The 43,087-nt window shown below is 62.6% G+C and carries 36 protein-coding genes, 2 tRNA genes and 1 pseudogene; 12 read left to right on the forward strand and 27 right to left on the reverse strand.

Annotated elements, in window-relative coordinates:
- On the reverse strand, positions 1 to 458 hold a 458-nt coding region (locus M8523_RS29685; RefSeq protein WP_282588471.1), incomplete at its 3' end, for a recombinase family protein.
- 1,293 nt (positions 459 to 1,751) lie between these two features.
- Between M8523_RS29685 and M8523_RS29690 the strand changes: the two genes are divergently transcribed.
- Entirely contained in the window at positions 1,752 to 4,235 is a 2,484-nt protein-coding gene (locus M8523_RS29690) for a DEAD/DEAH box helicase family protein (RefSeq protein WP_282588472.1), read from the forward strand.
- A gap of 884 nt (positions 4,236 to 5,119) precedes the next feature.
- Here M8523_RS29690 and M8523_RS29695 read toward each other — a convergent pair.
- The 6 genes from M8523_RS29695 to M8523_RS29720 form a co-directional block, all read right to left on the reverse strand.
- Entirely contained in the window at positions 5,120 to 7,144 is a 2,025-nt protein-coding gene (locus tag M8523_RS29695) for a site-specific integrase (RefSeq protein ID WP_282588473.1), read from the reverse strand.
- A gap of 107 nt (positions 7,145 to 7,251) precedes the next feature.
- Positions 7,252 to 7,326: transfer RNA gene (locus tag M8523_RS29700), tRNA-Gln, on the reverse strand.
- Between the two features lie 95 nt (positions 7,327 to 7,421).
- Positions 7,422 to 7,856 carry a fluoride efflux transporter CrcB gene (gene crcB, locus M8523_RS29705; RefSeq protein WP_428351595.1) on the reverse strand — a complete coding sequence of 145 codons (435 nt, stop codon included), beginning with the start codon at positions 7,854 to 7,856 and terminating at the stop codon, positions 7,422 to 7,424.
- Positions 7,853 to 8,149 (reverse strand): hypothetical protein, encoded by a 297-nt coding sequence (locus M8523_RS29710; protein ID WP_282588475.1) that lies wholly within the window; start codon positions 8,147 to 8,149, stop codon positions 7,853 to 7,855. The genes crcB and M8523_RS29710 overlap by 4 nt, the downstream gene beginning before the upstream one ends.
- Before the next feature lie 50 nt (positions 8,150 to 8,199).
- Complete coding sequence (locus M8523_RS29715; protein ID WP_282588476.1) at positions 8,200 to 9,834, reverse strand: sulfite reductase subunit alpha; 1,635 nt, start codon at positions 9,832 to 9,834, stop codon at positions 8,200 to 8,202.
- Entirely contained in the window at positions 9,831 to 11,600 is a 1,770-nt protein-coding gene (locus M8523_RS29720) for a NirA family protein (protein ID WP_282588477.1), read from the reverse strand. The genes M8523_RS29715 and M8523_RS29720 overlap by 4 nt, the downstream gene beginning before the upstream one ends.
- 513 nt (positions 11,601 to 12,113) lie before the next feature.
- On the opposite strand from M8523_RS29720, the pseudogene M8523_RS29725 reads away from it, so the two are divergent.
- The 7 genes and pseudogenes from M8523_RS29725 to phnX all read left to right on the forward strand — a co-directional run bounded on the left by M8523_RS29725 (position 12,114) and on the right by phnX (position 19,920).
- Positions 12,114 to 12,701: pseudogene (locus M8523_RS29725) on the forward strand (ANTAR domain-containing response regulator).
- A 4-nt stretch (positions 12,702 to 12,705) separates the two neighbouring features.
- A complete protein-coding gene (locus tag M8523_RS29730; RefSeq protein WP_282588478.1) occupies positions 12,706 to 13,992 on the forward strand; it encodes a CmpA/NrtA family ABC transporter substrate-binding protein in 1,287 nt (428 codons plus the stop codon).
- A gap of 250 nt (positions 13,993 to 14,242) precedes the next feature.
- Positions 14,243 to 15,601: an MFS transporter gene (locus tag M8523_RS29735; protein ID WP_282588479.1), complete on the forward strand. Its 1,359-nt coding sequence runs from the start codon at positions 14,243 to 14,245 to the stop codon at positions 15,599 to 15,601.
- Between the two features lie 279 nt (positions 15,602 to 15,880).
- A complete protein-coding gene (locus M8523_RS29740) occupies positions 15,881 to 17,260 on the forward strand; it encodes an FAD-binding oxidoreductase (RefSeq protein ID WP_282588480.1) in 1,380 nt (459 codons plus the stop codon).
- Positions 17,257 to 17,841, forward strand: a complete 585-nt coding sequence (locus M8523_RS29745) for an NAD(P)H-dependent oxidoreductase (protein WP_282588481.1) — start codon at positions 17,257 to 17,259, stop codon at positions 17,839 to 17,841. Before M8523_RS29740 ends, M8523_RS29745 begins: the two co-directional genes overlap by 4 nt.
- Before the next feature lie 129 nt (positions 17,842 to 17,970).
- Positions 17,971 to 19,101 carry a TIGR03364 family FAD-dependent oxidoreductase gene (locus M8523_RS29750; protein WP_282588482.1) on the forward strand — a complete coding sequence of 377 codons (1,131 nt, stop codon included), beginning with the start codon at positions 17,971 to 17,973 and terminating at the stop codon, positions 19,099 to 19,101.
- A gap of 15 nt (positions 19,102 to 19,116) precedes the next feature.
- On the forward strand, positions 19,117 to 19,920 hold the full coding sequence (phnX, locus tag M8523_RS29755; RefSeq protein ID WP_282588483.1) for a phosphonoacetaldehyde hydrolase: 804 nt from the start codon (positions 19,117 to 19,119) through the stop codon (positions 19,918 to 19,920).
- A gap of 12 nt (positions 19,921 to 19,932) precedes the next feature.
- Here the strand turns inward: phnX and M8523_RS29760 are convergent, their stop codons facing one another.
- The 15 genes from M8523_RS29760 to M8523_RS29830 all read right to left on the reverse strand — a co-directional run bounded on the left by M8523_RS29760 (position 19,933) and on the right by M8523_RS29830 (position 34,405).
- Entirely contained in the window at positions 19,933 to 21,507 is a 1,575-nt protein-coding gene (locus tag M8523_RS29760; RefSeq protein ID WP_282588484.1) for a CYTH and CHAD domain-containing protein, read from the reverse strand.
- Between the two features lie 46 nt (positions 21,508 to 21,553).
- Positions 21,554 to 21,994, reverse strand: coding sequence for a DUF1810 domain-containing protein (locus M8523_RS29765; protein WP_282588485.1), 441 nt, complete (start codon positions 21,992 to 21,994; stop codon positions 21,554 to 21,556).
- Positions 21,995 to 22,023: 29 nt separating this feature from the next.
- The gene (locus tag M8523_RS29770) at positions 22,024 to 25,269 is read right to left on the reverse strand and encodes a helicase-related protein (protein WP_282588486.1); all 3,246 of its coding nucleotides are present in this window, start codon (positions 25,267 to 25,269) and stop codon (positions 22,024 to 22,026) included.
- A gap of 142 nt (positions 25,270 to 25,411) precedes the next feature.
- Positions 25,412 to 26,308 (reverse strand): MBL fold metallo-hydrolase, encoded by an 897-nt coding sequence (locus M8523_RS29775; protein WP_282588487.1) that lies wholly within the window; start codon positions 26,306 to 26,308, stop codon positions 25,412 to 25,414.
- A gap of 28 nt (positions 26,309 to 26,336) precedes the next feature.
- On the reverse strand, positions 26,337 to 28,142 hold the full coding sequence (gene atzF, locus M8523_RS29780; protein WP_282588488.1) for an allophanate hydrolase: 1,806 nt from the start codon (positions 28,140 to 28,142) through the stop codon (positions 26,337 to 26,339).
- 314 nt (positions 28,143 to 28,456) lie between these two features.
- Positions 28,457 to 29,248, reverse strand: coding sequence for an ABC transporter permease (locus M8523_RS29785; protein WP_282588489.1), 792 nt, complete (start codon positions 29,246 to 29,248; stop codon positions 28,457 to 28,459).
- The gene (locus M8523_RS29790) at positions 29,245 to 29,856 is read right to left on the reverse strand and encodes an ABC transporter ATP-binding protein (protein ID WP_282588490.1); all 612 of its coding nucleotides are present in this window, start codon (positions 29,854 to 29,856) and stop codon (positions 29,245 to 29,247) included. The genes M8523_RS29785 and M8523_RS29790 overlap by 4 nt, the downstream gene beginning before the upstream one ends.
- 206 nt (positions 29,857 to 30,062) lie before the next feature.
- Positions 30,063 to 30,177 (reverse strand) — tRNA-Ser (locus tag M8523_RS29795).
- Entirely contained in the window at positions 30,128 to 31,366 is a 1,239-nt protein-coding gene (locus M8523_RS29800) for a site-specific integrase (RefSeq protein ID WP_282588491.1), read from the reverse strand. The genes M8523_RS29795 and M8523_RS29800 overlap by 50 nt, the downstream gene beginning before the upstream one ends.
- A gap of 226 nt (positions 31,367 to 31,592) precedes the next feature.
- Entirely contained in the window at positions 31,593 to 31,913 is a 321-nt protein-coding gene (locus M8523_RS29805; protein WP_282588492.1) for a hypothetical protein, read from the reverse strand.
- A gap of 225 nt (positions 31,914 to 32,138) precedes the next feature.
- Positions 32,139 to 32,693: a hypothetical protein gene (locus M8523_RS29810; protein WP_282588493.1), complete on the reverse strand. Its 555-nt coding sequence runs from the start codon at positions 32,691 to 32,693 to the stop codon at positions 32,139 to 32,141.
- The gene (locus tag M8523_RS29815; RefSeq protein ID WP_282588494.1) at positions 32,690 to 33,073 is read right to left on the reverse strand and encodes a hypothetical protein; all 384 of its coding nucleotides are present in this window, start codon (positions 33,071 to 33,073) and stop codon (positions 32,690 to 32,692) included. Before M8523_RS29815 ends, M8523_RS29810 begins: the two co-directional genes overlap by 4 nt.
- On the reverse strand, positions 33,070 to 33,750 hold the full coding sequence (locus M8523_RS29820) for a hypothetical protein (RefSeq protein ID WP_282588495.1): 681 nt from the start codon (positions 33,748 to 33,750) through the stop codon (positions 33,070 to 33,072). The genes M8523_RS29815 and M8523_RS29820 overlap by 4 nt, the downstream gene beginning before the upstream one ends.
- 2 nt (positions 33,751 to 33,752) lie before the next feature.
- Positions 33,753 to 34,112 (reverse strand): DUF6634 family protein, encoded by a 360-nt coding sequence (locus M8523_RS29825; protein WP_282588496.1) that lies wholly within the window; start codon positions 34,110 to 34,112, stop codon positions 33,753 to 33,755.
- Entirely contained in the window at positions 34,109 to 34,405 is a 297-nt protein-coding gene (locus M8523_RS29830) for a hypothetical protein (RefSeq protein WP_282588497.1), read from the reverse strand. Before M8523_RS29830 ends, M8523_RS29825 begins: the two co-directional genes overlap by 4 nt.
- Positions 34,406 to 34,517: 112 nt before the next feature.
- On the opposite strand from M8523_RS29830, the gene M8523_RS29835 reads away from it, so the two are divergent.
- The 3 genes from M8523_RS29835 (at position 34,518) to M8523_RS29845 (ending at position 36,268) form a co-directional block, all read left to right on the forward strand.
- Positions 34,518 to 35,201: a hypothetical protein gene (locus M8523_RS29835; RefSeq protein WP_282588498.1), complete on the forward strand. Its 684-nt coding sequence runs from the start codon at positions 34,518 to 34,520 to the stop codon at positions 35,199 to 35,201.
- A 151-nt stretch (positions 35,202 to 35,352) separates the two neighbouring features.
- Positions 35,353 to 35,856 (forward strand): hypothetical protein, encoded by a 504-nt coding sequence (locus M8523_RS29840; protein WP_282588499.1) that lies wholly within the window; start codon positions 35,353 to 35,355, stop codon positions 35,854 to 35,856.
- On the forward strand, positions 35,744 to 36,268 hold the full coding sequence (locus M8523_RS29845; RefSeq protein WP_282588500.1) for a hypothetical protein: 525 nt from the start codon (positions 35,744 to 35,746) through the stop codon (positions 36,266 to 36,268). Before M8523_RS29840 ends, M8523_RS29845 begins: the two co-directional genes overlap by 113 nt.
- A gap of 47 nt (positions 36,269 to 36,315) precedes the next feature.
- Here the strand turns inward: M8523_RS29845 and M8523_RS29850 are convergent, their stop codons facing one another.
- Entirely contained in the window at positions 36,316 to 36,567 is a 252-nt protein-coding gene (locus tag M8523_RS29850; RefSeq protein WP_282588501.1) for a hypothetical protein, read from the reverse strand.
- A gap of 140 nt (positions 36,568 to 36,707) precedes the next feature.
- Here M8523_RS29850 and M8523_RS29855 point away from each other — a divergent pair, with 140 nt between their 5' ends.
- A complete protein-coding gene (locus M8523_RS29855) occupies positions 36,708 to 37,007 on the forward strand; it encodes a hypothetical protein (RefSeq protein ID WP_282588502.1) in 300 nt (99 codons plus the stop codon).
- A gap of 652 nt (positions 37,008 to 37,659) precedes the next feature.
- Here M8523_RS29855 and M8523_RS29860 read toward each other — a convergent pair.
- The 4 genes from M8523_RS29860 to M8523_RS29875 form a co-directional block, all read right to left on the reverse strand.
- Entirely contained in the window at positions 37,660 to 38,595 is a 936-nt protein-coding gene (locus M8523_RS29860) for a hypothetical protein (protein WP_282588503.1), read from the reverse strand.
- Positions 38,592 to 41,555: a DUF927 domain-containing protein gene (locus tag M8523_RS29865; protein ID WP_282588504.1), complete on the reverse strand. Its 2,964-nt coding sequence runs from the start codon at positions 41,553 to 41,555 to the stop codon at positions 38,592 to 38,594. The genes M8523_RS29860 and M8523_RS29865 overlap by 4 nt, the downstream gene beginning before the upstream one ends.
- Positions 41,556 to 41,721: 166 nt before the next feature.
- Entirely contained in the window at positions 41,722 to 41,910 is a 189-nt protein-coding gene (locus tag M8523_RS29870; RefSeq protein ID WP_282588505.1) for a helix-turn-helix domain-containing protein, read from the reverse strand.
- 289 nt (positions 41,911 to 42,199) lie between these two features.
- A complete protein-coding gene (locus M8523_RS29875; protein WP_282588506.1) occupies positions 42,200 to 43,033 on the reverse strand; it encodes a hypothetical protein in 834 nt (277 codons plus the stop codon).
- Positions 43,034 to 43,087: the final 54 nt, after the last annotated feature.

Raw genomic sequence — 43,087 nt, forward strand, 5'->3', positions numbered from 1 at the left:
AGCGAGCGCTGCCGCAGGAGATCGAGTTCGTATTCGTTGAGGCTGCCTTTGAGCCCAAGGAGCAGGCGGTCATTGCCTTGGCGGGGCGCGTAGACCGCTTCCTGATCGATGAGCAGCGTGTCGACGACGCGGCACATCTCGACGAGCTGCTGCCAGTCTCGGCTGTTGCGCGCAAAACGCGACACCTCGCGCGCTGCCACCGCGCCGACCTTGCCCAGGCAGACCTCGGCGACCATGCGCTCGAAGCCGGCGCGCGTCGTCCCGCCGGCCGCCGAACAGCCGAGATCCTCGTCGACGACCTCGATCTCGGACCAGCCGAGAAGCACGAGGCGATCGCGCATGGCATACTGGAGCAACTGGCTCTCGCGATTATGCTGGACCTGATGCGTCGAGGACTGGCGGACATAGAGCACTGCCTTGCGGGCCCGATGCTGCGGGCCGATCTTGTCACTGCTCATCGGCGCCGCCCCGCGGAAGCGGCAGACCGCGCATCGCCATGTCGTCGAGCATGCGGCGGCGGAGCGGACTTACGGCGACGTAGGTTTGTTGCTGGGACATCGAGTGTTCCTCGTGAGATGAACGTTGACCCTTCATCTCACGAGGCTGGCGAAGCCCGCTCAAGCGCTCCCTCAGATCTCCAGTCGTGCTCTACCTCTCAGGAAGCCCTCCCGCGAGAGCGGGTTCGTCCTTGGGCGCCTATCCGCCTTTTGAAGGAGCATTTAGCTTCGCGGACTCCTTTTCGATGGTCGCTTTAACCTGCGAACCGCGAAAGATGAGAATCCAGTCTCAGCGTGGGCGTCATCGATTTCGTCGATTGCGTTCTGGTAGGCGCTTGCAGCCTGTTCGTTCGTCTGAAGACGCCGGGTGACCGGCGGCGCGGCCATCATTGGGCGCTCGGACATTCCAACGCCGCGGGCGATGGTGACAAATCGAGGAGCTTGAGACGAGTTTCCCGTCAGAGGAGCGTTACGCCACATAGCAGCGAACGACAGCGCCCTGTCGGCTGGGGTATGTGAGCCCGGGCTTATCGTGGAGCGTTAGCGAGACTGATCGATTCATGACGTCGATCGATCTTTCGTTTTGTCCCTCCCGGCAGGGCAAGAGCAAGGTCGAGGATGCTTGCATCCCGACTTGCGGTATCGTGCCTTCTCCAAGAAGTTGAGCAAACTTGTATGCGGCCGCAGGGTGCGTACAAGTTTGCGTTATCGTGCTCTCACCTTTTCTGTAACTGCGATTGCGTCTTTTTTACAGGTGCGGTTAGTCGGTAGACCCCACGGATCTTCTGTAGAAAACAACTTTGATCGTAACATACTACATTCAAGCCTCTGTAGAGTTTGGAGCAAAGTTTTACAAATTTGATTCCGACCGCTGATGCCCCGAGTACGAAAGTCAACAATATGTAGCTAATCGGCTTATTTTCTACAGACTCTGTAGAGTTGAACCTAAATGCGTTACAGATGCCACCGGTGAGATTCAACAGTGCCAAAGATCGGTTCGATTGTGTAAATTTTGGAGTCTTTTTTTACAGATAGGCAGGCTAAATGGTTGACTTGGCTTGAGTCACATGGTAGAAGCCTCCAGACCATCCTAGATGGCTGGTCGCACTAGCTATGCAGTTCGGTGATGATTTGCGTCGCCCGGGAGTGGTGGGCGACCCATTCCGATCGGACACATATGGGTGGCCTCTCTGCCTTATGTTGCTCGGGTCTAACTCCCGCACGCTTTGCCCTACTGTCGGGAGGAGCCGGTTGATGGTTGTTAAAAAGAGCCCGCAGACCGTCCTGCGGCAGGCAAAAATTCTCAGCGCTGAGTTTCGTGCGTTATGCGCAAAGGAGGATGTAGCGCCACGCGAGATTAACGACGTAGTCCTGAGAATTTTTGCTCTTGCCGATGATATCATCAGGATCTACGGACTTGATCCTGAGGTGATTACTCGACCACCACCGGGGCGTAAAATCCGCATTCAGCAACCTGACACGATCAAATTGAGTGCGGCGATCGGCGAACGGGTAAGGGCGCGCATCGATCTCTACGATAATGAGAAGACGAAGCAAACCGTTAGGTATCTTTGGCGTCATGGCGAAGACTTGCTCCAAATCGCGGCTTCGCTGAGCCAAATTGTCTTCGGATCGACGCTGCTTTTCGATGAGCCGCATTTCTTTCCTCTAACGATCGCCCCTTTACGTCGGATAGAGGCGCGAGATGGTGGCGTGAGTCCGCAGCGGACGGGACAACCACCAAAGCAGCAGAATGCAGATGGTGCGTCTGAGACTCAGCAGATTGCAGTGGCGCCGTTCGTCGTCGCCGGCGATGGAAACCGCCCAGGAACTTTACAAACCGAGACCCGCCTTGGTCCCTCGTCGGCTACTTGGCAATCATCAGACACTCCGACGCATGTCACACCGACAGTTCTGGCGGCCACGTTAGGCTCTGTGCAGGCTCCAACACAGGACAGTCCTAGAGCAAGCGTTTTTCAATCGCCCGCTGTTATCGCACCCGATTCAACGGGCATGGCTGTTGCGACAATGGAGATTTCTTCCACAGGCAATGGGGAAGCGGCCGGCGTTTTAGAATCAGGGCGGCCGACATCTTCGCAAGAGGTCTCGGAGATTAACAATACGCCAACTACGGGGACTGAAGGTCCGCGCGATGAGATCCGGGTACAACGCGGGAATGCTCCTTCTTATGTCCGCACCCATGACGCAGCCGTGATAGGCGAGCGCGAGCGCGTACTTCGTGACATTTGGAACCGGATGGTTATCCGTGCTCTGGGTCCTCCAGAAGGCACGACGATCGCCCCTCAGCATCTTACCGCTCCCGAGAGGGGTTATCGCGGCGAGGCGCCGCTCCTGACCGAGATCCGCTATCTCCTCGCTGTCGCGGCCTCGATGGTGGCTTCGGCGGATGATGCCACGGAGATTGCAGTCTTTCCTCAAGATGTGTGCTACACACGACCTGCCGCGACCCTAGCACGCATCGACGTGACCGCTGACTACGAAAACTTCTTCGCTGACGCTGAAACGGCAGTTGAAGATCTTATTTGTAAGAAGATTGTAGACGAACCTGCCCTGTCTCGTTACGAAGAAGCGGTTTTGCAGAGACACCAGTTCGATCTCCGTAGAAACCCGGACGGCTTTGCAAAATTTAAACCTCCGGTCCAGTATAATAGCAACAATTCCAAGCCGCCTTACCTCGCTGCAGCAAAATCGCACCGGAATAAAAAGGTGCGCAAGTATTTCTCGTTACGTGAAGATCGTTTAAAGAAATTCCCACCCAATATTAAGTGGGTATTCGAAAATGGATCGAATGTCCTCATTCTATCGCCAGCTGGCTCAGGAAAGTCAACTATCATCGAGAGTTTAGGCGGTGCACATGGTGTGGCATACGTAAATGCCGCAACCTATCAGTTCAAATTGCGCAAAAGAGTTGGTGGCAGTGAGCAGTACAAGAGTTGGAACGACCTTCTTGAGGCGGCCAAGTCGAATATTTTAGAAACCGGTCTTCCAACTGGACTAGTCGTTGATGAGTGTACGATGGTTGGGCCATTGTTTCTTAGTCAAACAGAAGTGTTTGCACAGGTCATATTGGTGGGAGATCCTTGTCAGTTGGGGTACCCCTTGTCTGATGCATTTGCTGCAGATTTCGTAACCCGATCTGGGGGAAGTGTCGTAAAGGGCGGGCCTGTTTATCGAATCAAAAGTCGAATATTGTTCGACCTGATGAACTATATTGGATATGACGGAGAATGTATTGGAGTCGCACTTGACGATCAACTTAGTTGTTCGTCTTTAGAGATCATAAAATGCACGCAGCACACTTTGTCAAAGGCAATTAATGTGGTGCTCACCGCAATCAGACATTGTGCTGAAGGACGCCGCGTGATGCTCGCAACGCAAAATGGAGAGTTGATGCGGCTTGTGCGTTCAATTTATTCAGACGACGTGGTGTTATTGAAATATTTGGACCAAATGTTCTCAATATACTGGCTCTCGTCTATACAGGGTAGCGAGACCGACGTGTTGATCTTTGACCCGTTTGAGGTCGACACTTATATAACGGACCCATACTTGGCTGCAAAGTACCTGTCAATGCTGCTTGGCCGTGCCAAAATGACGATATCGGCGCTGATATCAGATAAGTCGCCCGCCACCACGGCCGGTGAAATTAGGCCATTCAGCCTAATGTTCAACAGCTGTCTCGAATACTCACCATCTGATATAACAAACGATATTTAATTTTTTCATCATTAGGGGAACGCCGAAAATTTCCACTGCGGGAGTGGTTGGAGCATGAAGTCAGCGTAATCTGCCCCGGCGTGTCAACGCCGGCGGAGAGTTATTTCAACTCTGTGTCCGCCGCAGTTGACAGCAGGTCCACCAGCATGGTCCACCGTCTCTCTGTGAGACACTGTTTGCGCGACAGAGTTCTAAGGAAGACGACCAGCGTTCGAAATGGCTGAGAATCCAGGTCCCCCAGCCATATCTCCCGTAAGTCTCTGATATGTCCTGATGCCACTACTCTGCGTTGGCCTGGGGTCTCGGCGACTCCAAGCGCTGAGTCCAAGTAAGATGTCCAACGGACAAGGCCGCGAGGCCGTCAAATCGACTGGCTTACCTGGCCCGCAAGCTACTGTAGATCCGGCTCACATGATTTTACTATCGGCTTTATCTATGCTATTCCTTGCCAAGAACGTAGACACGCGGACACTTTCGAGACGCCGGAGCGCGCGACGCCGACAAGCTCGCACTGCGGGCGGACCGAAAGCCGCTCATCGGCTGGATCGAGCATCCCTCGACGGTCCGGAGTGCTCATCGCCCGGACCTCTTGGCTAAAAAATCGCGCTCGACCGTGAGCTGGCCGATCTTCGCGTAAACATCGTCGACCTGCCGCTGCGCCAGCTTCTCGGCATCGAGGCCGACACCGCCATCGAAAGCCCGTGCGGCGTTGAGGTAAAAACGCCCGTACCGATATGGATTGTTGGACGGGGAATCGCGAGAGCCATGTGTATGACCGCAGTGTGCGAGCGGTCGCCGTGAAAACCTTTGCCTTACGACAAGTTGTTGCTGAACCATCAAGAAGGTTACGGTGCACTGAAGAGGGCGCGACCCTGCAGAGCATTTCAACGGTAAGACCGCGGCGCGAGATCACCGGTCACAATGGAGACGTAACTCAAGGCTTCTAAGACCTCGGCCGGAGAGGGAGGCTTGAGATAGTGCTTCCCATTTATTTCCAACTTGGCATGACCAAGAATATAAAGTCTCGTGTTGTCTTTGATTGCGGGAACATGCATCGCGGAATTCCCGGTTTTCCGTGTGCTGTGAAGAGTTTTTCTGTGTTGACGCGCCAGCGGTAGCGCTGCGTCGAGAACAGGCGTCCACATCTTATGGAACACAGCGGCAAATTCACTGTTCCTCGTAAATAAGCCGGGAAAGAGCTGCTTTGAGCCGCGGGACTGAGCAGAAGCAACGAACTGGCGAAAGCCCAGTCTGTCCAACTCGGGGTGGATGGGCAGGACGCGAACCGAGGAATGTGTCTTTGTTCGCCTGAGAGCATTTGGCCTGATGTGAATCAAGCCCGTTGTCAGATCGATGTCGTCGGGCGCAAGACCAGCACCTTCGCTTAGTCTCAGCATCTGGTACCATGCCAATTGTGGCACCCAGAAAAGTGCGTCTGTGTCGATGTGCCCGAGGTTTTGGCTGTGCTCATCAACCACTCGCATGAGCCGAATGCCGTCGTCATGGGTAAACGCGACCCGTTTCTCTCCGGGCGCTCTTGCGTCCCTGGCCCGTGAGTCCTCATCGATCACGCCTATGTTGAAGCCATGGCGCTTCATGAACTTGAGTATCGTGCCGAGTTGCCCCCGATGACGATTGATGGTCGGAGGAGCAAGCCCGATCTCGTCTTCATCGAGGTCCTCGCTCCGGGCGAGAATCTCATCAATGGTTCGTTCCTCGTCGGCGGAACTTTTTCCATAATGGGTGGGGATGATACGCAAGAGATCGAGGTAGCTCCCGACATGCTCCTGCGTCATCAGCGCTGGATTGTCGGTTTTCGCAAGTTTGGCGAACAGCTTGGCAATTGACCGATGCTGCCCTGCGGTTTTGTCGTCCCACTCACGGCTTCTCTTCTGGGTTTTGCCGCGTGCCAGCTGCTCGACGATAGCCAGGAAGGACGCGCTACAGGGAGCGACGGCAACAGCTTCGCTCATGGAGACAGGTCCAGGAACCGAAGGCGGAACGATTGTTGATACGCCCGGCCAGGCTTCCGTCGGGCGGACCTGCTCAACGCCGGTCGTAACGTCCTGCTCGGATGCACCGGCGATGATCGCCGCATAATGCTTCGGAACTGATCGGTAGCGACCAACATGAGCATGAAGCAGGTTCGCTAGCACCAAGAGGGTCGCGCGGCGTAACCGACCGACGTTCTCTATCGTCGGGATGGCCCCGACCGCCTGCAAGTGGAATACAAGCACATCCCTCTCCGGCCCGATCAGCCAGTCCGGATCAGCCTCCCGCGATGCATGTCGCTGAGCCTGCTTGTCGATGTCATCAATCTCCGCGGTGGAAAAGCCGGCGTCGAGTAGTTCTGTGCGGTCGTCCGGCCGCACACGCGCCGAGGTTCCCGACAAACCGAGAAGGCGGCAAACCTCGGCCTGAACGCGGTCATTTCGGATCGCGTCCGCAACCCAGTCTTCGGCGATGCCGTTCAGCACGAGTGGTGGACGCGTGCGCACCTCGGCCGCCGCCCGCTCCAGGATCGGACCCATGCGCCGCGCGAAGTCGGCCAGCATCCTCACTTCCTGTTCGGCGGAGTAATCGAGGTCTTGCGAGGCAACGCGGTTGATCGGGCCTCTGCGTTCCGCATCAAGTCGCTCGAGCAGCTTGGGATCAGCAGCAAACGGATACTGAACGACAAACGCACTGATCTCGCTCTCCGCCTCGTCAACCGTCATCGCCCCAAGCCTCACGCTTTGCCGGAGCCGCGCCACCATGCCGGTGATCTGCGAGCCGAACGTACGGGCGATCTCTGGATCACGCGTGCGCAGGCTCTTCGCGATGACCCGCGACCGCTGCCGCCCAGGACCGATTCGACCCCGCCACCAATATACACCACCGCGTCGCGCCACGTTGGCCGCAATGCCCATTCGACACCCCATGTGTACAGGCGGGTGTACAGGTCCGTGCACAGCTGCGACTCTCCGGCCGTCGAGAGCCGAATTTCACAAGCGTTTTCCACAAGTTGGCTGAGGACTGGCTGGGGCGGGAGGACTCGAACCTCCGAATGGCGGAATCAAAATCCGCTGCCTTACCACTTGGCTACGCCCCATCGAGTCGCGGATCACCTATAATGGTGACGGCGAGCTTTCTCAACAGCGGTTACGGGCTTTCTCCAGCCTGACGCATGTTTGCCGCGGCGCGCCCTTAACCGGCCTCTTCTTCAGTCTCGGTCGCGGCGATTAAGGCGAGGCCGCCGTTGAAGCGGGAGGCCAATCCGTGGCCGATCGAGACGGCGATGAGACAGAGGATCACCGAGACCGCGATATTCAGCATCGCTCGGTTGAAGGCGCCGGCCCGTATGAGATCGAGCGTCTGCAAGCTGAAGGACGAGAAGGTCGTGAAGCCCCCGCAGATCCCGACCATGAAGAAGAGGCGGGTCATCTCCGACGCCGGATAGCGGCCGCTCGGCAGCGTCAAGGTTCCGAAGAACCCGATGGCACATGAGCCGACGATGTTGATGAGGATCGTTCCGAGCGGCAACTGGCGGCTGATCGGCAGGGCCCAGAGGGCGATCCAATAGCGCGCCGTCGTGCCGATCGCCCCGCCCAAGGCCACCCACAATGTTTCGCGCAAAGTCACACCTGCATCGAAGAAAAGCAGGACCGTCGATGCAGCGATTTCGGCTTCGGCGCAAGCCCGACGTCTAATAGTGCATCGAGGCGCGCCTGATCCAAAGAAGGAATCGGGCCTCCGCGTGAAAGCCGCGCCTGCGTGACGAGCACACGGCTCTCCCAGGCGCGATGCTCGGGCGCTTCCGGCGCCAGGGCCGTTCGGATCAGATCCACGAGCAGATCATGCAGATCCGATAGCCAAGCTGGAGACGCCGACAGTTCAGCAGTCAAATTCGGCTCATATTCGACAGAGGCATCCAATTTTCCAACTGGCAGCGGATATCGTGCGGCCCGATACCTTCGATGTCAGCTCAGTAGACGTCGGCCTGGTATCGCCCCGCCTTCTTGAGATGGGACACGAAGTCGACCGCATCCTCCCGGCTTCGGCCGCCATATTGGGCCGCGATGTCGATCATGGCCCCCTCGACGTCCTTCGCCATGCGCTTGGCATCGCCGCAGATGTAGAAGTGAGCGCCCTGCTCCAACCACTGCCAGAGTGTTGCCCCCACCTCGCGCATGCGATCCTGGACGTAGAATTTCTGCCCACTGTCTCGCGACCAGGCGAGCGACAAGCGGGTCAGGAACCCCGACGCCTGCATGGCCCGAAGCTCCTCCCGGTAGAGGAAGTCGGTGGTCTGCCGTTGGTGTCCGAAAAAGAGCCAATTCGGTCCAGGCGCCGTGATCGCTTTGCGTTCGTGCAGGAAGGCCCGGAAGGGCGCGATGCCAGTCCCAGGACCCACCATGATCACCGGCGTGTTCGGGTCGGACGGCAGTGCGAAATTGTGAGCCTTCTGCACATAGACCCGGAGCTTGTCGCCCGGAGTGGCGCGTTCCCCAAGATAAGTCGAGGCGACCCCGATGCGCTTCCGCTTGCCGATCACATAGCGCACCGCGTCGACCGTGAGGGTCAGGCGGCCCGGCTCGGTCTTGGGTGAAGACGAAATCGAATAGAGCCGGGGCTGCAGCGGTTCGAGCGCGTCCACGAAGGCTTCGGCATGAGGGCGGGCTGCGGGAAACTTGTGCAGCACGGCCAGCACGTCAAGCGTCGCGGCATCGCCCTGTGGATCCTCACCGCGCGCAAGCGCCCGCGCGGTCTCCCGTGCCGGTCCGCCCAGAATGTAGGAGAAGAGTTCGTAGAGGCTGTCAGGCGCAATGCCGAGCGAGACCTCGTCGGTCAACACATCCCGCAAGGTGCGGCCTCGGATCTCGGTCCGTGGTGATGCACCCAGCATGGCGATGATCTGGTCGACGTGGCCGAGATGGTTTTTGGGAAAAATGCCGAAACTGTCGCCCACCTCGTAGTGCAGCCCAGGCCCGAGATCGAACTCGATGTGCATGGTTTCCTTTTCGGAACCCTCACCATTGAGCTTGCGGCGGGACAGGAAGGTCGCCTCGCCCGGTGCCTCGCGTGACGTCCCGATCGCGATGATCGGCTTCGAGCCCGGCTCGGCAGGCGGCAGTGCCACTTCGACAGGCGGCGCCGCTTCGGTGGTGCCGTCGAGTTCGACCGCAAGTCCCTTGACCAGCCGGGCGGTTTCCTTGCCGCCGGGCGCGCAGAGGTTCAGGCGCTTTTCATTCTTGAGGAAGATTGAATTCGCATAATCGGCGCAATTGTAGCCGCACTGGCCGCAATCCTGCTGGGCCATCGCGGCCATCAAGCGTGGTGCAAGCGGGTGGCCCTCGGCCATCTTCATCCGATCGGGCGCCAGCAGAGCCGGATCGTGCCAGGGCGCTTCGTCGTTCGTGGCCAGCACCGGACCGCCCGGTGCTGGCCCGCCCGTCGTGACCCCGAGGCCGATCAGCGCCGCATTCGAGAGCGCCTCAGGCGACGCGATAGGCCCGAGCGCAGCCGCGAAGAATCCGGACAGCCAGACCCGCTGTTCCTCGGAGAACGGCGCCGTCTCTGGCACGAGGTCCCTACGTGGAACGAGAACCGGCACCGTCATGCGAGGGCCTCTGCCGCGAGTGTACGAAGCTGGTCGGCATCATGCCGGCGAGCGAAAGCCGCAAATCCCTCGTCCGCATGGGCACGATGGCCGAGATAGGCCTTGAGCAGACCCTCGACACGCGCCGGCACCTCGTCGGCCTTGACTTCGGAGTAGAGCAGCTGAGCGATCGCGGCATCCGTGCCATACCCGCCGCCGACATGGAGGTGATAGCCCTCCACTTGATCGCCCTCGTCGTTGATCGTCACCTTGGCGCCGATCAGACCGATGTCGCCGATATAATGCTGGGCGCAGGAATTGTGGCAGCCGGTCACGTGGATATTGACCGGCTGGTCGAGGGTCACGCGCGGTTCGCAATGATCCGCGATGGCGAGCGCATGACCCTTCGTGTCGGAGGCGGCGAACTTGCAGCCGCGGTTGCCCGTGCATGCGATCAGGCCGGCCCGGATCGGCGTCGTTTGCCAGTCGAGTCCGATCGCCTCGATCCGGCGCTTGGCTTCCGCGATCTTGTCATCCGGCACACCGGAGACCAGCAGGTTCTGCCAGACCGTCAGGCGGATATCACCGTCGCCGAGCGTGTGCGAGATATCGGCCAGCGCCCGCATCTGGTCGCAGCTCAGGCGGCCGGTTTGCAGGACGACGCCGATCCAATTGAGGCCAGTCTGCCGCTGCGGATGCACGCCGATATGGGCCAGCCGGTCGTAGCCGGGCCGGGGCGGCAACAGCGAAGCGTCGACGCGGGTCAGCGGGTGGCCCAGGACGGTCTCCACCTCCCCCAGGAACTTGTCGAAGCCCCAGGCATCCAGCACGTATTTCAGCCGTGCCTTGTTGCGGTTCGTGCGATCGCCGTGGTCGATGAACACGCGGACGATCGCGTCGGCCACCCTTATGGCTTCGGTGGGCTTCAGGATGACGCCCGTGTCGCGCGCGAAATCCTGATGACCGGTGATGCCGCCAAGCGCCAGGCGATACCAGACACCCGGTTCGAGCGACGTTCCGGCCCGGTCGGCGGTGCCATCGGGCACGATGACGGCCTGGAATCCGATATCGTTCGTGTCCTCCAGCGTCGCGATCGCGCCACCGCCATCGAAGGCCACGTTGAACTTACGTGGCAGACCGTACATCTCGCGCGTGTTGAGGATGTGGTGGTGCCACGCACGCGCATGGGGTCGGGTATCGAGCAGTTCGTGCGGATCGATGCCGGCCGTCGCGGTGCCGGTGACGTTGCGTATGTTGTCGGCGCCCGAACCGCGCGACACGATGCCGATATCGGTCAGATCCTCCACGACCGCCGGCCCGTTCTCGGGCTTGATCTCGCGGATCTGCAGATTGGCGCGGGTGGTGACATGGGTGAACCCGCCCCCAAGCCGCTCGGCAATGTCGGCGATGCCGGCAAACTGCCATTGCTTGAGGATGCCATTCGGGATGCGCAGGCGGCACATGTAGCTGTCCTGCGCGGGCGCCACATAGAACAGGCCGTGGTAGCGCCAGCGGAAATTATCGTCCGGCTTCGGTTTGGTGCCGGCCAGCGCCTCTTTCTTGAGGCGATTGTAGGCCTCGAACGGGTTCTCGGTCCGTTTCCACTTTTCCTGGTCGACAAGCTTCTTGCCGGCCGCGACAGTTCGGTCCTGCGCCTTGAAGTGCGCGGCCTCGGGTCCGCTGGGTCCCGCGTCCTTGTTCGGGGGAGGAATCACGCGGACGGCGGCCGCGCCCGATGCAAAGCCCTCCAGCCAGCGACGTTGTTCGGGAGAGAATGCGTCACCCATTGACCACCTCCAATGCGGCCTCTTGGGGCTGGGTGGTAAGCGTGCTGTTGATCCGGGAGCCGCGCGGCCAGCGCAGGAAGCAGGCGCGCCTAAGGCTCGTTTCTGCCATCTTGTTCACAGTGGAATAGAACATCGAAACCTTTGCCAGGATGAAGGGAGCAAGGGTCACGCCAACCGAGACTCACGGAAATTCGCCCGTCGTGCGCTGCACCTCAGCGAACGAGCGAAGCTACGAGGATCGATCGATGAAACCCGTTCTTCCGGGTTAGACGCTGCTGCCTTCGTTGGCCCAGGCGAGATCAGATGAGCCATAAGTCATGGGCGATCAACGATCTATCAATGCTCGATACCATAGTCGAAACGGATCGCTCAAGCCGAAGTTTTGAACAGTTTCGTAGTATAGTTTTTGAGCACGCGATGATGATCTAGGCATCGAGGCGCCAAGATGCGCGGAATGCGCGATGCGGCATCTTCTGCGTTGCACCATCGGAGACTCTGCCTGACACTACGGATATGAGCGACGGCGACCTTCGCATTCTAGTGATCGACGACGATGCCGTGCGGGCCTCCATGATCGAGGACGGGTTACGTGATGCCGGCCACACACTTGTGACCCTGGTGACCGACATGCAGCACCTGCTCCGCCGCATCGTCAGCGTGGACCCGGATGTGATCATTATCGATCTCGGCAATCCCAACCGCGACGTGCTCGACCAGATGTTTCAAGTCTCGCGAACGGTGCGGCGGCCAGTCGCCATGTTTGTCGACCAATCCGACCGCGCCGCCATGGAAGCGGCCGTCGACGCCGGCGTTTCGGCCTAGGTGGTCAACGGCCTCCGCCGCGAGCGGGTGAATACGGTTCTCGACCTTGCGATCAGCCGCTTCAATGCGCTGAACCGACTGCGCGAAGAACTCGACCGCACAAAGCAGGCTCTGGAGGATCGCAAGGTCATCGACAAGGCCAAGGGGATCCTGATGAAGTCACGGAACCTTACGGAGGAAGATGCCTATGGCCTGCTGCGGGGCACTGCCATGAAGGAAAGCCGTCGCATGGCAGAGGTCGCGCAAAGCCTGATCATGGCCATGAAGTTGCTGGGGTAACGTCATGTCACCCCTGCCCCGCGCCGATGACACGCCTGGCATCTCCGACGCCGCTTCTGGGTTCCTGACCCTCGGCTTCATTCCGCTTGTCGACTGCGCGCCACTGGTTGTGGCGCGGCACAAGGGTTTCGCCCAAGCCGAGGGACTTGAGCTTGCTCTCAGACGTGAGACGTCCTGGGCGAACATTCGTGATCGTGTGACCCTCGGTCACTTCGACGCAGCTCACATGCTGGCGCCGATGCCGATCGCCGCCACTCTCGGCCTGGGTCGGCCTGCCGTGTCCATGATCGCGCCTTTCTCGCTCGGGTTGGGCGGCAATGCGATCACGCTCGCGGCGGAGCTATTCGGCGCCATGGCCGATACGGTCGTTGGCCGGACAGGGGCTTTCGGCCGATTCGACCCCGCCGCGACCGGTCAGGCCTTGGCGCATGTGTTGGGCCATCGGCGCCGCCAAGGCCACGAGCCACCGACGCTGGCCATCGTGCACCCGTTCTCCGGCCATAATTATGAACTCCGCTACTGGCTGGCGGCGGCGGGGCTCGATCCTGACGTCGACGTGCGATTGACCGTTCTGCCACCGTCACAAATGGTGGAGGGTCTGGCTGCGCGACAGATCGACGGTTTCTGCGCCGGTGAGCCATGGAACTCCCTCGCGGTCGAAGCCGGCGTTGGCGTCATGGCCGTGACCAAGTCCGAGCTTTGGCGGCAAGGCCCGGAAAAGGTGCTGGGACTTCGTGCGGATCACGCCGACCGCTACCCGGATCAGATGGGCGCCCTGATCCGTTGCCTTTTTCGGTCCAGTCAGTGGGCCGACCTGCCTGAAAACAGGGCAGAACTTGCAGCCATGCTGGCCGCGCCAGACTATCTCGATGCGCCGGTCGCGGTCATCGAACGCGCACTCGAAGGCCGACCGGTGCGGGTCACGGGCCACCCCCCTCAAACGGTGCCGGACTTTCTTGTATTCCATCGCCATGCGGCGAATTTCCCCTGGGAGAGCCATGCCCTGTGGTTCTATGCGCAGATGGTCCGTTGGGGCCATGTCACGGGCACGCCCGAGCGCGCCGCCGCGGCACGACAAACTTACAGGCCAGACCTTTACCGCAGGGCTCTGGCGCCGACCGATGCCGATCTCCCCCGCGCGAGCGCGAAGATCGAAGGTGCGCTGCAACACAGGACGCCGGTTGCATCCCGCTTCGGCACCATGAGCCTGGGCCCGGATGGCTTTTTCGACGGGCGCTTGTTCGATCCCGATCACCTTGATCAGTACCTTGCTGAGCTGAAGCAACACTGATGATGAGTTGGGCAGAGGCCGCCTATATTTTCGTCTTGCGGTCCCGCTAGCCTTTTCTATTGTTATAACGTGAGAGGAATGCCCGTCTCGCATCGCCGCACGGATCATCGATGGTCCGATCATGCGAACTTCTCCTCGGGGTCTAGCCCCTAGACATTCTTGCGTCGGGCATTGTGGCCGGACCGCTTAGAGCGCTTGCGGCCAATCCTGGCGCGCTGGCTTGCCCTTCTTCGTTCAGCGGGATGGTTTTATGCTTTCTCAAAAAGCAACCAGCATCAACCTTTTCAGTTTCTCGACACCGCAGATGCGCGCCTTTCATCTGAGTTGGATGGCGTTCTTCGTGTGTTTCTTCGCTTGGTTCGCCGTGGCGCCGCTCATGCCGCTGATCAAGGGAGAGTTCCATCTCACCGCAGATCAGATCGCCAACATCAACATCGCGGCGGTGGGGATCACGATCCTGGTGCGCCTCGTGGTCGGGCCGCTGTGTGACCGGTTTGGTCCGCGACGGGCCTATACGGCGCTTCTCGTGCTGGGTGCGATCCCGGTCATCGGCATCGCCTTCGCAAATTCCTACGAGGGCTTCCTCTTCTTTCGGCTCGCCATCGGTGCGATCGGCGCCAGTTTCGTGATCACGCAATTCCATACCTCCGTGATGTTTGCGCCGAATGTCGTCGGCACCGCCAACGCAACCGTGGGGGGATGGGGAAACGCGGGCGGCGGCGTGACCCAGTCGGTCATGCCAATTCTCCTTGCGGCCCTCGTGAGCCTTGGCGTGAGCCAGAGCATGGGCTGGCGGCTCGCGATGATCGTGCCGGGTGTCATGATGCTGATCGTCGCGTCTCTCTATTGGACGCTGACCCAGGACACGCCGGAAGGTGACATCGTCGATCTGCGTAAACGCGGCGTGGCTTTCGAGACCGGGAAGGAAGGCGGCTGGAAGATCTTCCGACAAGCAAGCGGCAATTACCGCGTGTGGATCCTGGCGCTTTGCTATGCCGGCAGCTTCGGCATCGAACTCTTCATCCACAATGTTGCCGCCAGCTACTATGTCGAGCGGTTCGGCCTGACGCTTGGAAATGCTGGTTTCGCAGCAGGCAGCTTTGGCCTGCTGGCCCTGTTCGCCCGCGCGCTCGGCGGTTTGTCATCCGACCGAGTCGCGCGCACCTGGGGGATCCAGGGCCGCACGGCACTTTTGGTCTTGCTGCTGGTCGGCGAAGGTCTGGGTCTGCTCGCGTTCTCCGGCATGACCTCCGTGGCGCCCGCCATTCTGGCCATGCTGGCTTTCGGCCTGTTCACGCACATGTCGTGCGGCGCCATCTACGCGCTTGTGCCATTCGTCGACCGCAAGGCCCTGGGCGGGGTCACCGGTATCGTGGGCGCGGGCGGCAATGTCGGCGCGGTCGCGGCGGGTTTCCTTCTCAAGGCTGTGGGTGGTGTTCCGCAGAGCCTTTTCATACTTGGCTGCTGCGTCCTCGTCACCGCCCTCTGTGCGATCTCCGTGCGCTTCTCGGTCACTCACCGGACCGCCGAACAGGCGCTTTACGATGAGGCGATCGCGCGTCGGAATGCGTCGCGAAACGTTGGGCTGCCTGTCGCTAGCGCGGCGTGAGCCGCGCGCAATACTGGAGGAGTGTGTAGTTCCTCGGTCGGGCCGGAACCGCGCCGATGTGACCGCGATCCGCACCACGCCGCGAGGTTTCTGCGGATCCTGACAGTGGTCACTGGGGCGGCTCTTTGGTAGCCCGCCATTGTGGAACAAGCGTTGCATCGGCCCGAACAATTCGCAGGTTCACCGCAGGCTCGATACGATCCGCCCACGGAACGGTTTCGGCAGCATCAAGGAGAATGGGCCGATGCTCCCGTGGCCTTCAGTCATCGCGCTTCATCCGTGACACAAAGCCTATCGACGGTCACAGACGGGCAGCTCGTCGATTTTCGTGACGCGATCGGCGACATTCCGCTGACTGCGGATCCCGGCATCGTCCGACGCCGCTCGCGGGATTTCTTCTGGTACAGCCCGATCCTCAACCAGCAGCTTGCCGGCAAGACCGCGGATCTTCTCGTGACCCCGCGCGACGAAGCGGATGTGATCCGGGTTGCGGCGGCGTGCGCGCGCTTTGGCATCCCGCTGACGCCGCGCGGCGCCGGAACGGGGAATTACGGGCAGGCGGTGCCGCTTGCCGGCGGTGTCCTCCTCGATCTCTCCGAGATGACGAAAATCGAATGGCACAAGCCGGGCGTCGTCAGGGTCGAGCCCGGATCGGTGATGGCCGACCTCGATGCCGCATTGCAGCCGCAGGGCTGGGAATTACGCATGCATCCCTCGACCAAGCGCAAGGCCACGATCGGCGGCTTCATCGCGGGCGGCTCGGGCGGCGTCGGCTCGATCGGCTACGGGGGTCTCCGTGAGCCCGGCAATATTTTGGCCGCCCGTATCGTCACGTTGGAGAACGAACCGCGCGTGCTGGAATTGCGAGGCGACGCCGCGCAGAAGATCAATCGGGCCTACGGAACCACGGGCATCATCACGTCTCTCGAACCTCCGCTGGCGCCGGCATGGCCCTGGATCGAAATGATCGTGGCTTTCGAGAGTTTCGGCGAAGCGATGGCGTTCGGCTACGACGCCGCTCTCGCCGATGGCATCGTGAAGAAGCTCCTGAGTCCCATCGCATGGCCGCTGCCGTCCTTCTTTGGCGAGATGCGCGATGCCTGCCCGGAGGGGCAAGCCGTACTGATCGCCATGGTGGCGGCGCCATCGCTCGAATCGTTCAAGGCTCTGCTCGGCCACAGGGGCGCCATCACGCTGGAGCGGCAGAGCAGCGACCGGGCAGGTCAGGTGCCACTCTACGAATACACGTGGAACCACACGACGCTGCAGATGCTCAAGACCGACCGGGGCGTGACCTACCTGCAGTGCCTGTTTCCGCATGACGACCTGCTGGCCAAGGTCGCGGCCATGACGAACCGCTTCCCGGGCGAAATCCATGGTCATTGCGAGTTCATCCGCTTCGGGGGCCGTGTCACCGCGAGCGCCCTGCCGGTCTTGCACTACACGACACCCGAGCGTCTCGACGAGATTATCGCGATCCATGAGGCGGGTGGCGTCATGGTGGCCAACCCGCACGTGGTGACTCTGGAGGATGGCAGCCGTCACAAGCGCGCGGATGCCGATCAGCTCGGCTTCAAGCGTGAGGTTGATCCAAAGGGGCTGCTCAATCCGGGCAAGATGCGCAGTTTCATCCCTGTGTCGGCCACGCCCCAAGGATGAGGGTTCTCTACGTCTATTGTCACCCCCTGCCCGAAAGCTTCCACGCGGCGCTCCGGGTCGAAGCCCTTGCGGGTCTTGCGGAAGCCGGCCACGCGGTGGATCTGCTCGACCTTTACGCCGAGGGGTTCGACCCTGTGCTGAATGAGGATGGCCGCCGCCACTACCACGACACCGGCCGAAACCAGCAGGGCCTCGAGCCGCTGATCGCGCGCTTGCAGGCCGCTGAAGCGCTGATCTTCCAGTTCCCGACCTGGTGCTTCGGTCCGCCCGCGATGCTCAAGGGGTTCTTCGACCGCCTGATGATGCCAGGCGTGGCCTTCGACATCAGCAATCCGCAGCACGTCCAGCCCTTATTGCGGAACGTTCGCAGGATCGCCGGGATCGTCACCTATGGGCGGCCGCGAACGATGGTCTGGTACATGGCGGATCCGCCCCGCAAAATCGTCACCCGCTACATCCGCTGGCTGACGGGCGGCGCCAAGGCCGAATATCACGCGCTCTATCATCTGAACGTCGCAACTGACCGGCAACGGCAGAGGTTCATGGGCGACGTTCGAGCCGCCATGGTGCGATTTCAATAGCATTGCGCTCGTGCGCCTGCCGTCATATCGCTGTCGCGCACGTCGGCGATAGACCTCGCTGGACACCGGCAGCCCGTCCGACGGCAGTGTGCAAGAGCGCCATGGTTGCGCAAGGGAGATGCACCCCTCATGCCTCACGGCTCCGCGTTCGATCTCGCCATTGTGGGAGCCGGTATCTGCGGCCTGGCGCATGCGCTTGCGGCAGCGCGTAAAGGCAAGCGGGTGGTGGTGGTCGATCGCGACCGACAGGCCAACGGCGCATCGATTCGCAATTTCGGGTTCATCACCGTGACGGGCCAGCAGGCCGGCGCCTGCTGGCAGCGCGCCATGCGGTCCCGCGACATCTGGATCGAAGTCGCGGCGGCGGCTGGCATTCCTATCCAGCAGCGTGGACTCCTGACGATTGCGCGCAGGCCTGAGGCGCGAGCCGTGCTGGAAGAGTTCCTGCAGTCCGACATGGGGGCAGAGTGCCGTCTCGTGGAACCGCCGGATCTACCCGGCTTCGGCGCCGGGTTGCGGTGGAGGGAATTCGCCGGCGCTCTCTATAGCCCACACGAGGTCCGGGTCGAATCGCGCGATGCCATCCCACAGCTCGCCGCCTATTTGGCCGAGCGGCATGGTGTGACGTTTTTACGTGACACCGTCGTGCACAGCGCCGCGCCCCCGCGGCTGGAAACGAGCCGCGGCTCAGTCGAGGCCGAGACCGTTGTCGTGTGCCCGGGCGACGATTTCTTCACGCTGCATCCCGAGCGAATCGCGGGCTACGGGCTCACCCGCTGCAAGCTGCACATGATGCGCCTCCTGCCCGACAGCTTCGATCCCGCCTTACCGGCCATCATGTCGGACCTGGGGCTTGTGCGCTATCTCGGCTATGCCGAACAGCCCGCCGCAAAGGCCTTGCGGCAGCGCCTCGAAGCGGAACAGGGTGAGCACCTCCACAACGGCGTCCACCTGATCGTCGTACGTAGCGCCGACGGCTCGTTGGTTGTGGGCGATTCCCACCATTACGCGCCGACGCCGGATCCGTTCAACCCGACCGGCGTCGACGACCTGATTCTCGACGAATATGCGCGGGTGTTCGACGGACCGCCGCCGAGCGTCGGCGAGCGTTGGATCGGCACCTATGCTTCCGCGCCGGATCGGCTGATGCTGGTCGATGCGCCGTCTGATGCGCTGCGGATCGTCATCATCACGAGCGGCACGGGCGCCAGCACATCCTTTGCCATCGCCGAAGAGGTGGTCGCCGATCTGTTCGGCTGACGTGGGGAGTTCCGAATGAAACACCTGAAAGCCGCCATCTTCGATTGGGCCGGCACCGTCGTCGACCATGGCTCGTTGGCCCCGATGGGCGCCTTTGTGGAAACCTTCGCGGAATTCGGCGTTGCCATCTCGATCGAGGAGGCGCGTGGCCCGATGGGCATGGCGAAGCGCCCGCATATCGCGGCCTTGATGGCGCTGCCTCGGGTCGAAAAAGCCTGGTTCGAACGGCATGGGCACACTCCATCCGCACAGGATATCGATGCGGTCTACGCCGTGTTCGTCCCGAAGAACAAGGCTGTCGCGGCGCGCTTTTCCGGCGTGATCCCCGGTGTCGCGACGGTGGTAGCGAGCCTGCGATCCGAAGGCCTGCGGATCGGCTCGACGACGGGCTATACGCGCGACATCATGGCCGAGATCACCCCGGGCGCCGCTGCGAACGGTTTCTCTCCCGACAGCCTCGTATGTACCGGCGATACGCCCGATGGGCGGCCTACGCCCTTCATGCTCTACAAGACACTGCTCGATCTCGCCGTCTGGCCGGCCTGGAGCGCGGTCAAGATCGACGATACGGAAGTGGGCATCGCCGAAGGACTGAACGGGGGCGCATGGACGGTCGGTGTCGCCGTGAGCGGCAACGTCTTTGGAATGTCCCAGGAGGACACCGAGGCCCTGTCGCCCGAGGAGTTCCAGCGCAAGCGGGCGATCGGTGTGGCGCGGCTCAACGCGGCGGGCGCCCATTATGTCATCGACAGCGTTGCCGATCTGCTCCCCGTGGCTTTCGAGATTGAGGGACGGCTCGCGCGCGGCGACAGGCCTTGATCAAGTGAGGCATCAGGCTGGCCATTTCGACCAGAACCGTCTGGCCTGTGCAAAAGCGGTGTAGGCCTCGGCCGCCGCGGCAATCCGGTCTTCTACGCGCGCATGCTCGAGCGCGCTCACATGTGCTGCCGCGCCTACGGCTTCGCGTGATGGTGGCGTGCCCAGGGGGGCGGTTTCGGCCAGACGCAGGACGATCTCGTGGCCGGTGTGGATGTCGTTCAGATCGCCCAGATGCTCTTGCAATTTCTCCAGGGCCGCGACGAACGCCAGGTGCCGCTCCTTTGCTTTGCCTTTGCGAGCAAGGCTCGTAAAAAACTCAGCCGCGTAGCGAAGTTTCTTGGCCTCGATGCGAACGCGATGTCGGGCCGCCGGATCGATCTCGTCAAGGTTGCGGCCGGCGCGTTTCACCTTGCGGCGCTGCTTCTCCAGCACGGCCGCCGCGAGGGCCCGCACGGGCCTTTCGCGCGCTGCCTTCCGGGCCGGATCTTCATCACTCAACCAAGGGCCTGCCTCGATCCATTCGAGAAGATCGAGCAGCAGCTTGCCGAAATCCTCGGAACGCAATTGCGTCACCGCCAGGTCAAAGGCCTTGGCGCGGCGCGCCTCAAGCTCAGTCAACAAGGCCTTTAAACCTGTCTCCCCGCCATTCCGCTCGACCAGGGGACGGACACTGTGGGCGATGTAGACATCGAGATTGCGAGCCTCGCCAAGGTCTCGGGAGACGATTTGCAGCCGCCGTTTCAACTCGGGCAATTGCCCGTCGCGTGTGAAATCCTTGAAGAGCGAAAGGGCGGAGCGCATCCGACGGAGGGCCACACGCGCTTGATGCAGGGATTCAGGCGTCCGGTGCGAGATCACCACGGGTTCGTTGAGGCAAAAATGCCGAAGCGTGGCATGCATCACGGCCTGGAACGCCGCCGCCGATGTCATGTGCTTATCGAGTACCACCGGATCGGCCTTCACGGGCTTTGCCGCCTTACCGCTGAGCAGGCGATAGCCGACCTCCGACTTGGCGCGAACACCCGGGTGCAAGAGCCCGCGTGGGTTGAGCTTTCTCGCCAGAGCGAACAGCTCGCGCGGGCTCCCGCGCTTGAGTTCCAGTTCCAGCTCAGCCAAGGGCTCGGTTCGTGTCGCCGTGACCACCTTGCCGTCATCGAGAGCGATTTCGATCAGAGTGCCCTGGTGCTCGACCATCCACAGCGTGCGATCGACGATCGTTTCGAACAAAGCTTCGACACGGATCCGCTTGGCGTCGATAATATCGCCGGCTGGCGTTCTCGCGAAGGCCTTGAGGTCGGGAACATCCCCGTCCAACGGGGTCTCCCATTCGCCTCGACTGAAGAGCCCGACCGCCGCCTGCCCGGCGAGCTTCGTGGTCTGCACCTTCCGGTCGTGTGCCGACCTTACGCGCAAGGTGACACCTTGCGCACGCAGTTCATAGTCGGGCGTGTCGTAATAGACAGAGACGAGACGGGAGGTGATGCCGGCGTGGCCAAGTTCGGCCGCAATGTGCCTGCGCATGTCGGCCAAGTCGGCAGGTCCGAGCGAGAGCTTCATCTCGACTTCACGCGGATGATATTGCGACACGCAGACCCCTCCTTCTCAGCCCAGCTGTCCAGCCCAACGGCACATCTCAGGCTTCATGGTCCAAACCCGCCAAGCGCGCGAGCGTAGCCGGATCAGGCTTTCCGTCGTAGAAGCGGGTCAAAGCCTCGCTGAACAAGGCTGACTTGTCCGCCACTTCGGCGAAGAGGGTCATGCTGGAGCGGAACTTGAGATCGTCCGGCGTCCCAAAGATCGACCGCGCAGAACGCCCGACGATATGGTTCACCAATCCGGTGCAGGTTTCGAGCCGCGGGCCCAGGAGAGGGTGCTGAAGAAAGGCTTTTGCTTCGGCCAGCGAGCCGATCGCGTAGCGCTGCGCCATGGGGCTATGCCCGAGCCCAGCGATTTGCGGGAACACAAACCACATCCAATGCGAGGTCTTTCGACCGGCCTGCAACTCCGTACGCACCCGGTCGTACACAGGATCCTGCGCCGAGACGAAACGATTGAGATGATAGGGGTCATCCATGGGGGCGGCTTCGTCTGATCTTGGCATCTTTAAGCCATTGCGTGCAGAATTTCGGCGGACCGCTGCATGCGTTCTCCCATACCGATTGAGGCCGTATCGAACAAAAGCCGTCCGCCTTTCACCCGCGACGTAGCCTGCTCGTGCAATGAGGTCTGTTCGAGAAGTGCTTCAGCCGTTGTGCCGGGACAGGGCGTAAAGGCGATTGCCTTCGGTCCGGCATCGACACGCGCGATGCGATGACTGCGGCAGAGGCTTTTCAACCTCGCCTGCGCGAAGAGAGCCGAAGTGGCTTCGGGCATCGGCCCAAATCGGTCTTCGACCTCCTCGGCAAGCAGATCGACCTCATGGACGTCGACAGCCCGGGCAATCCGCGCATAGAGGTTGATGCGAACCTCGTCTTCCGGAATGTAGTCGGACGGCAGCTTCCCCGCATCGCCCATGCGCAGGTCGGGCGTCCATTCATCTGCGGCTTCGCCTGCAACGTTCCGGATGGCTCGCTGCAGGAGGTGCTGATAGAGGCCAAGGCCGATCAAGTTCACATGGCCGGCCTGCTCGTCTCCGAGAAGGTCGCCAGCGCCGCGCGCATCGAGGTCCTGAGCGCTGATGGCCATGCCGCTCCCAAGTCGATCGAGCCTGGCCAAGGTGGACAGCCGCCGTTCCGTCACCGGGCTCATGGCGCGGTCGCCTTGTGTCATGAGGTAGCAGACGCCTTGCTGCCGCCCGCGTCCGACCCGGCCACGAAGCTGATGCAACTCGGCGAGCCCGAACCGGTCCGCATCGCAGATCACCATTGTGTTGGCCCGGGGAACATCGAGCCCGCTCTCGATGATGCTGGTTGCAAGCAGCACGTCGCCGTCGCCACCGGCAAACGCCGTCATGGTCTCATCGACATCCTGCGAGTCCATGCGCCCATGCCCGACCAGGATCTTGAAATCCGGCATCAACCCCAACAGCGTCGCGGCGAGCGGTTCAAGATCCTCGATCCGCGGCACAACCACAAAGCTCTGCCCGCCCCGCGCCTTTTCCTTGACGAGCGCCGTATGGATCGTGGCGGGATCGAAGGGGGCGAGCAGCGTACGGATAGGACGCCTGCGGGCCGGAGGCGTCGCGATGATGCTGAGATCCTGCAGGCCGACGAGCGCGGTTTGCAGCGTGCGGGGGATCGGCGTCGCGGTGAGGGTCAGCATGTGGACGCCCTGCCCCAGCCTGCGGATTCGAGCCTTGTCGGCCGTGCCGAACCGTTGCTCCTCATCGACGATCACGAGGCCTGGTTTATGAAAGACGATGTCGGGCGCGGCCAGCGCCTGTGTGCCGACGACGAGCCGGATCGATCCGTCCGCCAATCCGGCCTTCACTTGCTCGGCTTCGCCCTGTGCGACCGACCGCGAGAGCTCGGCGACCCCGATGCCAAGCTCAGAGAAACGTTGCTTGAATTGGTGAAGGTGCTGACGAACCAGCACAGTGGTAGGAGCCACGATCGCAACCTGCCAACCCGCCAGAACCGCTGCCGCGGCGGCCCGGAGCGCGACTTCGGTCTTGCCAAAACCCACATCGCCGACGACGAGACGATCCATCGGTCGACAGGCTGCGAGATCACGCAAGCAATCGTCGATTGCGTGCATCTGGTCCGCCGTCGGCGCGAAGGCAAAACCCTCCACGAAACGTTCGTAGTCGCGGCGCGGCGGCACGATCTTCGGCGCTTGGATCTTTGTCCGCTCCCGAGCCATCTCGACCAGGGACCGCGCCGTTTCCTCGATTTCCTTCGCGATCTTGGCACGCCGCTTCTGCCAGGTTTGGGTGTCGAGCTTATCGAGAGCCAGATCCTCGGAGGCAGGTCCATAGCGCCAGATCCGGCTCATTTCCTCCACCGGGATGATGAGGTCTGTCTCCTTGGCATAGGTGAGCCGCACGGCGTCCCCACCCGAAGTCTCCCCGGCTTCGATGGTTTCGAGCCCCTTCAGCACACCGACACCATGATCGAGGTGGATGACGGCGTCGCCGATCGCAAAGTCGCCATCGCCGAGGTGCCAGGGCGTTGGCACCGCGTGAGCGGAAAGGACGCGAGCATGATGGCCGATGAGGTCCGCGGCGGTAATGAGAACGATGCCGCTTTCCTCGTCGGCAAAGCCGTGGTCGGCTGACAATCGCAGCAATCCAACGGCGCCTGCATCCGTGGGAAGGTCGGCCCATTGCGTGAGGCGGATCGGCGCCTCACCGATCGCGCGTTCCGCCTGTTTCACCAAAGTGGCAAGATCGCGCTCCCGAGCGGCACCCAGTACAATCCTGAGGCCAGCGTCTCGACAGGACTTTACATAGGACACAAAGGCATGACCCGGCTTGTCGTCCAGGCAGAAGCGGGGAACCTCGACGGCCCGCTCCAGCGACGGGAAATCCTGCACTCGAGTTTTCGCGGCCTTCCACTCTTCCTCGGACAAGTACAGCCGCTCAGGGGCAAGCGCATTCCGGGCCTCGGTGGCGTTCGTCTTGTCCACCGTCACCCGGTCCCGGTGGGCATCATGGATTTGGCCGAAGAGTTGATGCAGCCGGGCCGACGCTGCCGGCTCGACCACCAGTTTCGCTTCACCGCAGATCTCAAGCAGCGTCGTGGTCTCGGGGTAAAAGTCGGGGAGCCAGTGTTCCATGCCGGGAAAACGCTCGGCCGCCTCCTCCGAGAGGATTACTTCGGACACGGCGTCGATCCGGATCGCCGCGACCTCGCCGGTGCTGCGTTGCGATACGGGATCGTAGGTGTGGATCGTCGTGACGTTCCCGTTGCAAAGGCCAATGCGATAGGGACGTCGCACGGGTGGGAAGACATCCACCACCTCACCCCGGATGGCCACATGGCCGGGATCGTCGACCCGGTCGGCATGTGTATAGCCCATTTGGCCGCACGCCTGCCCGAAGGCGGCGACATCAAACGCCACGCCCCGCTTGATCACAAGCGGGTTAGGGAGCGAAGCAAGCGGAGGCAGACGCTGCAGCAGCGCTTCAGGCGTCGTGACCATGATGTCCATGCCCGTATGCTTCTTCAGCTCGGACAAAACCCGCATCCGGTGACCCATGATGTCGGGTGAGGGCGCGGCGCGATCGTAGGGCAGACAATCCCAGGCCGGGAGATAATGCGCGACTAGGTCGGGCGCCAATTGCACAAGCAGGCGCTTCAAAGCCTCGGCCTTCTGCTCGCCATCCACCACGACGATGAGGCCCATTGGGCGTCGTCGATCGATTTCAGCCAAAAGCCGCACAGCAAGCAGCGAAACCGACGCGTTCATGACCAACTCCAGGTACTCGGACGCTCACGCATCCCCTTAGTGGCGCAACGCCGGAACTTCGAAGTTTGCTCCCCGATCCGCGTGCGGCCTTTGTGGCCAAAGCCGAGCCCCGGCGACGCAGTCTCGCAACGACTTTGGCTCGTCAGGACATCCCCTCTCGCGCGAGAACACGATCGACATTGGCCCGGTGGACGGCCTCGTAAGCCAGAAAATAGTGGACGCGTCCGGCCGCCAAATCCTCAGCGATGAAGCTTCGGAGATCCTGACGGGCGAGGTCGGGCTGCGTCTTGCACCGCAACAGCTTCTCGACATAGCGCCGCGTGGCATCGAGAAGCCCGCGGTCATAGCCGCCACTCTCGATCACGCTCAGGGCACCGTGGTTCGGAAGAATGCGGTCGAAGGCCTCGCGGGACAACCGGTCCAGGTCGACGAGGTGGTGCTCCAGCCGGTCGCGCTCGGTCACATAGGTGATCGGATCTTCCAGCGTGTCGCCCGCCAACAGGATCCCGGCATCGGGCAAGACCAGCACTGTCCCGTCGCGGCTGTGGATGTCGAAGCGGCGCAGTGCGACACGAACCTCGCCGACATGGAGATCGAGGCTCGTGTCGAAGGTCTCGGTCGGACCGATCAGCGGCAAGATCGGCGGCGTTCCGCTTTCGAGTTCGGCTTTCTTCTCGTCGAGGATCTGTGCCGTCAGCCCGTTGGCGATGATCGGGCAATCGGTGAAAGCCGCATTGCCGGCGACGTGATCGGCATGCCAGTGGCTCAGCACGACGCGGATCGTCCGCACCCCGGCCTGTTGCAGCGATTGGCGAATAAGCGTCGCATGGGCGATCGACATGTGGGTGTCGTAGACGAGGGCGTCCGTGCCATCCAGGACGGCATAGGAACAGGTCCCCAGCACAAAGGCCCCATCAACGAGCCAGTTGGGCGCCTCAGACCAGGCGCGGACGCCAGCGATGCGGCCGTCGTAGAAGGCCATGACGTTGCGTGCGGGGTGGAGCACGCGCATTGTCGCACCGAGTGGAGCCTGGGTCACGTCGGTAAGCTCATCGCGCCGCGACCTTTCACGACGCGGCTCCTTCGGCCACAAAGGCCCGCCAGCCGCCGAACTGCGTTACCTCGCGGGCGGCTGCGACCGCATGGGCCTCGCACAGAAATCCGCTGACGGCCGTGCCATTGTCGAGCGCGATCTTGCCGATCCCGAGAGGCGCCGGGATCGCCTGGGCAAAGCGTCCGAAAGCGGCCTCCGAAAGACTCCACACTTCGACCGTGATCCCCGGCCCGGCGAAGCCCGGTTCACGGACGAGGCCCGGCTTTGGCGGAACCGTGCCGGGCAGTGCGTAAAGGCGATAATCCGGGGCCGTTCGGCACGTTGCCTCAAGCCTGCCGCCAAGCGCCACGATCTCGCGGTTCAACGGCATGCCGCTCAAATGCGCGCCGACCACAACAAGCCGGCAGCGGCCGTCGCTCAGGGCCGCTTCCGCAGGTCTGTCCGGCACGGCGGTCCTCGCACGGCCCATACCGGCATCGCTGGCGCGGTGGAGCGCATCGGCGAGAGGCGCGAGAGCATCGTCCTGAAAGCCGCGGCCGACCAAAGTCACTCCGAATGGCAGCCCATTCGGCCGGAACCCGGCCGGAACCGCGATGGCGGCGCACCCGAGCAGGTTCGCGAAATTGGTGTAGAGCCCGAGGTTCGAATTGAGCCGGATCGGATCGGCCATCATGGCCTCGACCGTGTAAGTGGTGGGGGCTGTCGGCAGCAGCAGACCATCGACCTCCGCCCATATGGCTTCGGTCTTCTGGCGCAGTTCATTGAAGCGGTAGAGTCCTTCGAAGGCATCGACGGCGCTATAGCGGCGCCCTCCAGCGATGATGGCCCGCACGCTTGGCTCGACCTCATCCTCATGGGCGTCGAAGAACGACTGGATCGCCGCGAGGCGCTCCGCCACCCAGGGACCTTGGTAGAGCAGCGCCGCGATCTCACGAAACGGCACGTAGTCGAACGGCACGATCGAAGCGCCCAGCTTCCCGGCCCGGGCGATCGCGGCGTCATAGAGCTGTTCCGCCTCGGCATCTCCGCAGAAGTTACGCTCCGCCCCTGCCAGGACGCCAAGACGCAGCCCTCGCGACGGGAGGCTGGTCGGCTTCGCGGAACGGGAAAAGGGATCGGCGTTATCGAAGCCCTCTGCCACGCGCCGGACCGCGACGCCATCGGCGACACAATTGGCGAAGACCGTGACGCAGTCGAGGCTGCGGCAGGCCGGCAGGACGCCGGTCGTGCTGAGGAGCCCAGGCGTCGGCTTGATGCCGACCAGGTTATTGAAGGAGGCCGGGACACGTCCCGAGCCGGCCGTATCGGTGCCGAGCGCGAATGCAGCAAGGCCAGCCGCCACCGCCACCGCAGATCCTGAACTCGACCCGCCCGAGATATAGCTGACGTCGAACACGCTTCGGGGCGCCCCATAAGGCGACCGCGTGCCGTTGAGCCCGGTGGCGAACTGGTCGAGGTTCGTTTTGCCGACCACGATGGCACCGGCGTCCTCAAGCCGGCTGACCACCCTGGCCGAGACCTCCGGCCGATACGCGAAGGCCGGACAGGCCGCCGTGGTGGGGAGACCGGCAACGTCGATATTGTCCTTGACCGCGAAGGGGACGCCCCACAGCGGCAGCGAGTTGGGCTGCGGCGCCCGTTGCAGGAGGGCTTCGGCCGCACCCCGCATGGCTGCGGGATCCGCGCGGGTGATGAAGATGGCAGGATCCGAGGCCGCCTCCTGGCGGGCGACGATCTCCTGGACGAGATCGACCGGGGTCAACTCACCTGCCGCATAGAGCGCGCGAAGGCTCTCGATATCCAAAGTTTCGGGAACCAATTCATTCCTCCGCGATGTTCGCACTCATGTCGCCGATGCGGATGATCCGTGCCGGCGCGGCCCGATCTCGGGCACGCGGCACCCCGTACGTGGGGTCACGGGAAGCTCTTGCGTCATGGGCGCAATGATGGCGATCGTGTCGCAAGGCGCAACCAGATTGCTGATCGCCGCGAAATTTTTGCAGATGTTTCCGGGCACATCGGCCGATATGCCGGTAACTCGGCGCGAACCGCGCGACCTTCGGACGCTTTCGCAAGGTCATAGGGCACCGCAGCGGGTCAAGTGCCTTCTGAGACGGAGTGAGCTTTCCGACACTAAACCAATGCGTCGAGGCGCAATCGGTGGCGATGGTCGGTCAGGCGATGTAGCGCCGCATAGGAGGCGATGACGGCGCCGAGAAAGCCAGCCGTCGACAGGACGAGCAAGAGAAGGATCTGGTATCTGGCCGCATCCAATGGGTCCATGCCGGCGAGGACCTGGCCGGTCATGATCCCCGGCAGGGTGATGATGCCGGCAGCGGCCATCTGATTGACTGTCGGTGTGACGCCGGTCCGTACGGCTTGCCGCAGGATCGGCCGGAATGCCTCCTGTCGGGTGGCGCCAAGCGCCAGGCGAGCCTCGATGGCGAGCCGATCACGCGCCACACTCGACAGGATGGTGTTCAACGCGAGACTGCCTCCGTTCATCACAGTACCGAGGATGATGCCCACAAGCGGGATTGCGTGGCGGGCGTCGTACCAGGGCGTCGGCTTGAGAGCGGTGAGTAGGACGATGAGGGCCACGGGCAAGGTCGCGCCGAGGATCGACAGCGTTCCGATGCCGAGGTGCCAAAGACCTTTCAGGCGCCGGGGGCTGCGGGCTCCCATTTCGCGGCTTGCGGCCGCCAACATGATGGCGATGACGCCGAAGGTGACCCACATCGACGCGGAGGCAAAAATCACCCGCAGCACAAGGCCCACCAGGACGAGCTGGATCACCAACCGGCCGGCAGAGACCAGCAGGGGCCGATGCACGCCAAGCGAAAGGACCAGAGATAGAGCGGCACTCGCCACGACAAGCATAGCCGCGACCGCGAGATCGGCGGGCGAAAGAGCGACCGGCGTCATGACAAGATCTCGGTGAGATTGTCCTGCGCCATAACGAAGTGCCGGTCGCCAAGACGCTCTGCCTGCTTGGAGTCATGCGAGACTATTACGAAGCCGAGGCCCGTCGATTTCAGGCCGCCCAGCATCGTTTCCACTCTGTCACGCGAGGCAGCATCGAGAGCGGACGTCGGCTCGTCGAGAAGCAGGAAGCGAGGTCGTCCGACGACGGCGCGCACCAGAGCCGACCGCTGCCGTTCGCCCGTCGACAAACGCGCCACCGGCGCGTCGAGCAGATCCGGGTCGAGTCCGAGATCGGGCATCAACGCACGGGCCGCGGCGACGTCACGCATGTGTTCAGCCACGGTCTCGGCCCACCAGCCGGACTCAGCCGCCACATAGGTGACGAGCCGCCGCCACATGGGAGCCGGCATGGCGGTTCGATCCGTCCCATCGAGCGTGACGGTGCCGGTGTTCGGGTCGAGATCGGCGATCATGCGGAGGAAGAGGCTTTTGCCGACGCCGGAAGGACCTTGCAGGACGGCGCAGGATCCGAGGTCGAACGAGACGGAGAATGGGCCCCGTACCGCGCTGCCCATATTCTGAACGATAAGGCCTTCCTGGCGGGGCAAGGGGAACGATCCCAAAAAACGGTGACGAGCCCTCAGGAACATAGGCCCGATGGCTCTTGCGGGAACTCGGTTCTACAAGCCGGGAACTCGTTCGGACACCCGGAAAGAGGACCGGGCAGACGGGGTCAGGCTATCGCCTTCCACCACAAGCGTCGCACCGCGATGCTGCCTCTACATTAGCGACACAAGCGAGCCAAGCTTGACGATGGTGGGCGGTGACGGGCTCGAACCGCCGACCCTCTCGGTGTAAACGAGGGTGCCGGCGGCGGTCCTAGAGGGGATCATCGCTCACGAACCTTTCTATTTCGTTCCGAATCGCCCCGATTTCACGGGGTTTCGGTGGCAATCGGTGGCCCCGGGGCTTCCCGGCCAGCTTGGACCGCCCTGCCCTGCCCGACGTGAAGGCCTGCCCGACTTCGTGCTGGAAATCGGGATGATGGTGGCTGTACGTCGATTCGAACACGGCCCTGGTGATCCCGGCAAATCCGCAGATTTGGTCCACGGGGACGCCCGACCTGGCCAACCACGTGATCGCCGTGTGCCGCAGCGCGTGACGCGTCGCCGTCAATCCGGCGTCGGCCATCGCACGCGCGTAGGCCTTCTTCGGATCTGCGGGCCGTCCCTGCCATTGGCACACGTAGCGATCCCCGTGCACCTCGCCGGTCTCCTCGTCGTATTTGGCCCACCTGCGCATGTGCGCGAGCAGGCGGCGCGGGATTCTGATCGGCGGGGCCCGCTTGTTGGCCCGGGCGACCTCGCCTTCCCATTTCCGGTAGTAGACGCCGTGCTCCAGGTCGACCCACGGCCTGCCCTCCTCCCTGACATAGCTCGCGCGATAGATGCGGCTCGAACGACCGGCCGTGTACAGCGCGGCCAGGGTGAAATGCACGACGTGCCGCCTGACGTGCTTCGGCACGCGGTTGCCGCCCGGCTGCTCCTCGCGGAAGCGCCAGCACGACATGAGAAACGACGCCATCTCGTCGCGGGTTATCCACAGATCCCTGGCTTTCGGCTTCGGCGGCAACGAGACCACGACCTCCTCGCGCAACACCCCGTTCTCCTGGGCGAACCCGATGGCCGCGCTCAGGTCCTCAAGCTCACGGCGCGCGGCCGCCGGCGTCGTCCGCGACTTGGCGTAAGCCGCGCACGTCAGACGGTTCACCTCGTCCGCGCTCTTGCCACCCCACCACGCGATCAGATTCATCGCACGCTGCCAGAGCGCGCGCGGCTTGCTCACCTTGGACTCCCGGTCTTCGGCGTAGACCCTGACGAGATCTGCGACGTCCAGGTCACGGGCGGCCGCGTGCTGCGGCAATCCGGCTTCGACGTGCTTGCGTGTCAGGTAGGCTTCGAGCGCGCGAGCCGCTCCTGCGCGATCATCAGCGCCGCAGCCCGTGGCGTGTTGCCGTCCGTTGTCCTTGATGATCCATGTTGCTGCGCGCTGCTTTCCGGACTTGAGGGTACGGGCCTCGCGGAGCCAGAGTCGCGGCGGTTCGACGGGGCGCGGCATCGCTCCCTCCATTGTTGGATTGCGGTGCGGGTGACGTAGGCCTGCCGACCGTGGATCTCGGCTGTCAGCAGGCCTGAAACGATTGCGCGGCGGAGCATCGACGGAGTGAAATGCCCAGCGAGTTCGGGCAGCGCGCAAGCTTGCTCTAGGGTCAGCATCGCCTCGTCGCCGTCGGGAACGACGGCGAGGAGGTCGATGACGCCGACGACCAATTCGTAGAGCTGCTTCACGCGACCATCCTCATGATGTCGCGATCGGCCTCGCCGCTGTGCTGGAATGTCCACCGTGCCCGCTCCGCGATCCTGTGCTCGGCGCGGCGCAGCAGCCAGTCAGCCACTTCGGATCGCGTCGTGTGAGGCACGGCGGGCTCGCCCATCCGCCAACAGCGGAGGCGAGGCGACCATGAGCCCGGGCGGGCCGCGTCGTGCAGGTCACCGAGCGTGAGCCGGGCTTCCTGGCACTCGATGGCCGCCTGGATCACTGAAAAAGTAAATGGGACGGTTGTGTAACGGGGTCCGTCGACCCATCGCGGGCTTTGGTCGGGCATAGGGCACCCTTGGTGTCTAAGACGTGTGTGGGGGTGCGCTTATGCTTCGTCGGCGGCCGCGCGAGGCTCGGATTCCCGTACTACGACTTGCACGTAGAACGTCGGCGCGGGCTAGGGGCAATCGACTCGCATGATGCGAGGCCCGGCGACGAGAACACTTGTAGACGACACGCGTTAAAACACGGTTTACCCGTGCCCGACCAAATCGTTAATTTTCGTGCTTCGTCAAAAAGGCACGTCGTTGCACCAAGCCTCGCTCAACAATTCCCAGGCGGGATCGCCGTTTTCTGCGATGCGGCGCAAGAATTCGCCGCCTGAGGCGGTCGTCAGGATCTGATGCAGCACCGCCAGCCGCTGGAGCCGTGCACGCTGCTCGGGGGTCATGTCGCCGTCGATTTGCGGCAGGGGCTTCGGCTCGAAAGCCGGTCGCTGATACGACGTGCGCGCGGGAACGGGCGGTGAGTCGTCGATCTCAGTGTCGGTGATGACCATCGGCTCGGGATCGAATTCGTCGATCGGCGGCGGCTCGGGCTCGTCGTCCTCGACCGGCGGCGGCGGATCGGGCTTCTCGATCGGGACGACGGGCGCGGGACGCGGGAAACCAGGACGTCCGAGCGGGCGGCCGACCGGACGCGGAGTGGACGCGGGTCCGGTCGGCGTGATCCTGTTGACGGGGGCGTCGGTCGACGCGGGAACGGCGGGCGTCGCGACGCGGACGGGTGCCGTCACGGCGGGCGCATGAGTGTAGCCGGGTCGGCCGAAGCGGCGTGGGGGCGTCACGGCCGTGGTCCCTCGAAAGCTTCGTCGTCGTCGACGGTCGGCGGCGCGACGCCTTCGACCTTGCCCCAGCGGTAGCGCACCACGGCACCGCGACCTTGCGGCGTGATCCGGAGGTGACGGCCGAATCCGATTTCCGCCCAGCCACGCACAACACATTCGAAAAACGCGCCGGCGGGCAGATCGATGTGGCGACCGCCCGCATAGAGCGTCCCATCTTGCCACACGGTACCGTCGCCGCCCGCCCGCTCAAGGGCGTCGAGCGCACGGTAGACGTCCGCGAGATCAGGTCGCGGCTCTGGCTCGGGCGCCCGGATCGAGGCCAGGACGGCGGGGGTGGTGAGGCGTCTCCGACGCTCGCGCTCGTCGCGGCTGACGCTCATGACGTTTTCCTCCGGCGGCGGTAGACACCGAGCGCGGCGTCGAAATCGAAGCCGAAGTGGCTCGCGATTTTCGCGAAGCTTTTGGGGTGATCATCAGGTGACGCGAGGGCTTTGTAGGCGGTGCTCTGCGGCAGCCCAACGGCTTCCGACCACTCAGCCAGCGTCCAGCGGTGTGTCTCTATTCTCTGTCGGATCGCGGCCGCGAGTCGTCTGGGCGTCGAGGATTCGGTGATCAGCGCAAGCCGCAATTTCCAGTCCTCAAATTCGGCTTTGAACGCGTCGACGGTGTGACCCAAGCACCGGTCGGTTTCCGCGAACAGCGTGCGGCCGCAGGGCTTGCCATAGTGATCGACGACGCACCCGCGAACCCCGCGCTGACGGAACCACCACGTCCAGTCGCAAGTATCTAGAATATAAGGTCGAATCTTCGCTGGCGCGATGGCTGGTGCATCGCGAGACTCCACAGTCTCGGCGGGTGTCACCGCCTCGCAACGCACGCGGCTCTTGCGGGTAGTGGGCATGATGGTGCCGACGTCCGGCAGAGTGCGGCCGCTGCGCTGGAGTGCGCACATGATCGAGCTGCGTGTAGTGTCGAGTTCCTGCGCGATCGCCGGCCAGGATTTGCGGCTCGTGCGAAGCTCGATGACACGGTCGATGACGTCGGGGGTCCAGTCCATTTTCAGCGTCCGCAGTTGTTGAGGTGGTCCTCGGCGTCATCGGGCGACGGGACGAACTCGGGTTCGGGGTCGAGACGGTCGCCGAGGCGGTAGAGGCGTCCCACGGTGCGAAGCCAGCCGTCGCCGGCGGCGGCGATCTTGGCGGTCGTGATGCGGCCGGGGCGCAACCGGGGGTGACCCACGCACCAGCCGTGCGCGAGGTCGACGCCGTCGACCGACGTGATGCGGTAGTCGTCGAGCATGGGCGCGCGGCGCAGCTCGTCTGCCGTGGGGCTGCCGCTCTCGGCGTAGCGCGCGAGGTCAGCGTGGAGGGCGGCCTCGCGCTGCGCGAGTTGTTCGTCGGTGTACGGGCAGTCAGTCACAGGCGGCTCCATCCCATGGCAAGACGAATGCTGGCGAGCGTCTGCACGGCCGCGTTGGCCTCGATCAGAATGCGATCGCCTTCGGTCGTAAGGAAATCGAGAAACGCGGCCCGCAGCTTCGGCGACATCGGCCGCGACCCGTCGATGACGTGCTGGATGTAGCTCGGGCTGACGCCCAAGCGCGACGGCAGGCGGCGGCGCCACAGGTCGCCATAAGCAGCCTTGCCGGCCGCTAAGAGCAGTGCTCCCGTCTTCATGTCGGCGTGCTTCTGGTAATCGGCTTGCTTGGTCATGAGATAAGGATCGTATCTCATTAATCAAATGTCAACAGGCCCATTCATGAGGGTTGACACTTTCAGATTGGGACGCGATCCTTATCTCATCGAAACGGTGTGGAGGAACGAGATGGCTGATGTGAAAGCGGTCCGCCGGTTGCCTGGCGGCAGCAACGCGGTCGAGATCGAGCACGACGGTCGAACCTGGATCGGTGCCGTCGAGAAGGACGGCCGGGTGCGGTTCGAGATCCCGGAGGCCGTGAGCGCGGCAGCGCGGACCCAGCGCCTGCGCGTGATCATCAGCGGCACGCACGAGCCACCGCTCGTCCGACACGTCGCCGGGACGACGTTCTTCGCGCTCGACGCGCTGGGTGATCCCTACATCGCGACGGTCACGCACGTGCAAAACAGGGATGGATCGACGTCTTGGAACGCCGTCGATTTCGCCGGTCGCATCCTGCCACACGACGTCCGCCAGGTCGTCGTACAGCAGCAAATGACTAGGGACCTTGCCGACCGGGAGAAGGCGAAGGCGCTGGCCGGCCCGCTCAACGTGGTGCACCGTGACTATCCGATCGTCGAGCCGCCGGTTCCCGATGACGGTGTCATCGTCTCCCACTTGACCGGGATGACGTTCCTCGCCCAGCACCGGAGCGTCACGTTCGTCGCGACTTACGGCAGGGGCCACAAGCGCGACGGATATTTCGTCGAAGCCGAGCGCCGTCCACTGCCGATCCCGGTGCTCAACGCCCTGGCCGACGCCGTCTGGGCCCGGCAGCCGCCTTTCCAGCGCCGAGGTCACAATGCCGCCTGATCACGACGACGACGACGATCCGAACTTCACGATGCCCCAGCCTGCCGGCGCCGCGCCGGGCGCTCCGCCGCCGGGCGTCCAGCAGAACCTTGAGCAGGCAGAGTGGTACGCCACGAACCGTCTCGACCGAACGCGCGGCAGCAAGCAAGCGATGCTGCTGACCGCGCTCTACGCGAACCGCGCGGGCGAGGATTGCCGCGCCCGCCGCATCTTCAGCCCGCTCACCGCAAAACCGGATCGCGGGAAATTCGACGGCGGCGACGTCGCCCACATCGTCCGCCTCACGACGAGCCCGCTCGACGACAGCGCCACCGAGGTCGCGCTCTGCGGCGCCTACCTGCGCGCGGGACGAAAATGGAGCGGCATCCGCGCTTATTCGACGTGTCACACGTGCATAGCGAGGGCCAAGCAACAGCCGCCGTCGATCACGGGCTGGAAGCACAAACTCGCCGAGACCCAGTATCTCAAAGTGAAGGAGATGCTTTGCTTGCCGCCGTTGTACCTTGATAACCCCGTGATCAAAGGAGTGGAAGATGAGCTTCTTGCGCCGCCTGCTGTTGAGCATCCTCGGTATTTTCGACGCCTTCTTCGCCGGTGTGCGCAACGCTATTTTCGGCGTCCCGCAGCCGACGGTGCTCGACACCGCGACGGCTGACGCCATCGCCGAGCAATCTGTCGGCCACCGCGCCTTGGCCGACCTGCATGCGGCCATCGATGCCGAACGGCTTAAGGCCGACGCCCTCGACCGCCGAGCCGCCGTTACGGCACCCGCCGCCGCCGCGCCAGTCCAGGTTCCTCAACCGATGCCGGATCCGGAGCGCTGGTACCGCGTCCTCGCGTCGTCCGGAGACGTTTCCGCGTTCGCGTTCGGCACGGAATCCGAGGCGCAGGAATACTGGGAGGTCGGCGGCGACGGGTGGCGGGTGGAGCCCGTGACCGAAGCCGAGGACGTGTTCGTCTTGGAGACGATCAAGGGTTCGGGCGGCAGTCTTCGGGGTGCGCGGGTCAAATCGCTTGCGGACGAGCTTTCCGACTGGCGTTCGGAGAGATCGAGCAGCTTTAATTGACCGCTGGCAGGTAGAAAGACAACAAGGCGACCTGAGGGTCGCCTTTTCTATTTGTGCCGATCACGGGCTTTTAAATCGTTCAATTCGCGTAAGGCGGCCAATTCTGCCTTGGCCGCCTTGATCCTGGCCTTGGTCGTCGCGGCTTGCATGACGGCCACATTGTGCCGCTCGACAGCACGGGCGGCGGCGACGTCTTGGCCGTGTCGGCGCGCGGCTTCGATGCCAGCGGCCATGGCGACGCCGATGCCCAAAGCGTGGCCAGTCATCTCCTCGTTGAAGGCTTGAACTGGATTTTTCATTCCGTGATGCAATCACGAAAAGATTGCTGTCAGGTTTCCCTCGAAGTTCAATCGCGAGTTCGATGAAGATTTTTGCGTGACGAAATCACGCTTGTTGTTTTCGTCGAATAGGGCTCCAGTCGATGGGGAGGAGTGTCGACATGAAGAAGAAATCGGACGCCTACAACCGGCATCAAGCCGCGCTGCGGTCGGCACGCAAACGACAGGCTGACAAGACAAAACGGGTGCCGTCGACAGCGCAGATCACGACTGCCATCGGCCATGCCGCCCGCGCGTTCATCGCCGACCATAGAGCGGCAGGCAGCCTCGAAACGGTGCGACCGCTGATCGATGCGACGCTGGAAAAGCTGCGGTCGTCCGGCCACGTGGTCGAAGCCGTGACGATATCACGCCTGCTCCGCGCGACGTCCAAGCCATCCCCCATTACTCCATCGAACTGATGCTTTTTCGTGCCGTTTTGAATCTCATCCGTGCTGGATCCCTGCGCACGGCACGCTTGCGTTTCATGGCATCGGACGGCATGGCACAGCGCTTTGCCACGACTCTGCTTTCGGCATCCATGATCCACGGTGGATCGCCGTGGATCGCGGTGACCCACGCTGACGTGCGTTGACTTTTTCAGTGTTCCAGGCGGCCCTGAAGCTGGTCACATGGAGCATGATTAGTGGCCAATGGCCTGAAACTCGCGATCGAAATCGACCACGCTTCGCGGCGGCAAATCAGGTCGTCCCGAGAAGCTGTCGCTCGATCCTGACCGACATAAACGGTCGCGCGACTACGCCGCCGGATCGTTGTAAGTCATGATCTCTCTCGCTGTTGCTGGCGTTTAGGCGAATTCTGCGGCTGACGGAATCCCCGGTTGGGCGGGGACCGCATGAAAGAGGGTCTCAAGCTACTTCGCAGGGCTCGACCGCGAGGGATTCGTCGAACGCGTCCCGCATGACCTGAAATTTGAGACCAAAAAAATCCTCTGGATCCACGGCGCGGCGGAGCGCCTTGCTCACCGGGATGACGCGAAGCGGAGTTCCGTGAGGTCCAGGACCACCGCGCCGGCGCTGGCGTGGCTGCCCGCATTCCTACGGAGTGCGTCAGTCATCGGCCGAACCTCCACACGGGCACCGACGGATTGATGGCGGGCGGGCGATAGAACGACATCCGCTCGAACAGGATCGCGTGGTACTTGACCTCGATAATGGGATCGCGGTCGGCGAGGACGCAGGCGCCGCAGCCTGAGACATTCGCGAGGCCCACGGTGGGATGCACGCCGAACAACAGCACCGTCGGCCACTCGTAGCCGGCGGCTGCGATGGCGAGCGGGCTGGTCAGGAAGTCTAGCATATAGCCGTAGGTGCGGGTCCATTGGCCGTCACGAAAGCCTGGGCACGGGATGATGTCGGGCGACAATGTCAGCGCGCCCTCGATCCAATCGGCGGGCAAGCCGACGACGCTAGTGCGTTCTCGGAGCATGACACGCGCGCGCGCGTGAAAGGTGGAAACCATTTGGGCTTCGACGCGACGGGCGGGCTCACGCGCGTAAGAGCCTGTAACCGCTGGAGCCGAGTAAGGGGCGACGTCGTCTACACCGGCATCGTGCAGGCTGGCGGCATGGTCAGGGATCCAGTCTGATTCGTCATCGACGGGTTCGAAAATGGTCGTGGAGAGAGCATTACCCGCAAGCCCGTCTTTTCCCACCTTTCCCACTTTCGAAATGATAAGTGGGAAAAATAAGCCATTGCATTTGCTGGCATTTCCCACCGCTCCCACCTTTCCCACCGTTTTTGATGCATCCCCTATTGCGCGTGCGCCCGCGCGCTGATTTTCGATCAGTATTCGTGCTAGATCATCTTCGGTCTCGAATTGTGATAATTCATGGTGGGAAAAGTGGGAAAGGTGGGAAATACCACTACTATCAACTAACTGTTCATTCCCACCAGCATCGCCATTTCCCACCAAAAGTGGGAAATCCAGGGTGGAAACCTGGTCAAACGCGTCGGCGGCGTCGCTGATGAGGCGCTTCAGGTTGATCACGGGCGGCCTCCGCTGACCACCTTGAGCGGTGTCCGCTCTGACCCGCGGCCGAACTCATTGCGCGACAGGACGTAGGCCTTGAGCTTGCCGACCTTCGGCACGTAGTCGACGAAGGTGTGCTTGGGTGACTTGGTGCGGACGAGGCACTCCCGCGCCTTCAACGCCTTGCCGACCTCGGCTTCCTTCAGCGTTCCGCCAGCCGCCTCGATCAGGCGGTGCGCGGGAATGTAGATGGCCTCGTTGTCGAACCAGCCGACGGCCTCGCGGTTCGTGCGGGTCTCGGCGTCGATATCGTGCAGGGTGACATTCCATCGCTCGGCGACCCACGTCTGGATATTGGCGATCGCCTGCTGCTCGGGGTCGAGTGCCACGGCATCCGACGACCCCCTGAACTTGGCCCATGCCCAGGCGATGACCTTCTGGATGTCGGCACTTGCAGGCAACAATCCGAACTCCTTTCCCAAAGTGCCGGCCAACGTGAGGATAGCGAACACGTTGGCCGCGCGGATAACGGCTGAGTCTGGGGCGATACCCTTCATGCCGATGCCAGCGATGTGACGGGCCAAGCCGTTGATCCCCTCGCGGATGGTGTTGGGGTCGCGGTGCATCCCCTCGGTGATCATGGCCTGCACGAAGGCGGGGCCAGCGTGGCCAAAGTTCGTCTTGATGCCGTCGATCCGCTCCAGCGCGGCCGCGCTCACCGTGCGGTTGATGCCGGTGACGTCGACGTCGGGCAGCCGGACGGTCTGTCCGGCGGTCCACTCCCCATCATCCTTGCGGATCTTCTCTTCGAGGCTCGTCTCGGCCGAGAGAACGGCGAAGGTGGCCCACGAGTAGCTTTCCTTCAGCGTGGCGGCCGACGACATGCGCCGCTTCCCGACGTTGCCGGCGAGCGTGTAGATGATCTTGCCGACCTCCTTGCCGCTGACGTGCGCCAACTCGTCGAGCACCAGCACCGTCCCGGTCGAGCGCGACGCCATCTGCTCGATCGAGTTCACCGTGGCCTTGGCGCTCTGGTAGAGGCTGTCCTTGTTCGCTACCGCCTTCGACCATGCCGATGCGGCCAGCTTCTGTGCGGTGCTCTTCCCCGACGACGAGAGGCCGGAGAAGTTGATGCCGCAGGTATCGAGGCCGGCGAGGCCGATCAGCGGGCCGGCGAAGGCCGCGATGACGCCGAGCGTCCAATGCGGGCAGTCAGTCTCCGCGATCGCCGCGGCGGCCGCGTCCTTCCACCCCTTCAATGTGCCACCCTGGGCCACGGACGCCGCGAGGCGCGCCGAAACCGACAATTCGACGGAATGGCCGGAAGGCAGCCCCAGGATCGTGCCGTTGGGGCAGACGAACACGGGGTCGGCAAGCCCGTCGAGTTCGTGCCAGCCCGGCTTGCGGACGATCAGGATCTCTTGCTCCGGCCCCGCGGCCTTCATGCATTCGACCGCGACCTTCTCGCCGTCGTCCAACACGCGCATGCCGGCTGCGAACAGCATCGAGCGCACCTCGGCCGCGTTGAGCTTGGCGAAGTCGGACCGTTCGGCGTCGATCAGGCGGACGCGCCCCGCCATGTCCTGCACCGACAGGCGCAGTCCGTAGGCCTCGGCCTGGTCGACATATTTCAAACGCGCGGACACCCCGAACGGCGTGAAGATCGGGACGAAGATCTCATGCATGTCCTCGCCCTTGCCGACCATCACCCGCTTGTGCGCCCACACGGCATCGCCGAAGCGGCCGTATTCGATCTGGGTGCCGAACATCTTGGGGAGTGGGTACTGCGCCGCGATCCGTTCCAAATCGACCATCCGGTCCGGGCGCTCGGCCCAGGTGTCGACCTCGGCCTGAGTGGGCTGGAACGGCGCGGCGGATTTGATGCCGGCCCGCACGGCGTCCAGGCCAGCACCGTTGAGGATGTCGAGCCAGTCGGCACCATCACCAGGACTGCCTGGCATCGCGATGCCCACCGATATTGCCTCGCAATTCCGCAAACCGAATTCACGCGCCGCCTTCTCGCCCCGGCGCGACCCCTCCGGCTTCGACGGCTTGGCCTTCTCGTCACGATCGGCGGCGACCGTCACCTGCTTCGTGACGTCGTAAGGAACGAAGCTCTCCAGCCCGACGGCCGACACGCCCGCGGCGACGGCAATAGTTTCACCAACCACCTCGGCCCGGAACGCCACTGCGATGGCCGCGCCGGTTTCGATGCCCTCGCACAGGATGATGTGCTTGGCCTTGGTGGGATCACCCCATAGCACCGCGCGGCCCGCCGTGTTGTCGCCGTCGGCGGCCCGTGCCGACTTCTTGGGGTTACGGTCGTAGCCGGCCGCCGTCTTACCGAGGTCAGCCTTCCCAGCCCCGCCGGGCGCCACATAGATCCGGTGAGCATGGCGCCGACCATCGCTGCCGACCTGGCCGAAGATAACGCATGGGTAGTCGCCGACGCGCACCGGCTTGCCGTCGCCGGCCGGCGGGTCGAAGTAGCCGAGCGCTTTGAACCCAGTCGTGGGCGTGGCAGGCATGAGGACGTCGGCAGCGTCTACACCCAGGCGGAACGCGAGATAGGAGCGGGCGAGGCCGTCGTCACGCTGATCGGCCGGCGGGTACAGCAGATCTTCGACGCCCTGCCGCTGACGGACCTTGCCGTTGCCCCCCTTCTTCTTGATGAGGTCGGCCCGTCCGAGCAGCTCGGCCACGCGAATCTTGGTGGCCTCGAAATCGGCAAGGCCCTCGCACTTCATCACGACGTCGAAGATGTTGTCCGCCGTCCCGGGCTTGTTGCAGGTGCAGAACGCCAGCTTCTTCTCGTCGTCCCACCGCCAGTCAGCGGTGCCGCCATGATCCGGATAAGGGCATGTGATGTGGGTACGCTTTGCGTTCCACTTGACCCCGGCGGTGGAGAGGATCTCCGTCTCTCGATGCATGACAGCCGACTTGATCTCGTCGGCGCGCACGTAAATCGACGGGTTCACGACCGCGGCACCGCGATGGCGCCCGACATATCGAGCTGATTGGTCCGGGAAATCATTTTCGGCTTCCGTTGCAGAGCACGGTTGCCACGCCGGCCGAAATGTCCTATTCAGACGCTGCTAGGCACTCGAATAGAACAACAACCCCGTGCAACTCGCGCGGGGTTTGTTACTTGCGGTGGTAATTAGATGTCAGTTCTTTCAGGGACTTGACATCGATGAGAGTGCGAGTGCCGAGCTTGGCGGTTTTGATTTGACCGCGCTTGATCAGGCCGTACAGTGTCGTGCGTCCGATGCTGGTCGCCTCCAGCGCGTCCCGGACCGTGCAGGTCAATCTTTCCTCAAACGGAAGAAACATAGTGTGGTCTCCGCATCGCCGAACACCGGCGGACGGCGGAGAATTCCCACGAACAGGCGAGAAGATCACGCCACATCTGCCAACATTTCCCCGCACGCGGAAATGTGGACTCATTGGCACCCCCCTGGCGGGCACACATCCATTGCTTTGCTTACCTCAGCATGATGCGGCCGCTGGCCGGATCGACGAAGTCCTGAACGGCAGCACCGGCTCAGATTGATGACTAGGAGTGTCTGATATGATCATTACGGCATTATACTGACGAGCCGACTCTCCGCGATCGCAAGCGTCACCTTGAATCGGCGTCGTTCAGGTCATTTGCTCCTGCAACTTTCGGTTGATGGCCTCGATCTAGAGGCTTCTTCTTTAGGTATCGAGATATCGTCTCGCGATGAACGGCGAGATACCCCATCTGTTTTAGCTTACTGACAATGAGTTCATCTCTGGTTTTGACCAGTATCCCGACCAGTTTCTTTCCTTCCGTTTCAAGTGCGACGATCGCCTCCGAGATGTTCTTATCGGACTCCGTTAATCCGAGTTTTTTACCCGCGACGTTGGGAGCGCCGCTCTCTTCCCTTTCAATTGCACGGTCAGAGTTCGAGCCGTCTTCGTAGACGAACCCAATAAAGCGCCGAGACATCCACCTCACGAAGTTTGTTGTTTCGAGAAAGACCGGCTGTCTCAGACCGCCCTTTCTGGTTTCGGGCCCGAAGCCGACCGTGAAATCGTTAGGCCCAACAAAATTAGACAGAAAATTAGCGCCGGCGCCTGATTTCGGATCTATTTGCCAGCTCGGAGCGGATAAAATTTCCAATTCCCCGCTACGCGGCTCTCTTATCAAGCCCGCTATTTCTTGTCTTTGCAGAGCGTCGCGGAATTCATCGGCAGCCTTGTCGATCGCGTCTTCGTAACCCTGAGCCAGCTTTTCGGTATACTTTCCGCTCCGCTGGCCCAGTTCGCGCCTGCGATCGTCCACAGTGGCGCCTCTGATCAGCGCGCGGTAGTTTGGGACGGACTGCTCAAAATAAAGAATGAAAGCCGCAAAAAGCCCAATATGTCCTTTCGGAACAGTATCCGGTGCATCACCCAGCATAATTTTAGTAATTACCCAGGCCCTTGCCACGCAAGGAAATCGCTGATTCCCTTAGCGAATGAGCCGATTCGATCTTGAGCGTTT

It is taken from the genome of Lichenifustis flavocetrariae (assembly GCF_026130545.1).
Taxonomy (GTDB): Bacteria; Pseudomonadota; Alphaproteobacteria; order Rhizobiales; family Beijerinckiaceae; genus Lichenihabitans; species Lichenihabitans flavocetrariae.

Bases quoted from the DNA above. Each gene is read 5' to 3' on its own strand.
- M8523_RS29690 (WP_282588472.1), top strand. From the start codon at position 1,752: ATGGTTGTTAAAAAGAGCCCGCAGACCGTCCTGCGGCAGGCAAAAATT.
- M8523_RS29695 (WP_282588473.1), bottom strand. From the start codon at position 7,144: ATGGGCATTGCGGCCAACGTGGCGCGACGCGGTGGTGTATATTGGTGG.
- M8523_RS29715 (WP_282588476.1), bottom strand. From the start codon at position 9,834: ATGACGGTGCCGGTTCTCGTTCCACGTAGGGACCTCGTGCCAGAGACG.
- M8523_RS29720 (WP_282588477.1), bottom strand. From the start codon at position 11,600: ATGGGTGACGCATTCTCTCCCGAACAACGTCGCTGGCTGGAGGGCTTT.
- M8523_RS29730 (WP_282588478.1), top strand. From the start codon at position 12,706: ATGTCACCCCTGCCCCGCGCCGATGACACGCCTGGCATCTCCGACGCC.
- M8523_RS29735 (WP_282588479.1), top strand. From the start codon at position 14,243: ATGCTTTCTCAAAAAGCAACCAGCATCAACCTTTTCAGTTTCTCGACA.
- M8523_RS29745 (WP_282588481.1), top strand. From the start codon at position 17,257: ATGAGGGTTCTCTACGTCTATTGTCACCCCCTGCCCGAAAGCTTCCAC.
- M8523_RS29750 (WP_282588482.1), top strand. From the start codon at position 17,971: ATGCCTCACGGCTCCGCGTTCGATCTCGCCATTGTGGGAGCCGGTATC.
- phnX (WP_282588483.1), top strand. From the start codon at position 19,117: ATGAAACACCTGAAAGCCGCCATCTTCGATTGGGCCGGCACCGTCGTC.
- M8523_RS29765 (WP_282588485.1), bottom strand. From the start codon at position 21,994: ATGGATGACCCCTATCATCTCAATCGTTTCGTCTCGGCGCAGGATCCT.
- M8523_RS29770 (WP_282588486.1), bottom strand. From the start codon at position 25,269: ATGAACGCGTCGGTTTCGCTGCTTGCTGTGCGGCTTTTGGCTGAAATC.
- M8523_RS29785 (WP_282588489.1), bottom strand. From the start codon at position 29,248: ATGACGCCGGTCGCTCTTTCGCCCGCCGATCTCGCGGTCGCGGCTATG.
- M8523_RS29800 (WP_282588491.1), bottom strand. From the start codon at position 31,366: ATGCCGCGCCCCGTCGAACCGCCGCGACTCTGGCTCCGCGAGGCCCGT.
- M8523_RS29805 (WP_282588492.1), bottom strand. From the start codon at position 31,913: ATGCCCGACCAAAGCCCGCGATGGGTCGACGGACCCCGTTACACAACC.
- M8523_RS29815 (WP_282588494.1), bottom strand. From the start codon at position 33,073: ATGAGCGTCAGCCGCGACGAGCGCGAGCGTCGGAGACGCCTCACCACC.
- M8523_RS29820 (WP_282588495.1), bottom strand. From the start codon at position 33,750: ATGGACTGGACCCCCGACGTCATCGACCGTGTCATCGAGCTTCGCACG.
- M8523_RS29830 (WP_282588497.1), bottom strand. From the start codon at position 34,405: ATGACCAAGCAAGCCGATTACCAGAAGCACGCCGACATGAAGACGGGA.
- M8523_RS29835 (WP_282588498.1), top strand. From the start codon at position 34,518: ATGGCTGATGTGAAAGCGGTCCGCCGGTTGCCTGGCGGCAGCAACGCG.
- M8523_RS29840 (WP_282588499.1), top strand. From the start codon at position 35,353: ATGCTGCTGACCGCGCTCTACGCGAACCGCGCGGGCGAGGATTGCCGC.
- M8523_RS29850 (WP_282588501.1), bottom strand. From the start codon at position 36,567: ATGAAAAATCCAGTTCAAGCCTTCAACGAGGAGATGACTGGCCACGCT.
- M8523_RS29855 (WP_282588502.1), top strand. From the start codon at position 36,708: ATGAAGAAGAAATCGGACGCCTACAACCGGCATCAAGCCGCGCTGCGG.
- M8523_RS29870 (WP_282588505.1), bottom strand. From the start codon at position 41,910: ATGTTTCTTCCGTTTGAGGAAAGATTGACCTGCACGGTCCGGGACGCG.